Raw genomic sequence first — 46,370 nt, 5'->3', positions numbered from 1 at the left:
GTCGCGCCCGGGTGCGCTCCTACGCGATCTCGATAACACTCGCTCGCGCGCCAGCGCGTCCCAACAAGAAGCGCGTGTTGCATCATTCCTCTGCGGAATGTGCCTTCCAGTAGCCCTTCGCGCGAATCCATTCCTTGTCAACGCCCAGGTGTTCCTCGATGAACTTGCGCATGGCACGGGCGCGCATGGACTCGGTGCCGATCCAGTAGAACGTGTCGCCGTCGTGCGGCTCGTAGTCGCGCAGGCTATCTTCCAGCAAGGTGCTGCTGGCTGCATCGAAGCCGTTACGCTCCAGCCAGTACACATCGACATCGGCCGCACTCGGCAACGCCTGCCGCTCGGCGGCATCGGCCACTTCGATGAACACCTCTGCCTGCAGGTCGGCCGGCATCGCCTCCAGCCAGCGGCCGATTGCCGGCAAGGCGGTTTCATCGCCGATCAATACATAACGATCGAAGTCATCGGCCACCAGGAACGAGCCGCGTGGGCCGCCAATGCGCAGTTCGTCGCCTGGCTGCGCCTGGGGGGCCCAACCGGAGGCCACCCCGTCACCGTGCAACACGAAATCGATGCTGAGCTCGCCGGTTTGCGGGTCGAACAGGCGCGGCGTGTAGTCGCGGCCGGGCGAGGGCAGGGCGCCGTCGGCGTAACGCGGTCCTTCCGGTGTCATGGTCGGCAGTACGAACGCGCCGTCGGCATTGGGGAAAAACAGTTTGACGTGATCGTCCGGTGCGTCGCTCTGGAAGCCGGCAAGCTCGCTGCCACCAAAGACAATGCGGCGCATCTGTGGCGTGATCGACTCGCAGCGCAGCACCTGTACGGAGCGCAGGCGTGGGTCGCGGCGGATTTGGGTGCTGGTGTGCAATGCCATGGGTGCAGGTCCTGGAGATACGTTGCAGTTGCGTGGTGGTGGAGGTGGGAGGTCAGGAGTAAAACTGACGAGGTGACAAGCAGTAAGCAACCAGTGATGGGCAGCGGCTGTGGGCGATTCCTTCTCCCATCGGGACACTGTCCTCCTTTATGGGGGAGAAGGTGCCCCGGAGGGGCGGATGAGGGTACGAGCGAAGCCTCGTGCAGTTGCAATAACGCGTGGCTTCGTCCGTACCCTCACCCCAACCCCTCTCCCGAAGGGAGAGGGGCTTCAAGCCGCCGCGAAGAGACACGATCGCCGTGGCAAATTTGCAGAGTGATGAAACTCGCAAACGGCGCATCCACCGCCACTCCTGCACGCCACTCGCATCAGCAAGCAACCTGTCGTAGTGACGCAGCCGCAATGACAGGTTTGTAGTCGCCAAGCACACCCGCTCAGCCGTCATCGCGCTCCATGCCGTCGGCGGCGGCGTTGAGTAACGCCGCAATGCGGGCAGTTTCTGCGTCGCTCCACTGCCCGTGCCGCGCAAACAGGCCATGCTTGATGCGGTGAATCGCATCGCGAATCGGCGCCGGCGTCTGTGCCTTGATCAATTCGCGTGCGCGCCGATGCGTGCGTGCCAGCGCCGCGTCGAAGGCATCGCGTTGCTGCGCGACATGCGCGCGGCCGGCATCGGTGACCTGATAGCGCTTGCGGCCGTCATCCACCGAGGTCTGCACCCAGCCATCGGCTTCCAGCTGCGCCAGCGCGGGATAGATCGCGCCAGCACTTGGGGTGTACAGCCCTTTGAACAGCGCGGCGATCTGCCGCATCAACTCGTAGCCATGGCGCGGGCGCTCGTCGATCAGCGCCAGCAACAGCAGGCGCAGATCGCCGTGCTCCAGCGGACGCGCCCGCCCGCCCGCCGCGCGGCCACGTGCGGCGGGCGGAGACGGATCGAGATCATCTGGAGAGCCGGATTGGCGCAAGCGCGGCCTTATTCGATATATCGAAAGATACCGAAACGATATATCGAAGCTTGCCTGCCGGCAAGTGCTTTGCTGTCGGGTCGATGACCGGCCACGGGGCGCAAGCGCAGATGCTGCAACGCGGCTGGACAGTGCCGGTTTCCGTAATTACGATGTAATTACTTCGGCATGACGGGCTTGGCCCGGTGAGGCAGCAGCATGAGTCGACAGTGGGACACCCAGGCCGAGAGCCGGCGTCTGCGCCTGCAGCGCGCCGCTGCACTGGCGCCACAGGGGCGCGTGGTGGCCGCCGACGATGTGGTGGCGTTGCTGGAGGCGGTCATCGAGCCCGGCGACCGTGTGTGCCTGGAAGGCAACAACCAGAAGCAGGCCGATTTCCTGGCGCGCTGCCTGACCGAGGTAGACCCTGCGCGCGTGCACGACCTGCACATGGTGCAGTCGGTGCTCTCGCTGGCGGCACACCTGGATGTGTTCGAGCGTGGTATCGCCAAGCGCCTGGATTTTTCGTTTTCCGGGCCGCAAGCCGCGCGCCTGGCCGGGCTGGTCAGCGAGGGCCGCATCGAAATCGGCGCCATCCACACCTATCTAGAATTGTTCGGCCGCTATTTCATCGACCTCACGCCGCGCATCGCGCTGGTCACCGCGCAGGCGGCCGACCGCCACGGCAATCTCTACACCGGGCCCAATACCGAAGACACGCCGGTGATTGTGGAAGCCACTGCGTTCAAGGGCGGCATCGTCATTGCGCAGGTCAACGAGATCCTCGACACCTTGCCGCGCGTGGACATCCCGGCCGATTGGGTGGACTTCGTCACCCAGGCGCCCAAGCCCAATTACATCGAGCCGCTGTTCACCCGCGACCCGGCGCAGATTTCCGAGATCCAGGTATTGATGGCGATGATGGCCATCAAGGGCATCTACGCCGAATACGGCGTGGACCGGCTCAATCACGGCATCGGTTTCGATACTGCCGCCATCGAGTTGCTGCTGCCCACCTACGCCGAATCGCTGGGGCTGAAGGGAAAAATCTGCCGGCATTGGGCGCTCAATCCGCATCCGGCGCTGATCCCGGCGATTGAATCGGGCTTCGTGCACTCGGTGCATTCGTTCGGTTCCGAACTGGGCATGGAAAACTACATCGCCGCACGCCCGGATGTGTTCTTTACCGGCGCCGACGGCAGCATGCGCTCCAACCGCGCGTTGTCGCAGACCGCAGGCATGTACGCCTGCGACATGTTCATCGGCTCCACCCTGCAGATCGATCTGCAGGGCAACAGCTCCACCGCCACGCGCGACCGCATCGCCGGCTTCGGCGGTGCGCCCAACATGGGCTCGGATGCGCGTGGCCGCCGGCATGCCAGCGATGCCTGGCTCAAGGCCGGGCGCGAAGCCGCAAGACCGGGCGAGATGCCGCGCGGACGCAAGCTGGTGGTGCAGATGGTGGAAACCTTCCGCGAGCACATGGCGCCGGCCTTCGTCGACAGGCTCGATGCCTGGGAACTGGCCGAGCGCGCCAACATGCCGCTGCCGCCGGTGATGATCTATGGCGATGACGTCAGCCATGTGTTGACCGAAGAAGGCATCGCCAACCTGTTGTTATGCCGCACGCCGGAAGAACGCGAGCAGGCGATCCGTGGCGTGTCCGGCTACACCGCCGTGGGCCTGGGACGCGACAAGCGCTTGGTGGAAAACCTGCGCGATCGTGGCGTCATCAAGCGGCCGGAAGATCTGGGCATTCGTCCGCGCGATGCCACGCGCGACCTGCTCGCTGCGCGCACGGTCAAGGACCTGGTGCGCTGGTCCGGTGGGTTGTACGACCCGCCGAAACGTTTTCGCAATTGGTAAGGGCTCAGCATGGAAACCCTGCGATATCGCTTTGACGGCCAGCACGGTGCACGTGTTGGCGTGGATCACGCACTGGTCGGCGTGGTTGCCTCCGGCAACCTGGAAGTGCTGGTTGAGCGCGTGCCGCTCGACGGCGCGATGGAGATCGAGATCCTCACCGCCGCACGCGGCTTCGGCGCCATCTGGCAGGCGGTGCTGGACGATTTCGCCGCGCGGCATCCACTGCGCGATGTGCGCATCAGCATCAACGATGTGGGCGCCACGCCTGCAGTGGTGAGCCTGCGCCTGGAACAGGCCATCGACGTGCTGCAAGGAGCCGACGCATGAGCCACCCCATCCACCTCACCGCAGGAGCGCACCCGGGCGCGACGGGCGTTCCCGGTATTGCCCCGGTCGCGCCCAGGTACGCTCCTACGCACGTTGTAGCCAGCGTCAGCGTTACCGCGGCCGAGCGCAGCCACAACGAACTCGCACACCCAGTCCATCTCGTAGGAGCGCACCCGGGCGCGACGGGCATTGCCGGTTGCGCCCCGGTCGCGCCCAGGTGCGCTCCTACGCATGTCGTCGGGAGACGTGTATGAGCACCACCATTCCCATGGCCGAGCGCAGCTACTACGAAGCCGATGCGCGCGAGCGGATCGACGGGTTGCTGGATGCCGGCAGCTTCCGCGAATTCGTCGGTCCACGTCGCCGCCTGATCAGCCCGCATCTGGCCCAGCTGGATACGCCCGGCGCGTTCGACGACGGCATCGTTGTCGGCGAAGGCACGTTGCGTGGGCGCACCGTGCTGATCGCCGCACAGCAAGGCGCCTTCATGGGCGGCGGCGTCGGCGAGGTGCACGGTGCCAAGCTCACCGGCCTGCTCGAACGCGCCGCAGCCACGCAACCGGCTGCGGCGCTGTTGCTGCTCGACACCGGCGGCGTGCGCCTGCATGAAGCCAACGCCGGCCTGATCGCCATTTCCGAAATCATGCGCGCCACCCTGAACGCGCGCGCCGCCGGCGTGCCGGTGCTGGCCTTGATCGGCAGCGGTAACGGCGCCTTCGGCGGCATGGGCATCGTGGCGCGCTGCTGCAGCGCGGTGATCATGTCCGAAGAGGGTCGGCTGTCGTTGTCCGGCCCGGATGTGATCGAAACCGTGCGCGGGGTGGAAGAGTTCGACGCGCGCGACCGTGCCCTGGTGTGGCGCGTGACCGGTGGCAAGCACCGCTACCTGCTGGGCGATGCGCAGACCCTGGTGGCCGACCGCATCGCGGCGTTTGCCGATGCGGCGCTCACCACGCTCGACACACTCGCAGAACCCGACGGCGGCGATGCCGCCTTGCAAGCCCTGGAGCACGCGCATCACCAGCTGGCCGCGCGCATCGATAGCTATGGCGATTGCCGCGACGGCCTGGAGATCTGGCAACGCCAGGGCATCGTCGACGCGCAGCGCCTGCCGCTGCTGGACACCGATGCCTTCCTTGCCGCCACCGCCGACCGGAGCACGCCATGGAACTGAGCCAACTGCTGGACCAGCTGTTCCCGCTCGGCCACGCGATCGCCCGCAACGCCGATGTGCTCACCGGCAGCGCCACCACCGCGGCCGGCGAGGTCACCGTGATCGGCACCGCCAACACGCTGGAAGTCGGCGTGGACCATGCGCTGGCATTGGCGGCGACCGTACTCGCCAGCACCCGCGCGCATCCGCAACGCCCCATCGTGATGCTGGCCGACACGGCCGGGCAACGGCTCGCACGCCGCGACGAATTGCTCGGCATCAATGGCTATTTTGCGCATCTGGCACGCGCGCTGGATCTGGCGCGCAGGCGCGGCGCGCGGCTGGTGACCCTGGTCTATGGCGAAGCGGTCAGCGGCGGGTTTCTGTCGTTCGGGCTGATGGCCGACCACATCTACGCGCTGCCGGACGCGCAGGTGCGGGTGATGGATCTACGTGCGATGGCGCGGGTGACCAAGCAATCGGTGGACACCTTGCAGGCGCTGAGCAAGAGCTCGCCGGTGTTCGCGCCGGGCGTCGAAAACTACGTGCGCATGGGTGCGGTGGAATCGCTGTGGGACGGCGATCTGGCAGAAGCATTGCTCGCTGCATTGGCCGCGCCCACCGACGGCGACCAGCGCCGCGCACTCGGCGCGCAGCGCGGCGGGCGCACCCTGGCGCGCGATGTCGCCGCCGCCGTGGCCGCAGGCGAGGCGTGAGCATGCCCGGCCGCCACGCACTGGTGTGGTTGCGCCCCGGCGCGCGCTGGCAAGCGCTGACACCGGGTGCGCAGCCACGGCTGCAGCAGTGGTTTGCTGCGGGCCTGCCGGCAGTGGTGGCGCGTGGGGATGGCAGCCAGGCACCCGGCCACGTGCGGCTCGGCGTGCCGTTGCCGCCGGACGAAGGTAAACAGCGCCTGGCATTAATCGCCGGGATGGACGACATCGCGCGCAGCACCGCACCAATGGCGCTGGATGCCGTGATCGCTACCGCCCCCATTTCGGTGCAGCCTGCACTGCGGGCCCTGCTGACGCAGGCCACTGCCGGCGGCCTGCAGCCGCGCGTGTTCGGCAGCGTTGCCTGGCAGGCCCTCACCGGGCTTGCGTATGTGCATGCGCAATCGGATCTGGATCTGCTGTGGTCCATCGCCACACCCGAACAGGCGCACAGGGTGGTGACGTTGCTGCAGCGCTGGGAACGGAGCCACGGGCTGCGCGCAGACGGCGAGCTGCTGCTGTCCGACGACACCGCGGTGAACTGGCGCGAATACGCCGGCAGCGCACAGCAGGTCTTGGTGAAATCCAGCGACGGCTGCCGCTTGCTGGCGCGCAGCGCGCTGTTTCCGGTGGGGTGCGCGGCATGAGGAGGCTGGTCGAACGCACCGCCGATACCAGGCCCTCGGGGACGCAGTGCAATGCGGCCGGGCGGCAGCCAGCATCAACGCCATCAACAGACACGCGCATTGCACCACACCTGGCTGGTGCGGCTCGCCCTTCGACAGGCCTGGCACGTGCGGGGCGCCCGTCGGCACCGGTACTGCTACCTGCAGCACCGCAGGACTCGCCGTCGCAACCAGGGCCGGGTCCTGCCCTCGCAGACGGCGGCAGCAGCCTAATGCATGCGCCATCGCGTGCTACGGCCACGCGCGGCGATCTGCAGCACAACGCAGTGCTGCAAGGCACATCGCATGCGGCCGCCGGCACCACCAGCGCGCTGGCGCATCGGCTGGGCCGGCTCGCGGTCGCCGCCTTGCATGCAGAACTGAGCTGCGCACCCAAGCCCGGCCTGGTCACGCCGTTCGACCGCGGCAGCCACACCGATATGGACGCGTCGACGTTTCTGCGCAGCCTGTTCGCCCTGCGTGGCTACTTCGTTGCGATTGCGCAGGCCGGTATCGACAACGCGCCGTTTGAGCAATTGCGCCAGCTCGGCATCGCGGCCGAAGCGGCGATGCTGCGCGCCACCGGCGGCATCAACACCCATCGCGGCGCGATCTTCAGCCTGGGCCTGCTCACTGCGCAGGCCGCGCGCCTGCGTGTCGCGCACGGGAGCCGCCCCGTCGGCGAAGCCGTCTGCACCGCGGTGCAGGTCTGGCGCGACGCCTTGCGCACCGCGCCGCTGGATCCCCACAGCAATGGCCAGCGCGTGCGTGCAGCGTTGCAGATCGGTGGCGTGCGCGAGCAGGCCGCAGCCGGTTATCCGTTACTGCGCGAGATCGCATTGCCGTCGCTGCGCAGCGCACTGCACAGCGGCGCCACGCGCCAGGCCGCAGTGGCGCAGACCTTGATGCACTTGATTGCCGAGGTCGACGATCTCAACCTGTTGCATCGCGGCGGGCAGGCAGGGCTGGCTTACGCAAGGACGCAAGCACGTGCATTTCTCGCCGCGGGCGGTATCGCACAAGCGCAGTGGTGTGATCGCTTGAACGCCATCGGCAGGCAATTCGTTGCGCGTCGTCTGAGCCCGGGTGGCAGCGCCGATCTGCTGGCCTGCGCCTGGTTCCTGCACTGTCAGGAGACCGTATGAGCACGCAGCAGCCACCGGCAGCGGCGAAGACGCTGCGCGTGCAAACTTGCGGTAATGGCGCCCATGCCACTGCCCCGGGAAACGGCGTCCTGCTCCGGCACGTGGAAGAATGGGCCCGCAGGGCGGATGCGGGCCACGCGCGCATGGCGCACGGCCTTACCTGCACGCAGGCCACTCCATGAGCCTGGCCGTGCTCTGTCCCGGCCAGGGCGGTCAACATGCCGCGATGTTTGCGCGCGTCGCCGATGCGCCTGCCGCGGCCGGCGTACTCGCTGCAGCGGGTCAGGTGCTTGGCGCCGCGCCGCACATCCTTGCCGCAGACCCGGGCCGCTATGCCAACGCCATCGCGCAGCCGCTGGTGTGCGCGGGCACCCTGGCGCAGTGGCAGGTGTTGCGCCAGCAGCTTCCCGTGCCGTTGCTGGTGCTCGGCTACAGCGTGGGCGAGCTGGCGGCGCATGCAGTGGCCGGCAGCGTCGACATCGAAACCTGCCTGCAGCTTGCAGCCACCCGCGCCCGCCTGATGGATGCCGCCAGCCCCGACGACGCCGGGCTGATGGCCGTCATCGGCCTGTCACTGCCCACGCTCGCTGCCCTGTGCACCGCGCACGGCGCAGCGCTGGCCATCGTCAATGGCGATGACCATGCGGTGCTTGGCGGTCCACGTCCTGCACTGCAGGCGCTGGGCGACGCAGCGCAGGCGCGTGGCGCACGCGTCACGCTGCTGCCGGTGAGCGTGCCGGCGCACACCCCGTGGCTGCGCAGCGCCGCCGCTGCATTCGCGGTCGAACTGAACACCGCCCGCATCGGTGCCCCGAAGGTGCGCGTGCTCGCCGGCATCGATGCACGTGCGGTCGGCACGCAGGCGCAGGTTGTCGACAGCCTGGCCGCGCAGATCGCACAGACCGTGCGTTGGTACGACGTGCTGGTGCAGGCCGCCGAACGCGGTGCACGCGTGTTTCTCGAACTCGGGCCCGGCAGCGCATTGGCGCGCATGGCGCGCGAGGTGTTGCCGGCGTGCGAGGCGCGCTCGGTAGACGACTTCCACAGCACCGAGGGTGTTGTGGAGTGGGTCAACGCCGCGTGCGAGCGTGCGGCATGACGATCAGGCAGGTGCTGCACACGGTGTGACCCTGGGATGGCGGGTGGCCATCCGTGCTGTACGCGTATCAGGTGTCTGGGAGGGCGCATGACCCCGCAAATTGCAACGATTCTTGGCTTGGTGATCATGTTCATCGTCGCCACCGCATTGCCCATCAACATGGGTGCGGTGGCCTTCGCGCTGGCGTTCATCGTTGGCGGTGTGTGGGTGGGGCTGGATGGCAAGGAGGTGCTGGCCGGCTTTCCGGGCGACCTGTTCCTCACCCTGGTCGGCATCACCTATCTGTTCGCCATCGCGCAGAAGAACGGCACCATCGATCTGCTGGTGCACTGGGCGGTCCGCGCGGTACGCGGGCGCATCGTCGCCATCCCGTGGGTGATGTTCGTCATCACCGGCCTGCTCACTGCCTTCGGTGCGCTGGGCCCGGCCGCGGTGGCCATCATCGGCCCGGTGGCGTTGCGCTTTGCCAGGCAGTACCGCATCAACCCGTTGATGATGGGCCTGCTGGTGATCCACGGCGCGCAGGGCGGCGGGTTTTCGCCGATCAGCGTGTATGGCGGCATCACCAACAAGGTGGTCGAAAAGGCCGGGCTGGACGTCACCGAAATGGCGGTGTTCCTCACCAGCCTGGGCTTCAACCTGATGATGGCGATCATCTGCTTCTGCGCTTTCGGCGGGCTCAAGCTGATGCGCCGGCAAGAGGTCTCGCTGGCCGATGCGCAGTACGTGCCGGTCAGCGGCGATCAGGCCTCGCAGCGGCGCTTCGCCATTGAAGGGCATGGCGCACTGGTGGCACCGGGCGGCGGCACCTTGTCCACCGACCCGCTGGCACTGGAAGCGGTCTCCATCACCCGCGACCGTGTGATCACCCTGGTCGGCCTGCTGGGCCTGGGCGTTGCGGCATTGGTGTACAACCTCAATGTCGGGCTGGTGTCGATCACCGTTGCGGTGGCACTGGCGCTGATCTCCCCCAACGCGCAGAAGGGTGCGGTAGACGGCATCAGCTGGTCCACGGTGCTGTTGATCAGCGGCGTGGTCACCTATGTCGCGGTGCTGGAAAAGGCCGGTGCGGTGGACTACATCGGCACCGGCGTCTCGCACATCGGCATGCCGATGCTGGGCGCCTTGCTGGTCTGCTATGTGGGCGGCATCGTGTCTGCGTTCGCGTCGTCGGCGGCGGTGCTGGGCGCCACCATCCCGCTGGCGGTGCCGTTCCTGATGCAGGGCCAGTTGGGCGCCGCCGGAGTGATCTGTGCGCTCGCCGTGTCGTCCACCATCGTCGATGTCAGCCCGTTTTCCACCAACGGCGCGCTGGTGGTGGCCTCGGCCGCCAAGGAAGAGCGCGACGGCCTGTTCCGCCGCTTCCTGGTCTACAGCGGGCTGGTGGTGTTGCTGGGGCCGCTGGCGGCGTGGCTGCTGTTCGTGGTGCCGGGCTGGCTGTGAGGGTGGCAGCGTCGGGCAGGTGCAAGGGGCGCCCCGCTAGAATGGGCGCCCCAGACCCGATGCCGACGACCTGCCTGCCATGACCCTCGCCCCTGATTCGCGCGTGTCCAAGAAGCGCGTACCGCTGTACGAGGAAGTGGCCGAGCGCCTGCGCCAGAAGATCTACGACTACGCGCTGCCGCCGGGCGAATGGATCGACGAGCCGGCCCTGGCCGAGGAACTGGGCATCAGCCGCACCCCGCTGCGCGAGAGCCTGAAGTTGCTCGCGGCCGAAGGCCTGGTGCAGCTGGATGCCGGCCGCGGCAGCCGGGTCACGCGGCTGACGCTGGAAGACCTCAACCAGCTGTTCCCGGTGATGGCGATGCTGGAAGGCCGCTGCGCGCACGACGCGGTCAAGCGCCTGGATGCGGTAGGTGTACAGCGGCTGGAAGACCTGCATGCGGCGATGGAAGCCGCATCGGCGGCCGGCGATCTGGCCGAGTACTACCGCAACAATTATCTGATCCACGAAACCGTGCAGCAGTACGCCGGCAATCCTTGGTTGATCCGGGTGACGCACGATCTGCACCGCATCTTGAAGATGCACCGCGGGCGGCAATTGCTGACCCCCGGGCGCATGGCGCAATCGCTGGCAGAGCATCGCGAACTGATGGACTGCGTGCGCCGCGGCGATGCCGAAGGCGCCGAGCGCACCATGCACGGGCATCTGTTGAGCCAGGGCCAGGCCTTGGCGGCGTACGTGGCCGCGGGCGGCATGTTGAACGTGCCGGCACCATTACCGAGGGTAGGCGGGGTCTAGACGTCGGCGCTGTCCGGGCGCATCACCCCGCGCACCAAGATCGCACATCCGTTCTCCCACCGGGACATTGTCCTCCTTCATGGGAGAGAAGGTGCCCTAAGGGCGGATGAGGGCACGCGCGCGCGCAGCACCGGCAAGCTTCTCGCTCTGGCGAATCCCCAATCCCCAATCCCCAATCCCCAATCCCAGCCGAAAAAAACGGGCTACTCCGCCAACGCGAGCAACGCATCCACGCGTTCGATCAACAACGTCCCAGCCAATCCCGCAAACACCTCCGGGTGCGCATAGCCCCAGGCCACCGCAGCAAACGGCAGGCCCACCGCTTGCGCCGCCTCCCAGTCGGCGACCTGGTCGCCCACATACACCGCCTGCGCTGCGCGGTAGCCGGTTGCGCGCAAGACCCGACGCAAGGCGCGCTGCTTGCCCAGCAGATGCGAGCCGCCTTCGATCACCGCAAACTTCGCGCTCAACGCAGCTCCCAGCGCGCGCTGCACATTCTCCACCGAGTTGGACGACACCACCGCCAGGCGCGTGCCACCTGCGTGCAATTCGGTCAGCGCCGTGGCAATACCGTCAAACAGCGCCACCGGTGGTGCGGCGCGCATCAGCCGGATGAAGTCGGCCGCCACCAGCGGTAGACGCCATGCGCTCAGGCCGGAAACCTTGACCAACTCGCGCGTGCTCAGGCGGCGCGCGGCGTCCACTTCGTGCGCTTCCACGGCGCGGAATCCGTGCCGGCTGGCGAGAACGCGCTGTGTGCTCAGAAAGAAATCAAACGAATCGGCCAGCGTGCCGTCGAAATCGAAAATGATCAGTGCAGCCATGGCAACGCACGCAGCGGGGCGCCATAGCCTAACCAGACGCGTGCAGCTGTCGCACGCGCACACGTCCCCACGTGTACGCGCACGCGATGCCGCTTACGCTTCGGCGAAATGCGGCACGATCGGCGTATCGCCTTGCGCGCTCTGCTCGATCACCTTGCGCTGCATCGCGGCCAGGTAGGCATCCAGCTCTTCGGTGGAGGCGAACACATCGCTCAACGGCACCGCCTTGACCATGTCGAAGACCTTGCGGATCTGCGGCTGCGGGTTGCTCACCAGCACCTTGCCCTGGCGCGTGGCCAGCGCCTTGCGTGCCTTGAAGATGCAACGGATGCCGGCGCTGGAAATGTATTCCAGTGCGCTCAGGTCCAGCACCAGGGTAGTGATGCGGGTGCCCAGCAACGGCGACAGCGCCGCGTCCAGGTCCTGATAGGTGTGAGTGTCCAACCGCCCGGTCAGGATCACGCGTTGACGGGTGTCTTGCGGCGGGTCGATCTGGATGGCGAGCGTGGTCATGACAGGGCCTCGGGGACAGGGGCGTACGGGTGGAGCAGGGTGACGCGCACGATGTTGTATGCACCATCGCGGCGGTAGTCGATGTGATCGGCGAACTGATGCACCAAAAACAACCCCAGCCCGCCGATCTGGCGATCGTCGAGCTCGCTGGCGATGTCGGGCATATGCGCCGCACAGGGGTCGAACGCGATGCCGGCATCGTGCATTTCCAGCACCAGTGCCTGTGGGTCCAGCTGCAGTTGCAGGCGCAGCGGCTGTTCGGCGCACTGCCCATGGGTGAGCGCGTTGCAGCCGAGCTCTTCCACGATCAGCCGCACCTGGCCGATGCGCTCGGCGTGCAGGCCTTCGCGCGTCAGCGAGTCTTCCAGCGCGTCGTTGGCGCCGGCCAGCTGGGCCAGCGACGGGGCAATGGCCAGATCGAGCTTCATGGAGCCGTCACCTCTCCGGGAACGCCCCGGCCGGTCTCTGCGACCCGTCCAGCATGCTCCTGGCGCAGCCGGATCGCCAGCAGCGTGATGTCGTCATAGGGGTCGGCCTGGCCAGTGAAACGGGCGATGTTGGCCACCACCGCCTTGCACTGCGCGGCGGCGCTGCGGCGCGGGTGCAGCGTGGCCAGCAGCCGCTCCAGCCCGTAGCTGGCGCCGTGTTCGTCCATGGCCTCGGTCACGCCGTCGGTGTAGCCCAGCAGGGTCTGGCCGGCGCTCATGCGCCCGTGCAGCACCGGAAACGAAACCTGCGGCTCGATCCCCAACGGGGCACCGGTCTCCAGTGGCAGGACGCGTGCCTTGCCATCGATATCGATCAGCAACGGCGGCTCGTGCCCGGCGCTGGCCAGCCAGTAGTCGCCGCTCACCACATTGATCAATCCGCACAACACGGTGGCGAACATGCAGGTGTCGTTGTTTTCGGCCAGCCGCGTGGACGCGGCAATCAGGATCCCGTCCGGACGTGTATAGCGGCGCGCAGCGATCTCCAGCACGCTCACCGCGCGCGCCATGAACAAGGCCGCCGGCACGCCCTTGTCGGACACATCGCCCACCACGAACCACAGCAGCCCCGGTTCGGTCTCGAAGAAATGATAGAAGTCGCCGCCCACCGCCTTGGCCGGCTCCAGCCACGCGCAGGTTTCCAGATGCGAACTGGCGCGGTCGAAGGTGCGCCCGGACGGCAGCATGGCCTGCTGGATCTCGCGTGCAATCTGCAGCTCGCTGTGCATGCGCTCGCGCGCGGCGGTCATCTCGCCGATCTCGCCGATGTGGTGACGGATCGCATCGCGCGCCGTGTCGAACGCGCGCGCCATCACGCCCACCTCGTCGTCGCGTTCGATATGCCGCAACGGGTACTCGAATTCGCCGCGCCGGAAGTGCTCGGCGGTGTTGGTCAGTTCCTCGATCGGCCGTGTCAACTTGCGCGTGATCCGCCCCATCAACCACCACCACACGCCCGCGCCCAGCAACGCCGCCATCGCCACCCACGCGACCAGCCAGTTCAGGCCGGACAGCACGTAGCGTTCGGAGGCGGACAGCACGAAGGTCCAGCCACTGCGGCCCACCGCCGCGCTGTGGGTCAGGAACCGCTCGCCGTCCGGCGCGGTGTGTGCAAACGAAATCGGCTGGCCGGCTGCCAGTGCGCGCTGCAATGGCCGCAGGTCCGGCCGCGAGCGCGCCACATAGCTGTCCAGGCTGTGGTGCAGATTCAGCGCCGGATCGGGGCTGAACACCAGCATGCCTTCCGGCGACAACAGCATCGGCTGGATCCCGATGTCGCGCGGCAGCTGGTCGATGATCTCGCGCAGATGTTGCAGCGGCAGATCCACGCTCACCATTCCCACCGGCGCCGCATCCGGCGCGTCACCGGGGCGCCGCAGCGGCAGGTTGTAGCTGGTGTACAGGGCATTGCCGTCATTGCGGTTGAGGTAGGGCTCTGACCACCACGCACGGCCCTCGCGCTGGGTGCGCACATACCACGGCATCGTGCGGTAGTCGTAGCCCAGCTCCAGCGCCGATTTCTCCACCAGATGGGTGCCGTCGCGGCGCACGTACCAGACAAACCCGGTATCGCCGGCCTTCTGCGTGCGCGGCTCGATGATCAGGCGCGTCGCTCCGATATCCGGGTCGCCACTGAGCGTGGCCAGCAGCAAGGCACGCAGATTGAACGGCTGCAGCCCCACCGCACTGCTGCTCGCGGCCAGGGTGCGCCCGCTCACCTGCACCGAATCCAGCATCGCCGCCAGGCTGCGTGCGGTTTGCTCGGTCAGCCCGTCCACTTCGGTGCGCGCCGCTTCCACCAACTCGGTGCGCGCCCCGACGTAGAACACCGTCCCCAGCACCACCAGCAACACCAGCAACACGGCAGTTGCCGCCAGCATCACCCGCGTGCGCAGGCTGTTGCGCCAGTGCACACGCGGGGTGACCGGCGATGGCCGTGCGGGCGGGCTGGCAACGGTGGCGATGAAGCGCGCTCCTTGGCGGCGGCTGCGCCCGATCATGGCAGCTTTGCACTCATCCACAAGCGCGACGAGCGGCCTCATCCTCACAAGCGTCCAATTGACCACCCGAACTCAAGCGGACTAGATTGGCGGCCCAACTGCCACGGAGGCCGGCCTTGCGCCAGATTCTGACCCCAAGCCTGCTGGCCCTATTGCTTACGGCCTGTAACGCCCCGGAGACCAGCATGACCCAGACCCTTTCCCCCGCCACCGAGGCCACCGCAGAAGCCGACGTCGAGGCCGGCGGCCGCGGCCTTGCCAAGTTGAATCCGAGCCCGCGCAAGGCGTATGAGGTCACCGTCAAGATCGACAAAGCACCGGGTGCGTTCGGAGCTGTCAATGGGTATGCGCAGTACGACGTCAGCAATGACAGCGAGTGTGGCCAGATTCATCCCCAGACCGGCGTTGGGCAGCGCATCACCAGCAATGAGCCGGTCGTGTTGAAAAAAGTCTCAGAGCAGGAATATCAAGGAATCGTCTACCTCGATCTGATGCTGGATGAGGACTACTACGGGCGTGGGACGTGTCATTGGGAAATGACAGGCGCACGTGTCTCCCTGAAGGCCAGTGGAAAAAAAGAGGAGATCGCGTTTCTGCCGTTCATTGAAACCAAGGATGTCGTGGCAGGCAAGCCGGTCACGCTGTATTTCTGGAAAGGCGGTTACCCCAAGGAAGATATCGAAGACTACGCCGACAATGGTTTGCCCTCGGCTTCAGACTTCAAGCCGGAGCTGCGTGATCAATTGTTCTCGGTCACCCTGGTCGCCAAAGAGGTTTCACCGTGAAGCCGACCTCGCAGCAATACGCCATTCTGTCCAATGAGGGCTACGTCGACCACAAGGTCGGCAAGCGCGGACCTGGCGACCGTGAGCGAGTGGATGTTGGTGGCGTGAGTTACGAAATTCTGGAGCACGTCAATAATCGAAAGACGGGCTACCAGGGAACGATTTACCAACGCGTTGGCGGCGGAGACATTGTCGTCGCTCACCGGGGTACGGAGGAAATCTATCGTGACGCGCTGCAGGCAGATGGCTCGATGGTCTTTCAGCGCGCTAACCCCCAGTCCGAAGATGCGATAGCCCTGACAAAAAGTGCGCTTGGCTATGCGGCAAAGCAGGAGCAGCGCACCGGGCACGCGCCCGAGGTCACCGTCACCGGCCACTCGCTAGGTGGAGCGCTTGCGCAGGTCAGCGCGCACCACTTCGATTTGAAAGGTGAGACCTTTAATGCGTATGGCGCGGCGAGCTTGGCCTATCGCATTCCAGAAGGCGGCACCAGCGTGGTCAATCACGTGATGGCAGCCGATCCTGTGAGTGCAGCCTCCCCGCATTACGGAGAAGTGCGCGTTTACGCCAGACCCAGCGAGATCGCGGCGCTGAGCGCCATGGGCTACAGCAACAGCAAGGTGAACTTTCTGATTCCCGATTCACCGGTGGCCTCTGCCGTCAATTCATTGGGGTCGCACACCATCAAAAATTTCTTGGATGAGCGTTCCCCGCTCAATGACCCGCAAGCACGTCAGCTTGCAGATCAGAACAAGAGAATGATCAACGAGTATCGATCCGATCTGGATGAGATCCGCGCCGGCATCACCTTGTTGAGTCGTGGCCCGAAGGGCCTCGGCCAGGACGCCATCGACGCCATCCGTGGGCCGCTCGCTCCGGGTGAGCCGGCCAAGCGTGACGCGCGCGAGCATGGCAACGGCCACACCTCGCTGCGTATCGATCAACCCGGGCACGTGGGTAACTCCCTGTTTCAGGATGCCCAGCGTGGCGTGCATGCCCAGGATGCCCGCGCCGGCCGCGCGCCCGACCAGCAGAGCGCGCAGCTATCGGGCGCGCTCGCCTCGGAGATGCACGCCGCCGGTGGCCAGCGCATCGATGCGGTGATGATGACCCCGGATGCCGCACGGACCTTTGCGGTGCAGGGGCGCGTGGACGACCCCGCGCAACTACGCGTCAGCGTGGAGACCATGACCGCCATGAACACCCCGCTGGAGCAGAGCAGCCAGCGCGTGGCCGACAACGCCGCACGTCAGTCGGTGGCATTGGAGCAGCAGCAGGCGCAGACCCAGCAACAGCAGCAAGGTGCGCGCGCCATGGGCTGATGGGTGCGTGGCATGCTGCCGCGGCGGATGAGTGCCCGGGTGTGCATCACCCCGGCAGGCGTTGCGGCGTGTGGCGCCGAGCCTGCCCATCACCATCATCGGGGGGTCTACCGAAACGCCGGGCTTGCCCGGCGTTTTCGCGTTCAATTGCGCAGTAATACGCAGGGGTGCTGCTGCACCCGCACAACCGCGCGCCTCCACAACGCACGTGGACTCAAGGTTTTCCTGCCTCGAGATATGCCGCAACACGCTTGCACCTATAGCGGCCTCAACCGCGCTGTACTGCCGTGCTTGAATCGCAACCGCTGTGCAGCGACACATGGTGAAGCGGCAACGCTCGCGCGCACCGTGGCCGCATGCACTCCGCAACACAGGGGGAATCACGCAAGGCGCCGCCCGGCGCGACATCCATCGATCGAGGAACCTTTCATGGCTATTTTTCGCATCCAGTACCACCGCGTGCTGCTCGTGCTGGCGCTGTGCCTGTGCAGCGCCGGCGTCAGCGCCCAGGGCATCGCCAAGGGCGCCGACGTCAGCTGGCTCAACTAACAGGCCGCCAACAATCCGCCGCAGGTATTTCGCGATGCGGCAGGCAACACCACCGACTTCATCAAGCTGTTCAAGGACGTGGGCGGCAACGCGATTCGCCTGCGCGTGTGGGTCAACCCGTCCGGCGGCTGGAACGATGGCCGCGACACCCTGGATAAAGCCAAGCGCGCCGCCGCCCAGGGCATGCGCATCATGATCGACTTCCATTACAGCGACAGCTGGGCCGACCCGGGCAAGCAGACCAAGCCGGCCGCCTGGGCGGGCCACTCCGTTGCCCAACTCAATACCGATGTCTACAGCCACACCCAGGGCATCCTCAAATACCTCAAGGACAACGGCATCACCGTCACCTGGGGGCAGGTGGGCAACGAGATCAACAGCGGCATGTTGTGGAACGAAGGCAAGACGCCCAACTTCGCCAACCTGGGCCAGTTCATCAACAGCGGCTACAACGCCACCAAGGCGGTGTATCCCAACGCCAAGGTCATCGTGCATCTGGCCAACGGCTACGACAACGCCAACTTCCGCTGGTTCTTCGACAACCTGCGCTCGGCCGGCGGCAAGTGGGACGTCATCGGCATGTCGCATTACCCGCCTGTCGGCAGCTGGCAGGACTACAACAACCGCCTGGACACCAACCTGCGCGACATGATCACCCGCTACGGCAGCGACGTGGTGGTGGCCGAGGTCGGCATGGACTGGCAACAAGCGGCCACCACCCGCGCCATGCTCACCAACCTGCTCAGCCGCAGCAACGCCATCAACGGCAGCCACAGCAAGCAGGTGCTCGGCGTGTTCTATTGGGAGCCCAACGCCTACCCCGGCTGGCAGGGCTACACCATGGGCGCGGTCAACAACAACGGCCAATTGACCGAAGCGCTGCAGGCGTTCTGACCAGCATGCTCCTGCGGGGCGGCGCCCGCCGTCGGGATTTCCTGGCGCGCACCCGCAGACACGCCATCGCGTAGGAGCGCACCCGGGCGCGACGGGGCTTACCGAGAAAGCCCCTCGCGCCCAGGTGCGCTCCTACGGGGGCATGCATATCGGCCCACTCGGTACGGCATCGGCCGGCCATCGCCTGCCGCTGGCTCTCATCCTTTGGTCGTACGCCGGCAGCGCCCGCTGTGCCAAAGTGTCGTTCCAGCCGGCGCCGATGCCCCGCTCAGCGCACAACACCATCCCATTCCATACGCCACCGTAGCGAGGAATGGCAACAGGTGCGTGCGGTACACTTGGGGGTTCACGAATTCACGATGTCGACACACCCGCGGGGTGTGTCCCCCCGGGAGCGCTAATGAACTGGTTGAACGAAGTGCTGCACAACGATCCGAACCCGCTTGAGACGCAGGAGTGGCTCGAATCGATCAAGGCCGTCATCGACGTCGAAGGCCCGGAGCGCGCCCATCAGCTGCTGGAAGGCATGGTCGAACAGACCCGCCGCGCCGGCGCTTACCTGCCGTTCTCGCCCACCACCGAGTACGTCAACACCATCGCACCGGCCAATGAGGCCAAGCACCCCGGCGACTCCGCGCTGGAGTGGAAGATCCGCTCGATCATCCGCTGGAACGCCATGGCCACGGTCGTGCGCGCAAACCGCAAGCCGGGCGACCTGGGCGGCCACATTGCCTCGTTCGCCTCCAGCGCCACCCTGTACGACGTGGGCTTCAACCACTTCTGGCGCGCACCCTCGGACAACCATCCGGGCGATCTGCTGTTCATCCAGGGCCATAGCGCTCCGGGCATCTATGCCCGCGCCTTCCTGGAAGGCCGCATCAGCCAGGCCCAGCTGGACAACTTCCGCATGGAAGTGGACGGCCAGGGCATCTCGTCCTACCCGCACCCGTGGCTGATGCCCGAGTTCTGGCAGACCCCCACCGTGTCGATGGGCCTGGGCCCGCTGGCCGCCATCTACCAGGCGCAGTTCATGCGCTACCTGGAAAACCGCGGCCTGATCGAGAAGTCCGACCGCAAGGTGTGGTGCTTCATCGGCGACGGCGAGAGCGACGAGCCGGAAACCCTCGGCGCCATCGCGCTGGCCGGCCGCGAAGGCCTGGACAACCTGATCTTCGTGGTCAACTGCAACCTGCAGCGCCTGGACGGCCCGGTGCGCGGCAACGGCAAGATCATCCAGGAACTGGAAGGCGTGTTCCGTGGCGGCGGCTGGAACGTCATCAAGCTGCTCTGGGGCGGTTACTGGGACGCCCTGCTGGCCAAGGACAGCGACGGTGTGCTGCGCAAGCTGATGATGGAAACCGTCGACGGCGAATACCAGAACTGCAAGGCCTTCGGCGGCGCCTACACCCGCGAGAATTTCTTCGGCAAGTATCCGGAGACCGCGGCCATGGTCGCCGGCCTGTCCGACGACGACATCTGGCGCCTGAACCGTGGCGGCCACGACCCGCACAAGGTGTACGCCGCCTACCACCTGGCCGTGAACACCACCGGCATGCCCACCGTGATCCTGGCCAAGACGGTCAAGGGCTATGGCATGGGCTCGGCCGGTGAGGCGCTCAACCCCACCCACCAGACCAAGAAGCTGGACGACGCGGCGGTCAAGCACTTCCGCGACCGCTTCAACATCCCGGTCACCGACGCCCAGCTGGAAGACGGCCAGGTGCCGTTCTACCACCCCGGCGAAGATTCCCCGGAAGTGCAGTACCTGAAAGAACGCCGCAACGTGCTGGGCGGCTTCCTGCCCTCGCGCCGTCCCAAGGCCAGCAAGTCGTTCGTGGCGCCCACGCTCGACAAGTTCGAGCGCCTGCTCAAGGACAGCGGCGAGCGCAGCTATTCCACCACCATGTCCTTCGTGCAGAGCCTCAACATCGCCCTGCGCGACAAGGAACTGGGCCCGCGCATCGTGCCGATCGTGGCCGATGAGGCGCGCACCTTCGGCATGGAAGGCATGTTCCGCCAGATCGGCATCTATGCCCCGTTCGGCCAGAAGTACAAGCCGGTCGATGCCGACCAGCTGATGTACTACCGCGAAGACCAGACCGGCCAGGTGCTGCAGCAGGGCATCAGCGAGCCGGGCGCCATCGCCTCGTGGATGGCCGCCGGCACCAGCTACTCGGTGTCCGACGTGCCGATGCTGCCGTTCTACATCTACTACTCCATGTTCGGCTTCCAGCGCGTGGGCGACATCGCCTGGCAGGCAGCGGACATGCGCACGCGTGGCTTCCTGCTCGGCGGCACCGCCGGCCGCACCACGCTCAATGGCGAAGGCCTGCAGCACGAAGACGGCTTCAGCCAGGTCATCGCCGGCTCCATCCCCAACGTGCGTAGCTACGACCCGACCTTCGGCTTCGAAGTCACCGTCATCATGCAGCACGGCATGAAGGCGATGATGGAAGACCAGATCGACGAGTACTACTACATCACCCTGATGAACGAGAACTACGCCCACCCCGGCATGCCGGACGGCGCAGCCGAGGGCATCATCAAGGGCATGTACCTGCTCAAGGACGCCGGCAAGCCCAAGAAGGGCGAGCTGCGCGTGCAGCTGCTGGGCAGCGGCACCATCCTGCGCGAGGCCATTGCCGCGGCCGAGCTGCTGGACAAGGACTTCGGCGTCACTGCCGACATCTGGTCCTGCCCCAGCCTCAACGAAGTGCGCCGCGACGGCTACGCCGTAGAACGCTGGAACCGCCTGCACCCGGAGGCCGAACAGCGCAAGCCCTACGTCACCCAGCTGCTGGAAGGCCGCCAGGGCCCGGCGATTGCCGCAACCGACTACGTGCGCGCCTTCGCCGACCAGATCCGCGCCTTCGTCCCGATGACCTACACCGTGCTCGGCACGGATGGGTTCGGTCGCTCGGATACGCGTGCGAATCTGCGCCGCTTCTTCGAGGTCGATCGGTACTACATCGCGCATGCTGCGATTGCCGCGCTGGCGAAGGATGGCAAGATGACCGGCAAGGATGTGGCCCGGGCGATCAAGCAGTACAAGATTGATCCTGAGAAGGCGAATCCTGTTGGGGTTTGAGGCAACGGTAAAAAGGGTGTCCTCGGGCACCCTTTTTTCTGCGTGAAGCGCCGCTCTTCGGTCGCTTATTGTCGACTATGAGCGAATTGGTATCGAGTTCGCTGACGATCCCGGATCGATTCGATGAGGAGAGCGCAACTGTGAAATGAGGGAGTGCAGCAGCATGGACCACCTCCAGATTACATAGCCAGCAAGCGGGGATTGCTAGGCATGACTGGAACGCTACTCCTCGACCATTGTTGGCCCAAGCCCTTCGTCTGATTAAAGATCTTCCAACTGCAGTAAATTTTTGCGCAAGCGTGATTTTCCGGCCTAGACAACATTCTCAACCTATGCGCTAAGTTGCATGATTGCCGGTGGCTCGCAAGCGCATGTGCTTGACTGAAGCCTGTTTTGAGATCCCAGCGTCTTGGTTTTGTACGCTGTGGAAAGACTAGCATCGCCTAGTGGACACGCGGCTTCCTTCGTGCAGACAGCCATGGCTAAGGGCCGGGACTGCTGGATTGATGAACAGTTCTATCTTTGCCCATGTGAAAAGAATATAGGTGCGCAAAAGTATGACTAAGCTAGTTTGCATTGACTGCATGTCTCCCAATGCTCTTAAGGACTTGCTCGCAGCTGAAGGAACTGCGGGGCAGTGCTTCTTCTGTCACGGTCAGAACCTTTGCATAACCACACGAGCACTTTACGACTATTTGTGGGATCGCATTCGTGAAAACATAGTGTTCATTGATAAGTTGTCGGACTATGAGCAGGCGATGATCTATGAGTGCGGTTCGGACGATATACAGATAGCCACAATTGATGTCGTCCTATCAGAATGGCTGGGGCTCGGTGAAGATCCTTATATTGATGATGCTATCGAGAATCTTCCGGATGACTTGCGCCAAGATGAGTATGGTAACCAGCGTCATTTTTTCATGGACGAGGGAAATCTCGAGCGGAACCCCTATGACGACAAGTGGGTCGCCTTCGTTCGTGGAATAACTCACGTCCATCGCTTCTTCAATTCTGGCGCGTCGGCATTTCTGGATAAAATATTTGCCGACCTGGTTGATGTAAAAGGCAGTATTGCCACTTCTCGCTTGCTAGTTCTTCAGCCGGGCGTCGCATTGTACCGCGCAAGAAAAGTTGACGGATTGGAAAGTGCACAGAAGCTTGCGGGAAATCCAGGTGCTGAGTTCGGTCCAACCCCGCCTTGGCTAGCCGGAAATCAGAGGATGACTCCTAGCGGAATTTCAGCGCTGTATTGCGCCCTCGATCGGGATACTTGCTTGAGTGAAATTAGATCAATTACGGGGGATAACGTAGTTTCTGTGGCTCTTAGTCCGATCAATTCAATGATCTTCCTGGATATCTCGAGGTTGGCAGACGGTCAGACTGCTGATCTGAGCATGTTACAGGAGGGTTATCTGGATCAAGTACATCGCAGGAGCTTCATTCGCTCCTTAGTGAGTAAAATGTCCCGGCCAAAGCGAACGGGTGATGAGCTTACATACCTATCCACCCAAGTCGTGTTCGAGTACTTGCGAATGAAGATTGGAGAGACAGCTCAAGGTATCGCGTTTCCCTCCGTCCAGACCGGGCGTAAGGGGGTGAATATCGCCGTTTTTCCCGAATACTGCCTAATCGCCTCTTCAATAAGCGCCGATACAGACAATTCAATTTCGCAAGGCTCTGCGTTCCTTTCGGTAGTGCCGGACTCAGCTGTATTCCACAAAATTACAGCAATCTCGACTTCTGCTACTACCTACCTTTCTGCGAATCACCTGTTCATGGACGAACCGACGAAGCGTCGATTCGGCGATCATGGTACCGAGTCTTGGCGAGAGGCTGATCGAAGAATGCAGTACATGGAAACGGGAGGGGTGTCAGTCACGCCTAAGACTGGGCGCGTTAACCGATTCATGAGACAGAGGCTTGGTTGAAAGTGGTAAGGAATCCAAGTGCCTGCTCTGCCATTTAGCCTAATTGCCACGAGGGGGGCGAGGCAAGTTGGATGGCTGCTTGGCGCGGGCACGAATAGATTCCGTCATTCTGGAAAGGACAAGGAGCGGGGCGAGTGGTTGCTAGACAACCACCTCGTGGGTAGCTGCAAGCGACGGCGACAGGTCTGGCTGCAGGCGTTCCTCTGTGTGAGCGGGGAGTGGCGCCACTAGCGGATGTCTCTGATTCCAGTGAGGCGCCAGTCGCAGGTAATACAGTGATAAAGATTCGCTGTTGAAACCGCCATTCCCGCCCACCCACATGCTTGGAGAAGAGTCGGTTCATAGCCACTGCATGATCCTCCGAACTGTAACGTCAAAGAATTGACGGAATAGGGCCGCGGGACTGGTCTTTTCACGTGCGTCTTATAGCGCTAGGCTGTGCTTAACGGATTTATGGGATTTCCAGTGACGGAACTAAAGTCAAGCGACCTTGAGGCAATCCTATCTGGGGATGCGAACCAGCTGGATGTGCACCTGACCCTGGTAGAGAAGTCGATACCAATCGCAGGATCTGAGATGCGCTTGAGCTGCCATTGCCTCTCGGTTGATGCAAACGGGCGGGTCAAGGTGTCGCGACTTGTTGAGTACCTTCGTCTTGTACTAACGGACTACGCAATTCCGCGGACCAAGATCGAGGCAGCGCGAAAGCGGGACGCTGAATTCAAAAGTTCGGCGGCGATGAACTCGCTTCTTTTTGAAGCTCGCAGTCTATTTACCGACTTGAAGAATAGCGGCGAGGGTGGGGAGATGCTCCTTTACGTCCTCGCCCAGCATTACCTTAAACTTCCGCAAGTGCTGTGCAAGATGGATCTAAAGACCGATTCGAAGATGCACTACCACGGTGCGGACGGTGTGTATGCAGGGGTTACGGATGAGGGTGTTCTCAAGCTCTACTGGGGAGAGTCCAAGGTCTATGCCACACCTAGTTCAGCAATTTCCGCATGCCTCCGCTCTCTCGCCCCATTTCTTTCACAAGAGGAGAGCGAAGAGGCGGAGCGAGAGAGAGATCTTGTGCTTCTCAGCGACAAAGCAGATCTCAGTAATCCTGAACTAACTTCCGCCTTCAAACGCTACTTCGACAAAAATTCAGCTATGTCCAATCGAGTGCGTTATTGCGGAATAGGACTTGTCGGGTTCGACTCGGCAATGTACCCGGAAGCGAATGGCAGCGCTATCGCGGAAAAGCTTGCTGCGCAAGTAAAAGTAGACATCCAGGATTGGCTGATCCAGGCCAAGAAACATATCGAAAAAAGAAAAATAGAGAATTTTGAGATAGAGCTGCTGTGTGTACCGGTGCCCAAGGTGAGCACATTCAGGCGGGAATTTTTGCGCGCGCTGGGGATCTCAAAATGAGTGCAACGGAACTGCAGGATTGGCTGGTGGAGGATGGTGTCCGGGATGAAATTGCTCTCATCTCTCGGAGGATGGTCGAGATGGAGTTTGAACTCTCCCCCAGTAAGGCCCCTTCGGCTGATTGCCAGCCTATCGACTGGCAGCGTTTGCTCTTGGCCGGGAGCATACTTGCTCGGTCACGGATTCGGAGCCACGAAGAGACAGCGTTGAAAATCGCGACGGCGGCTGTATTGCTCCCAGAACGAAAAACGTGGCGGGACGCGGGTGCGATCTTGCTTGAGAAACTATCAAATCATCGTGCAGTCACCCTCGCTGAAGAGCGTGCGCTCATCAGCCCAAGATTGGATGGTCGTCTAGGAATTACAAGTCGGCTCGAAGCATTTCGCAGACAGATGGAGACAACCATCCTCGAAAAGTTCACGGGGAAGTGGTTGCCAGTTAATGACTTTCAGCGCGACTTCTGGAGTGGGGCGTCGTCAGAGGAGACGTCGTGGTTATCCGCTTCCGCGCCTACCGCATCCGGAAAGACGTTTTTGGTGCGCAAATGGCTGATTGATCGGATGTTGACAAGCGATTCGACTGTTGCTGTGTATATCGCACCGACGCGGGCGCTGGTCTCAGAGGTCGAGTCTTCAATAATTGAACTCGTCAGCGAGATGGAGGTTGCGGATAGAATTCACGTGGCATCGTTGCCGCTCAAAGATAGCTACCTCGCCCCTCTGAAGCAGGCGAAGAAGGTCATTCTTATTTTTACGCAGGAGCGGCTTCACCTTTTAGCAAATACAGTCGGAGATGATCTGCGGATTGATCTCCTCGTGGTAGACGAGGCACATAAGATCGGAGATGGCGGGAGAGGGGTCATTCTTCAATCGGCGATTGAGCGCGTGGCTTCAGGGAATCCATCCATGCGAGCTGTCTTCATCAGTCCCGCGACCCAGAATCCCGGAATTCTGCTAGAAGATGCTCCGGCCATAGCGAAGAAGGTCGCCGTGGATAGTGACTTCCCAACGGTTCTTCAGAACATAATCCTGTGCTCACCGTGCGCCGGCAAGCCATTGGAGTGGACGCTTGATCTAAGAACGCCCTCCGGTATGCTCCCGATTGGAAGTCTCCTCCTTAAGAATAGGCCTAATAGCCTATCGAAGAAGATCGCGTCCATTGCGGCCGCAGTCGGTCAGCGCGGTGGGACGCTGGTGTACGCGAATGGTGCTGCGGATGCTGAAAGGATCGCGATGCTCATCTTTCAGCAAATCGAAAACGAAATCGTAATCGATTCAGAGCTTGCCAATCTTGCAGATCTTGCACGAAAGGGAGTTCATCCGGAGTATCAGCTTGCCAATGTGGTAGAGCGAGGGGTGGCATTCCACTATGGAAACATGCCATCTCTTCTTCGTCAGGAGATTGAGAAGCTCTTCCGCACCGGAAAGCTAAGATTTTTGGTCTGCACGTCCACATTGGTTGAAGGGGTGAATCTATCCTGTCGAACGATCGTCGTGCGAGGGCCTCGCAAGGGGCGCGGTCATCCTATGGGAGCGGCTGACTTCTGGAACCTGGCCGGTCGTGCCGGTCGCTGGGGGAATGAATTTCAGGGAAACATTGTCTGTATTGATCCAAATGATACTGATGCTTGGCCTTCTGGGGTTCCAGAGCGCTCTCGCTATCCCATTGAGCGAGAAACGGATGCGGTAATGGATAGAGTTAACGAACTTGACGCGTACATAAGGGCAAGGCCAGATGCAGTAGTCAGAGAGATACTCGATAACTCGGATCTCGAGCAGGTTTCATCCTATCTTCTGGAAGTGTACATGAGGAGTGGATCAATCCTCGGCGCCCCATTCGCGTTGCGCCGTAAGGCTGCCGATATCCTCGCACTAAACAGCAGCCTGGCGTCGGTGGTTCCTGCGATTGAGCTTCCTGCGGATCTTATCTCCCGACATCCGGGCGTAGCAGCCCTTGGTCTCCAAAAGCTATTGCAGTACTTCAGGCGCTTCTTAGGAAGAGAAGAGCTGTTGTTACTTGAACCAGCTGATAGCGACAAGGCATACGGAAGGTTCAATGCGATTATGAGTGCTATCAACGAACACGTATTCCCTGCATTTCAGCCTCCCTCTGCTACGACCGTGTACTCGATCGTAGTCCTTGACTGGCTTAGGGGATACTCTCTCAGTCACATGATAAGGAAGCGAATTGACTATCTGAACCGCAAGGGGAAGGAGGTCAAAGTACCTCTTATCATCAGAGAGACCATGGAGCTTGTCGAGCAGGTTGCAAGATTCAAGGCGCCGAAGTACATCGCGGCATACGTAGATGTTCTAAAGTTTTTCCTCGCAGAGGCGAATCGCGCCGATTTATTGAGTGATGACATTGACATAGGGACGGCGCTAGAGTTTGGTGTATCAACGCGAACTATGCTGTCATTGATGGAGCTGGGGTTATCCCGAATGAGTGCGGTGGCGATTAATGATGTCATTGCCAACGACCAGATGAACCACGATGACTGTCTTAACTGGATGCGTGAAAACATTAATTTGATCATCGGATCTGAAATTCCTGTAATCATAGTAAGGGAAGTCCAATCAATCATCGATAGTGCAAAGCATACGGGGTTTTAATGGCCGCAAAGTCCGTGCAGGTAGGTAGTAGGGTCTTCGTCCTGCAGAAGGATGCCCTTCAATTCTTTAAGAGGATGCTGGGTAGATATAGAGTGGGTGATAGAGTCCTAACCGATGACGAGGTGGATCTTCGAGCGTTACTTAGCCTGCACATAGATAGTGTGCAGAAGATCGGAGCTGGAGTGGATCATTTTGAGGTGTTGGAAGACGGTTACGGCGGCCGATGCTTCTGGATAGTTAGGATCGATGGCACGCTCGAGAAATTCTCCTACATAAGCTGCGTAACGGGTCGATAGCAGCTATTTGGCCCTGTAGCTCGAGCTTTATGCTCTATATTTTTTCGTTTCCATCAGAATAACGAGGTCAGGTTCGCTTGTCAGTCGATGGCGCTCTGCTTGCGCGGCCGATGAGCGGGCCTGCCGCCCGCAAAGCGGCGGATCTTGGTTTCGACCATCGCGCGGAAGACGTCGTGGCCCTGAGCTCGCTGCTGCTGTAAGTGACGGCGGATGCTGGCGAGCAGTTCGTCGGACAGGGTTTCATCGAGCAGGGCGCGGTAGGCGTTGGATCGCTCGAGCCGGGTCGTTCCCAGGTGCAAGCCAGCAGGGATGTGGCGTCAGCGCGGAATGCCCGCGCTGGCCTAGATTGGCCGGGAAGCTGGACCAACGATACGAAACCGGATCGTCGGTCAGGCGTGCGCGCACCGTGTTGAGCTCAATGCAGCAATAGCAGTGAAGGACGTAGTCAGCACTGTCCACGAGGCTGGCTTTGTAGCGTCCCTCCCACAGCGTGCCGGTGCGCCTGGGGCGGCCATTGAACAGCACGACCTAGTTGCGCCCAAGCCGTTGCATCAGTTGCCCGATCCGTCCCGCTGCAGGTGGTGTGATTAGCAAATGCACATGGTTGTCCATCAATACATAGGCATGCAGCTTGCAGCCCGTGGCCTGTAGGGCCTCATGCAGCAGGTGCAGGTAGCGTAATTGTCGACTCCCCTTAATTCAGTGCCAGCCAAAACTAGAGGTCTGTGGCTGATGTTGCTCACGGAACTCGGCGGGCGTTAGCCCGTCCAGGCTGTCGTGCGGGATCTGCTGGTTGTAGTCGGCTAGCCAGTGTTCGGTCTGTTCGCGAACCTCGCTCAGCGTGCGGAGCAGATGCATGTCCAGCACGCCGCGCCGGTAGCTGCCGTTGAAGCGTTCGATGAAACCGTTTTGCATTGGACGCCCCGGCTCGATGAAATCCAAGGCGGAATAACGGGGTCAGGTTCACTTATTAATCGACGGCGCTCGGCTTGCGCGGCCGATGCGCGGGCCTGACACCGCAAAGCAGCGGGTCTTGGCTTCGACCATTGCGCGGAAGGCGTCTTGGCCCAGGGAGCGCTGCTGCTGTAGATGAAGCCGGATGCTGGCGAGCAGTTCGTCGGGCAGGGCTTCATCGAGCAGGGCGCGGTCGGCGTTGGATCGCTCAGTCGGGTCGTTGCCAAGCGCAAGCCAGCAGGAATGTGGCGTCAGCGCGGAGTGCCCGCGCTGGCCTAGATTGGCCGGACAGCTGGACCAGCGATACGACGCCGGATCATCGGTCAGGCGAGCGCGCACTGGGTTGAGCTCAATGTAGCGATAGCAGCGAAGCGCGTAGTCAGCACTGTCCACGAGGCAGGCTTTGTAACGCCCCTCCCATAGCGTACCTGTGCGCCCGTGGCGGCCGTCGAACAGTGCGACGTAGTTGCGCCCAAGCCGTTGCATCAGCTGCCCGATCCGTCCCGCTGCAGCTGGCGTGACTAGCAAGTGCACATGGTTGTCCATCAATATATAGGCATGCAGCTTGCAGCCCGTGGCCTGTAGGGCCTCATCCAGCAAACACAGGCAGCGCAATCGATCGCCATCATCCAGAACGCACGGCAAGCGGTTGTTACCGCGCTGCACGATGTGCTGCGGGATGCTGGCAATATCGATACGTGCGAGTCTGGCTCTAGCACAAGACTCGCAGCCGGCCGTTGGTGCTGCTAGCGAGGAAATCTCACGAGAGCTGACGCCGTAGCCTGAAATTTGTTTGGGAAATGAACCTGATTCCGTCAGCGGGATACCTCGTCGATCAGAACGACGGTATATTCGCAAAAAATATGATGAATATGACCCAGGTTGCTATACAAAGGTGTAATTCTGGTTGTAACCATCGGCCTGTGCATAATCGCATGATAAAGAGGACGGTCGTGAGGATCGGCGGTAGTGCAATTGCGGTGAGTAGAGTATTTGGTCCCACGGAACCGTAGAGTTTTATTGCAGGAGCGAAGAGTTCGCAGATCAACGATCCGCATTTCTCTAAGCCGAAGGTTAGTGGCATCAGTATTGTCGTCAGCCAGAAGGCAAGGCAGCCAAGCCAGGCGGTTCGATAGAAGATCCGCGCGGCGCGCTTTATGTGCTTCCCAACGGTGCGCAACTCATTGCGGGCGTTCACGTTCACGGATGTCATCCTTGATGATGTCTTCGGCAGGCTCGGAGTAACGGGGTCAGGTTAACTTATCAGTTGGGGGTGTTCGGTTTGCGTGGCCGATGAGCTGGCCTGACGCCTGCAAAGCGGTTGGTCTTGGCTTCGACCATTGCGCGGAAGGTGTCGTGGCCCAGGGCTCGCTGCTGCTGCAGATGAAGACGAATGCTGGTAAGCAGTTCGTCGGAGAGGGCTTCATCGAGCAGAGCACGGTAGGCGTTGGATCGCTTGATCGGGTCGCTGCCAAGCGCAAGCCAACAGGGATGCGGTGTCAGTGCGGAGTGCTTGCGCTGGCCTAGGTTGGCTGGGCAGCTGGACCAACGATACGCTGCCGGGTTGTCTGTCAGGCGAGCACGCACCGGATTGAGCTCAATGTAGCGATAGCAGCGAAGGACGTAGTCCGCACTGTCCACAAGACACGCTTTGTACCGCCCCTCCCATAGCGTACCAGTGCGCCCGTGGCGGCCATTGAACAATGCGACGTAGTTTCGTCCAAGCCGCTGCATCAATTGTCCGATCCGTTCCGCATCAGGTGGCGTGACTAGCAAGTGCACATGGTTGTCCATCAATACGAACGCATGCAGCTGACAGCCTGTGGCGTGCAGGGCCTCATGCAGCAGGTGCAGATAGCGCAATCGATCGCCATCATCCAGAAAGCAGGGCAACCGGTTGTTCCCGCGCTGCACGATGTGCTGCGGGATGCCGGGAAGGTCGATGCGTGGAAGTCTGGCCATGGCACAAGACTCGCAGCCACGCGTTGGTGCTGATAGCGAGGAAACTTCTCGAGAGCTGACAAGCTAGCCTGAAATTTGTGTAGGAAGTGAACCTGACCCCCGTTAGCTAATCCAGATTGGCTGGCCAACGGGGCCAACGATATGCCGCCGGGTCGCCGGTCACGCGAGCACGCACCGGATTGAGTTTAATGTAGCGATAGCAATGAAGGACGTAGTCAGCACGATCTGTAAGACAAGCTTTGTAGCGCCCTTCCCATAGCGTGCCGGAAGCCTCGGGTTGGGTTCACTATAGTTAGCCTGACTTCTTGGGCTAGGTGGATGCGTAGAATGGGCCGGGCTGCGGCTATTCTCACTCCGCAGAACGTATTTATGAGTCGAAACTTCTTCATTGAATCACTTATATGGCCGCTGTCAACACGTTCTGAGTTGCCAAGGAATAGCGTTAGTTGCTGCCAGTGCTGCTGATAGATCCTTAACGTCATTTCACCAACAATGCACACTTGAATTGGATCCACGACATGGAACGCAAGCTATGACAAATTCAAATTTATTGATGATGGCCGTGCTGGCTGTATCAACCACCGCATGTGCGGAGAACAACTTGCCGGTTCAATACTCCCAGTCGTCATTGTCTCCTCTAACGGTTCATAGGCAGGACACGGAGAATGTGCAGATAGATTTCAAGGTGCCAATGGAGAGTCAGTATTACGTTGCGGGTGCTGACTTTGAGGTGGGGAATGGCTCTTTGTCGGTGAAGATTCTTCGGTGCTCCATCCATGAGCAGTGCAAGGCGATGGTCGACTTGATGCCGGGGCTTTCACCTTCTGTGGGAAGGGTGGTCATTCCATTCACGGGAAATCGCGTGCGCATTGTGCACGGTGACGGTATCCAGTCGTTCGACATCTAAAGGAGTGGGAGATGGCTGACCGGATCGTGCTAGGAGTGCACAGCTGGGTTGATCCAAACACGCAGGCGAATGGAACTGCGTTCGATAAGTTCACTGACGGCCATGCTTGGCTGACTGTTTCGCGAAACGGAGAAGTAAGTTATTACGGATTATGGCCGGATAGTCACCCAGACATTGTTCGGCGAGGGCAGAGCGATCCCAAAGCCACCGATATACGGGAAGGAAGAGAGGCCGGCTCTGATGCGACAGCCAGTCGCTACTACACCCTTACTCCTGAACAAGCTAAAGAGCTTGAGATAGCGCTCCAGCAGAACGTGACGTGGGGTCCAACGACAACCTGCGCAGGCTGGGCTAGCGACACCGTCACCAGCGTTACGGGGAATAGACTGGACGCTACTGAGTTTTTGTCGATCGAAACGCCAAGAGAGTTGGTCAAAACCATTCGCCAGCTGGAAGCTGAGCAGCCGACAGCGCCAGACAATGCACTGCCTGCGGCGGGGAAAGAGCCAGGCTCGTTGGATTCTCTTAAGCCGCAGAACCTGCGTGAGCGAGCCTCTGCTTGGTACGAATCCATCCAGAAGAGCGCTGAAGAAGCGGTTCGCCGCTTGGAAGAAGGGCTCGGGAGGAAGTACGACGACAACAGCGAGCGGTTGGCCTATGGCGGTGCAGTACTGGCGGCAAATCACAACATGCAGCGCGTGGATCATATTGTGCTGAACGATGCGACCAGCTCGGCAGCACGAGGTGAGCATTTTTTCGTGGTCCAAGGTGACTTGAACAACCCCGCGCATCTTCGAGCGCATGGAAGCATGCATGAGGTGCTGAATACACCAGTGGAGCAGCATGCTGCGCGTCTACGGGAAATTGGTGAAGCACAGGTCCAGCAATCTCAAAGTGCGACCGTGGAGCACGAGCGCGACCATCAGCAACAGCGCGGCATGGCGTGAACTAACGGGGTTTAATTCTCGGGAGCAGATTCATTCATTTGGTATGGGTCAGCGTCTTATCGCGCGTTGGCGGGCATCATGGCCAGTCAACCAGCTCGATGATCATTGCTCAGGTGGTGCCAATGCAAAATTAGCATCCCAGTTCGAGCGTCCTCCAAGTCGAGATCTCACGCTGCGAGTCTGGTCCGTATCTGATCTGCGGCCTGTCCAATCCGCTCGGTTAGTACTGTCTCGGGATGATGCAGCATTGTCTGCGAGCCAAGAGATCGAGTCATTGCAACATACAGCACTTCAGCCTCCTGCCTCATTTCCTCACTGTCGGCTTGTAAGCGCTGCCCAATCTCACAGCTGCTGGGAATGAACACTGACTCGAATTCTAGTCCCTTACTGGAGTGCATCGTCAGTACCTTTACTGCAGGCTCGCCATCGAATAGATGTTGCTTGTTCCCCTTTTGTGTTAAAACCCCTGGAATTTCCGCAGTACGGAGAAGGGCCCGCGCTGTAAGGTCTGATAGCAGATAGGCATCGCTGCCGTCAGATCGATGCCTTCTCTTCTTCAGTGGAAGGCTCAGCTTTGTTTCGTCTGGAGCTTTACAGTATCCAGATGCATGGCGTCACGCATTTACCGCTTAAATGACCGATATCTTCCGAGTTTGAGGTGTTAGCGCGGGATGGAGTGCAGTGTCCGGATCCAGCGGAAGGTATCACCCCTTAATTTGCCGAGAGGAGCGCTTCAATTGAGCTGTCTAGCCGTACTGAAACTTGACGCTGACCTGTTCGCCCTTGCGAAAAGTCATCACAAAGGATCTCCAATATCCTTTGGCATCGTAGATGCCGCCCCTCGCTGATTTTACCAGCCTGAATATTTCGAAGCTATCCATTTGTATTTGTTCTTGCCCAACGTTGACTCCATCTAAGCTCGCGATGATCGCGGTTTCGATGTATCCATCCCCAATGGCCAGGTCGTACTCAAAGAAGTCGTAATCAACGCTAATGCCGGCCTCGACTAGCGAGAATATTTCATCGAAAAGATCAATCTCAGTGCGGGGTATGTCCATTTTTTTTTAAGGCTTGTGAAGGTAGCGATGGTCACCAGTAACTTCGCTCTCGCTCATTAAATCGTTGTCCCATTGAAGGAATCATTGATGCGTTTGATCCATATCTCGCCAACATTGGCCGCCGTTTTCTCTGCGTCGCAGCGCCACAGGTTGATGAATGCGCAAATTCCCAGCACTGCTGCAGCGACTGCATAGAGCCATTGCAAGAGTCCACTAGCGTGGGCCGCGACATAAGTTGCGCCCATTGCCATGAATGCAAGCAGGAAATAGCGCACCAACGACCAGCGGTGATTCAGCCATCTGCGCATTGCGCGCTTGTGCCGCGCGTGAGTCCAGCGCACCGTTTGGGTGTCTGAGTCGTAATGGTAGAACTCCCATATCTCCGAAAGGTCCATCAATGCCTGGCCGCAGTGCGGGTGATTCAGGGCGGTACGGATGACATGAGCAGGTAGCAGTTGCCCATAGAGATGGCGAACGGTGACCTCAAGCCAGAGATCGTCATCTGCGCGCTTGGGGTCCCAGTGCTCAAGGAATTCTCGTCGATGTTGACTTCGCCTGCCATGAAGATCGAAGAGACCGCGCATTGCATAAATGATGAGCGCGAATAACACGATTGGGATGAGTAGGCCAGGGCCACCGGCAGCGATCATATCTTTAAACATTCACACGTTCTCAGTAAGCGTGAAGATCACGATGATCTGCAGACGAGCGGAAGCCGGATCGGAAGATGTCATGTTTTTAGATGCTGGTTCCACGATCAATTCGTGGCCGGAAGCGCCGCGATCCTGGAGACACCAGGCAGTCGCTGTGTATAGAGCTTGGCCATGTCATCAGGGTTGACCACATGTGCAAAGTGCTCAAGGCTGATGGTCAAGAAATCACCATGGCGGCCATCGCGCTTGATTCCCACTTCAACGGCCTTGAGCGCACTGATCCAATACCAAGACACGTTGTCATTGTCCTCGCCTCTGTAGGCGTACCAGAGCGGGATACGGAACATGCGCTCGAACGCGACCGCTTTCAGCAGCTCTTTCTGCAGGCTTAGCGTGAAGCAGGGCGAGCCGTCCCACTCCTTCAAGTCGAAGTTTTTGGCGTCGACTGCAATCAGTCCGATGGAGTCGAGCAGGACCATGAAATCCGGTCGCTTGATCTCGCCTGTGAAAAGTGGGGCGAAGCTTTCCCTTGCCTGGCAGACCGCAACGTAGGACAGGCCGGAGTCGCCAAGCCACTTACAGAGATCCGTTTCCCCGATATCGCCTTTCTCCTTAATTGCGTCCTTGGTACCTACGATTGACTCCGAAATTCTTCGCAAGATTGACATGTCGTTCCTTCAAGTGGCGCGGAGCGCGGTATACCGAGAGCAGCAAACCATTGCATCGGTCGCAGTGCGCAACTCCTTGAGAACGGATCTTCGGTTTTGCGATACGAGTCACTGGCTGGGCGATCGATGCCAAGCATTTGCGGCGGGCTTGCCCTATGGGCGCGGAGTCAGGCAAAGGCCTTATGTGGCTATTGACACGTCACACCTTGCACTTGCAATCTAAGTTCAAGGAGCGTCGAAACTCCTCAGAGAGCGGTACCCACCTCCGTCAAACCGGTGGGTTTTTTGTGCCTGCATCCTGCAGGTACAAGCCGACGCAGTGCCTGCGTCGGGAGGGCGGCTAATACAACACCCGCAAGGGGAATACGCCCGCCGGCTCTCTGCGGTTTCGAACCTCCCGACATCCCGTCGCCGTTGGCGGCGGTTCTTGGGTTGTTCCAGGAGGGCGTTGCCATGTCTACCGCACCATCCATGCCGGCATCTGAGCCGGTTGATCTGCTGCCAGCTTCCGCTCACCGCCTGCGGTGGGATGTGGGCGATGTGCTGTGCCGGCTCGTCGCACGCGCGGCTGTTGAGCAGGCGAGCGCCCATTCCGCGCGTCCGCTGATTTGCCAGCCCGCTATGTTGCCGCACACCTTGCGCCGCCGGTTCGCACGCACGACAGTGGGGTTGCAGCAGCGCGTCGCCGCATCCACCGACCACCACCCGGAGGCGCCATGACCCGCCGCCGCCCACCCACGGCATCTGCCAGCGCACGGCCCACCCACACACGTACGCGCCCCACGCCGTCCAAGCGGGTGCAGTGGGTTGTTGTGGAACCCGACCGCACCAAGCTGCCACCGATGCTGCCGCCCGACCCGGACGCCTCTCCGCAAGGCCCCGGCACGCTACGCGCACCCCGCCGCGCCCGCCGCCCGCGCCAATGCACCGTCAGCTACACCCATTACCCCGGCGCCCACGACCACGCCGGCGACCAGCACGTGCCCCATGTCCGCCTCAGCGGCCTATGGCTGGAACAACTGGGCTTTGCCATCGGCACCAAGCTGCGCATCACCGCCAGCGCGGGGCAGTTGTTGATGGAGGTGTTGCCGCCAGTGGAGGTGCCTGCAAAGCAACTTAGGGCACATCGGTGAGTGCAGCCCGCTGCATTCACCTGAATCCTGTACGCCGCTAGCCGATCTTGCAAACGCAGAACCACGTGAAGTCATTGCTGCCGCCGCCTGATCCGAGGTCATTGACGTGCTAAATTTCAGCGACACTCTTAGCGCAGGATCAGAGAGATGGCCCTTCACCTTGGGAAATCCCATGGCCGGCAAGTTACTCAAGGACGTAATGCCTTCCCTCAGGCGACGTTGTTACCAATTGCGCTGCTGGCGCTATGCACTTTTCATGCGGGATGTGCCCTCAGCACTCCACGCGATCAGTCAGCCGTAGCGGCTGCAAAGCCCCCCGTTGAAACCAGGAGCAAAGACGTGACGGAACGCCTCAAGCAAGATGTCGATCGTTTGATCGCAACTGACTTCCTGGATGTCGCCGCCGTTGGTACTCAGCTTCAAGCTCAATTTGGACTACGGCACCTAGACGGAGAAAGAGAGCTTCGAGTAAGCGAGCAGGGCATGCTGGCAGGTGAAAAGGTACAGCGTGTTGAGTTCATTAGTGCAACAGATGATCCATCGCGTGGGAAGTTGGTTATCGATTTCTCTCCACCTGGCCCGAGTTTTGTGGAAGCTCCCTGGCTGGATGCTGTTCCTTACCCGCCTCGACCAGATGCGCGAGATTCCAGAGCCTATTGGGAGATGACAGTTAACGGCACCAAGGTCATCTTCGGTTTGACGGAAGACCAGTCACACCTAAGCTATATTTCGATCAGCAAACTTTGAGATAAGTTTGATGAATCAAGCAAGGGAAATGCATGATGGAAATTAATGAAGAACAAAAAATTCCACAGCCAAGGCAGGTAGGTTCATCATCCAATGGTGCGCTACCCGCTTCTCCGCTGAAGGATCCAGCATTGGCGCCTTTAATTAACTCTTCGCCCACACTTCAAGCGGGCCTCTCTCAGTTCAAGCGAGATGGCATAGGCGTTGATTGGGGCAGCGCGGGTGGAGGCACTTACCTGGATCCAGGTAAGAAAGTCGTGATAGACCAGAACGCAACCGGCAAAGGCGAACGGATCGCAAGATCACTATCACACGAGATTGGGCACCATGGGTTCGCCGAGCCTAAAGATTATTCTTCCAAGCAAGCTTATGTGAACAACATGCTGCGTGGCGAAGCCGCGGCAACGCTCAGCAACGCACTCGTTCGACGTGAGATCCTGAATCATCAGGGGCCGGATATCGGTATCTCTGGAAGCGGTACGAGACCGCAGCAGTACGAGGCAATTGCAGATCAGCAAATGGCGGGTCGCATCACACGCGATGCTGCATTGAACCAGATTGCCCAGGTCTTCAAGACGGAACAGCCTTCGGTTGCTCCAAGTAAGACGTACGAGCAATATTATGGTGATTACTACGACAAACACATCGTTCCTTGGAAGCTTAAACAGGGGCGGCCAGAGCCCGGGGCCTTTGGCGACGTCGCTACTTCGGATGTGAAGCAGGGTGGACTTGCACCTGAATCAAATCCGGCCCCACCGAGGACCGCGTTGTTGCCCTCACAGCCAGGCCATGTAGACCACGCGCTGTATCAGCAGATCAAGGGTGGCGTGACGCACCTCGACGCCCAGCATGGCAGGGAGTGGGATGCATCGAGTCAACGCATGACCGCCAGCCTGCTTGCGCTGGCAAAAGAGGAAGGGTTGTCGCGGGTGGATCATGTGGTGCTCAACAACCCAACGGCTCAGCTGGCGGGCGGCGAGAAGGTCTTCGTCGTTCAGGGCGCCCTCAACGACCCGGCACACCAACGTGCGCACATGCCAACGGTGGACGCCGTGCAGGCGCCAGAGAACCAGTCGTTTGACCGCCTGCAGGCGATCAACCAGACCCAAGCCCAGGCACGCGAACAGCAGCAGGCGCAGGAGCAATCGCAGCAGGCCGTTACCCAGGCCGGCCCGTCGATGACGCGCTGAGATGTTCTATATCGCCGGTACGCTGGCACTCAGAGCGACGAAGGCTGGAGTGTGCCCGTGAGCGTAAGGTTACTTAACTGCGCACTGGTTTTGCTCCTGGCTATAACAGGTTGCACCCTGATATTTGCCGAGACTAGTGCTCATGAGCTGCACGATCTCTCACTCTGTGCAGAGTCCCGGGACTGGGAGAGCGCAGGTGTAAACCGGGCACTGAAAATCACACCGCAGATCATCGAAGATGAAAACGGGCGCTCATATCACTTTGATCTTGGTGGGAGAGACGGGTTGCGCTACCTGGATGCCAGTTGTGGATTCGGTGCGTATGCTGAGTGCAACTTTGAGGTTGCGTCTTCGAACGGCAGAGGTTTTGGATTTTCGGAAGTTTCGACGTTCAGTCTTTGGGAGCGTGACCGAGAGTTTTATCTCGTCTACCGTGTCGTTGCCCCGAAGGGGGAGTCTGAAAGAGGCCTGCGAAGAGTCGTCAAGGTGGATGACCCACCTGTGGAGATATGCAATCAGATCGGCGACTACTCAAATCTGACGTAAACGGCCGTCGCAACGTCAACGGGCTTCTCAGCAGCTTGGGGCTTGGACATTTGGCGAAGAAGGAATCGCCACTTTGCAAAGATGCGTACGCTGCGCCCCTCTGGTAAACACTCATCCACCGCAGGAAGGAGCCGCGTCACATGCCATTCGCTATCTTCCGCCCCCACGTTTCGGCAGTGGCCACCGTGGTCGTTGCCACCTTTTCAGGATGCGCCATGACCGAGCCGCCGATTTCAAAGAAACAGTTCTCCGAGCATGTTGTGGCGCTGCTGGCCGGCAAGGACTCGGCCGTGGTTGAAGCCGGGACGCTGACTGATTTCGCCTGGAAGACGTTGTGCTTCGAGCGCGACGACAGTTTGTTGCTCAAGTTCGATCAGGGCGGGGAGACATCCGTGCTGCCGCTGCCTTATGAAGAGTTCTTCGTGGATGAAGCACATGTGGCCAGTTCGCTGGAGGACAGCTGCGTCACACCAGCCGATCGCATCCTGATCAAGAAGAAGTATCCGGGCTACCAAGGGCCTATCGAGTTTCAGAAGGCAGCGCAGGGAGGCTGAGCCATGGTCGATATCACCGATCCGAAGGGCGCCAAGCGTGAGATCGAGCAGGAAGCGTATCGGCACTAACGAACAGCTGAGCGGCATCACCTTGGCAAAGCGTCCCGATGGCACGTTCCAGTCGCAGGGGCACAATGATCAGCTCGACGCCTTCCGGCATGCGTATACCAGCGGCCGTGTCACCCAGCTCGCGTTAGGGCAGCAGTGGATTGCACGTAAGTTCGGGGATGATGCCGAAATTGGGCCGGCGCATCCAAACGACCCCTACGAACACCGCATGGACTTGTGGAACAACGAAGCCGGCCGCCGGCTCGGTGATCAGACCTCCGGGCGGGATGCGCTTGCGCGTCAGGCATACGACGCGCTGCGTCACGGTGATCTGGCGACGGGTTTGAACGATCCACGCCTCAGGCAGTTGTTTCCTGACGATCCACGCCTGGCGCGCCCCCCGGGGAGATCCAGAACGGGACCTTGTGACCAGCAGCGATGTTGGCCGGATCAACAAGGATGTGTCGCGCTTGCAGGAACAGGCGCATGACAGATTCCCGGACACGCATCCGGATCGTGCGTATTTCAACACCCTGCGTGGGCAGCTGCCGGCATCAGTTTCCGATACCAAAGTCGCCGAGGTGATGATTGCCGCAAAGCAGGCCGGTGTGGAACGGGTTGACCAGCTCGCCGGTGCCGTCCTGCGTGATGACCACATCTTTGTGGCTGGGAAGACGCCAGGATTTCGTGTGCAGGTGGACGCAACGACGCCGGCACCCGATATGCGCCAGAGCCTCTACATGGCCGACCAGCAGAATGCCGTCCACGCCTACGACCAAGCGCAGTCACAGGCTGCACAACATGCGCCTGCGCCTGGGCGTTAGCCGGCCCGCGGGAGCCTAGTGGGCGGCTGTAGATTTTCTTGTGCTATCCGATGTCTCTCGTGTTCGAGCCTGTTGGCCGCGACTAGTCCTTCTTTTGCCTGGCAAGCCCTTTTTTGCACAACCCAATATTGGTTCTAGCTGCGCGGACGATTGCGAGATAGCGATCCGCAAGGACCGGCGGCCAGCGGTCCGTCACCGCATCGTCTGGTAGCGCTGCATCCTCAGCGTAGTCCTGCAACGTTTTCAGGCATTGCGCGTACTGGGCAGTCTTGTACTGGGTGAGTGCCAGATCATTGCGCATATCTCCCTTTTCGCCCCATTCCAGTGTCTGCCCGCACTGCGTCAGGACGGGAGACAATACAGAGAGCGCTTCCTTATAGTCCTTGCGGTCGTAGCGCTGCTGAAACGCCGCGCGCGTACGTGCAATGGCGGCGCGGTCGCAGCCGCTCTTGGCACGAAGGTAAGGTGCTTCGAAACTGCCGTTATAGCCGCACATGTCTTTGCACTCCGCCGGGGTGGGCGTTGTCACGTCGACGCCTTCAGCGGTTTTGGAGAACTGGACCTTGCAGCCTGTAGTGCCAGTCTCAACCTCTGCGCTGCCTTGGGTGCCGCGGATGGTGCCCTCGAGTAAGCACATGGATTGACCCGTGGTGCTTTCCAGGGAGAATCGGAGCACTCCATCTTCTTTTGTCAAAAGCAACTGGCCCCACCCCGCCTCTGTGATGTATTGACCTGGCTCAAGCGTCTTGGCCTCCGCGGGCTCCGCAACCACGGGCGCGTCGAGAGCCGCCATTATCGAGGTCGTGCCAGGCTTGTCGGTGGGCGACTGTGCGGAAGCTGGTGCGGCGGCAAGAAGGTTGCCGGCCAACACGGCAATTGTCCAGGTAACACACATGACGTAGTCCATTGCGTTCGGTTTCCAGTGGGCTTGTGAGCGTGAGTGCGTTGGTTGCATCGGTCTATGCAGTCTTTGAATCTGGATGAGTGTTGCCTGATCAATTGGAAAAACCGCAGTTGATAGTCTGCCCTGTTCGTATCACGTGCGCAGGGCGGATGTGTGCATTGACGGCGCTGCGCGAATGCATTTGCCCTCGGCCACGCGCAATGGCAAAGCACCCGCTTGGTAGCAAGCAGCGTTTCTGTTGTCTGCAACTGCAACTGCAACTGCAACTGCAACAGCGCACGGCCTTGCTGTTTGCATGGAGCCCACGGGAATGCGGGCCAGTAATGCAACGCTATGGGCACCACTGCACTTGCAGCGAGCAAGCGTTGAGTGGTGAGTGATCTCGACCAAGGCTGACCAACGCGCGGCACGTAGGGGGTTAGCGTTGCTTGCCATCATGGTTAGATAGGTGCGGCTGCGGTCAGGGCTGCGGGTCTTACTCACCACTGTCCATCTTTGGCTGCAATCGCTCATGTTCAGATCCACTTGCACGACCCTTGCGCGCGCGTTGCGTTGGTGTGTTGTGTCGCAAGAAGCGTGGGGAAGTTGGTGGGCAGCGGCACTCGGCCGAAGGCGCGGCGATCACGATGAGCTCGCGTGACGGGCCGCCTGCGGCGCGCGGCCAGTTGTCGCTTGAGGAAAGGGACCGTCTGCGTGCGGAGTTCGACCAGGCACTGGCTGCGCTGCAGGCCGAGCTGCTGGTGTACCTGCGCCGGCGTACGCGCGATGCCGAGACGGCGGCCGACCTGGCGCAGGAGACCTTCTCGCGGATGATGGTGTACCGCGATGCGCCCCACATCGGCGACCGCCGGCTGTTGATGTACCGCATTGCGCACAATCTGGTGATCGAGCTGCGGCGGCAGCGTCACCGGCGGCTGGCGGCGCAGCACGTGTCGCTGGATCAGGTGGCGCCGATCAGGGCCGACGAGGCCGGCGTGGACGAGATTGCCGAGGCGCGCCAGACGCTGGATGTGCTGCTCAAGCGCACCTTGCTCGAGCTGCCGCCGAAGTGCCGGCTTGCGTTCAAGCTGAGCCGGTTCGACGGGCTCACCTATCCGCAGATTGCCGCGAAAATGGGGATCTCCACCAAGATGGTGGAGAAGCACATCAGCCGTGCACTGCTGGCCTGTCGTGCGGCGGTGGGGGAAGTGCCGCAATGACCAGCCTGCAAGGCTGGCGCCTGGTGCCGCCAAAGGATGCTGGTAGCATCGTGCGCAAGGGCGCAGGGAAACGGCCCGCCGGGAGTCACCAGCCATGCGTGCAGAGTCCGAGCGTATCCACGCGCAGGCGGCCGCCTATCTTGTTCGAAGCAGCGGCGAGAGCGCTGCCGAGCGCGCCGTGCGCGAGGCCTGGCTGGCTGCCGACCCGCGCCACCGTGCGGCCTATCAGCAGTTACTCGACGTGGACGCGCATGCATCGGCGGTGCTGGACGATCCCGAGTTGCAGGCCGCCACTGCACGCGATCTGGAGTTGCTGACGCCGCCCTCCAAGCAGAGGCGTCGCTGGCCCAGGGTGTTGCTGGCAGCGATGTCGATTGCCGCGATCGGCTATGCGGTGCGTCACGCGTTGATGCGCTAGCACGCACTCCACGCGGCGTGTTGCGTGGACCCTTGCGTGTGCGATGTGCAGTGGCGACGATGCATCTGCGCTTTTGTTGGTAGGGCATTGCGCCGACGAAGCATCACTTGTTGTCGGGGGACGCAATGGCGATGGTGCCGCGCCCAGGACGCGAAGGATGCACATGCAAGCACGACGGGCAGTAGCGGGGCGCGGTGTGGGTTTGGGGCCTATACCGCAGATTGGGGTATGGCTTGTATCGCGGCAGCCGCCGCGCACACATGGCGTGTCGCAATGCATGGCCGCGCAGCATGTGCAGCACCAGTGGTGCAAGCCATACGCAACGCGCTGATGCGCCTGCGAAGGTAGCCACGGTAGCTCGTGCGCTGGTGATGGCGATGCGGGTATAGCGCGCTGGACGCAGAGCAGGTGGTAGGGGAAGAGCAAGAGCGCACACAGCGATGACGTGTCGGGCCCGGCTGGGTACCGAGCCACTGTGCGTGGGCGATGATTGCTCGTGAATCAAACAGTTAGCGATACTGATCACTGCTTCCGCGTTGCGGTGTGCGTGTTTCAGCAGTCACGTGCAGGACCGATCTTGCTCAGCTGGCGATGCGCTCCGGGCCGACCGGGCGCGCTGTCGGCGGGCCAACCCAGGCAAGCCAAAGGACGCAGCATGAAGACACGCACATTACGCGACGCCATTTCTATCGCCCTGTTCGCCGTGGCAAGCGGGGCGGCAGGTGCGGTGGCGGCGCAGGCGGCAAACGCGCAGGCGGCGACAAGACCTCCGGCAGCGGCGCAGAAGACGCCGGCAGCCGTGGCGACGAACGCAGCCCCGCCGCCCGGTGCCAGCGCCCCGGAGGCGGCAAGTGCAGCAGTTCCGCCGGCGCAAACCGCCGCAACCGAGTTGGAGTCCATCGAAGTCACCGGCACGCGCATCAAGGGCGGTACCGTGCCGTCGCCGGTAATCGCGATCAGCGCGGCGCGGATCCAGGAAGAGGATTTCGGCGATCTGGGCGAGGTGATCCGCAGCGTGCCGCAGAACTTCTCCGGTGGGCAGAACCCGGGGGTGTTGAGCGGCAATCTGGCCGGGGCCGGCAATGCGAACCAGAACATGACCGGTGGCGCGAGCCTCAACCTGCGCGGGCTGGGCGCCGACGCCACGCTTACCCTGCTCAATGGGCGCCGGCTGGCCTATGGCGGATTCACCCAGGCGGTGGATCTCAGCGCGATCCCGGTGGAGGCCGTGGAGCGGCTGGAGATCGTGGCCGACGGTGCGTCGGCCATCTATGGGTCGGATGCAGTCGGTGGCGTGGGCAATGTGATCCTCAAGCGCGACTACGACGGAGTGAACGTCGGCACGCGCTTCGGGCGGGCGACGCAGGGCGGGCTCACCTCGCGGCAGTACAGCGTCACCGCTGGCACCACGTGGCGCAGCGGTGGCGTGATCGCAACCTATCAGGACGTCTCCGCAGACCCCATCTACAGCCGTCAGCGCAGTTACACCACACAGCTGGTGGACCCGTCCACGCTGTATCCGGGCAGCGACCTGCGCAGCGGGCTGCTGAGTGCCTACCAGGCGCTGGGCGACAACGCCGAGCTGCGCCTGGATGCGTTACGCACCGAACGCGACCAACTGCATTTTTACGCTGTCAGTGGCCGCAACAGCCGGGTCACGCCGACCACCACCAGCCTGCTGCTATCGCCGAGCCTTGCGGTGTGGTTGCCCAACGACTGGACGCTGACATTGGGCGCCACCGACGGCAACAGCAAGCACGATCAATACCGCCAGGAAACGGCGCTGGCCAGCGGTGCGGTGAGCGTGACCGACCTGTGCTACTGCAACGACAGCCGCAGCTACGAGCTGGGCGCCGAAGGGCCGCTGCTTGCGCTGCCGGCAGGCGATGCGCGCCTGGCCGCCGGGGTGGGGTATCGCAGCAACACGTTCCGCAACATCAACCACGTCAACGGCGTGGAGACGATCGACGGCAGCGAAAGCGCGCGCTTCGCCTATGCGGAGGTGAGCCTGCCAGTGGTGGACCCGGCGCAGGGCGTGCCCGGTGTGCAGCGACTGACGCTGACCGCGGCGGTGCGCGGGGAGGACTACAGCAGCTTTGGCGGGGTGACTACGCCCAAGTTTGGTGTGCTGTATGCGCCTGACACCGATGTAACGCTCAAGGCCTCGTGGGGCAAGTCGTTCAAGGCGCCGACGCTGTTCGAGCGTAACTACGCGCAGGAGGTATGGCTGTTCCAGCCGGGCGCGTTCGGCGGGGTGGGCTTTCCCGCCGGGACGACGGTGCTGGTGGCCGATGGCGGCAACCAGGATCTGCAGCCGGAGCGCGCCATCACCCGCTCGGTCTCGCTGGCCTGGCACCCCGAGGCGCTGGATGGCCTGGAGGCGGAGCTGACCTGGTTCGGAGTGGACTACAGCAACCGCGTACTGCAGCCGATCGCCAATGCCAGCCAGGCCTTGCGTAATCCGATCTACGCGCCCTTCGTGGACCGTACGCCGACAGCGCAGGCGCAGGCCGATGTGATCGCGCTGGCCAGCCGGTTCTCCAACTTTGCCGGCGTCGCCTACGACCCGAGCCGGGTGGCGGCAATCATCTACACGCAGTATGCCAACGTGGCGCAGCAGGACATCGAGGGTCTGGACCTGAGCGGCAGCTACCAGGTGGCGTTGGCGCGCGGCACGCTGACCTTGCGCGGGGCGGCGAGCTGGCTGGACAGCACGCAGCAGACGTTGCCCGCGCAACCGGCGTTCGATCTGTCCGGCACGCTGTTCAACCCGCCCAGGCTGAGCAGCCGCGTGGGTGCGGTATGGAAGCAAGGCGGGCTCACTGCCTCGCTGTTCGGCAACTACCGCGGCGGGGTGCGCAACCGCGCCGATGGAGTGGAGTCGGCATCGTTCACCACATTCGACGTGGCGTTGCGCTACGCCACCGGCGCACGCCGCGATGCATGGGCGGGGCTGGAGTTCGGGGTATCGGTGGACAACGCCTTCGATCGCGATCCGCCGTTGTACCGGGTGACCTCGCCGCTGTACGTGGCCCCGTACGACTCCACCAACTATTCGGCGATCGGCCGCTTCGTGAGCGTGTCGGTGTCCAAGCGCTGGTGATGCGTCGGCTGCCTGCTGCAGCCGAGGTACAGGCATGGCTCTTGAGTGTTGCTGAGAGGAGTGTGTGCGTGAGGAATCAAGAAACCTGGCGCCTGCTGCTTGCAGGCGTGCTGATGACGGCAGGTGCGTGCGTGTGCCACGCGCAAGCGGTGTCGCCCCAGCGCTTGCTGGAGGTGGTGGATATCGGTAGCCCCACGCTGTCGCCGGACGGCCGCAGTGTGGCCTTTCGCACGGAGCAGGCATCGGTGCAGCGCAATACCTACGACAGCGTCTGGTATGTGCAGGGCCTGCAGGATGCCGCGCCCAGACGCGTTGCCGATGGCGGTGTGCCGCTGCGCGATTCGGCTGGCGGGTCCTTGCCTGCAAAGGTGCTGTGGTCGCCGGATGGCCGTTGGCTGTACTACCGCGCGTTGATCGATGGCGTGATCGCGGTGTGGCGTGCGGCGGCGGACGGCTCCGGGGCGGAGCCGGTGACGCATGATGCGGCGGATGTGCAGGAGTTCGCGCTGGCTGCGGACGGGCGCGTTCTGCGTTACCGCATCGGTGCGACGCGCGAGCAGGTGCTGTCGGCGGAGCAGGACGAGTATGCGCAGGGCATCCGGATCGACGAGACGGTGCCGCTCGGGCAAGGCCTGTTCCGTTCGGGCAATGTCGACGGGCGCTTGGCCACGCAGCGTTTCGGCTCGGTGTGGTTCGACCGTGCCGGGCTATCGGCGGGAGTGCCGGCACGGTGGATCGCGCTGGATTTGACGACTGGCACTACACAGGTGCTCGCCGATGCGCAGCGACCCGAGGCGGAAGCAGACGTCAGCACG

General features: G+C 61.8%; 45 protein-coding genes and 2 pseudogenes (1 of these 47 only partly in view). 31 read left to right on the top strand and 16 right to left on the bottom strand.

Annotated elements, in window-relative coordinates:
- Positions 1-82: 82 nt before the first annotated feature.
- Both ABQZ09_RS08065 and ABQZ09_RS08060 read right to left on the bottom strand, forming a co-directional pair.
- Positions 83-871, bottom strand: coding sequence for a siderophore-interacting protein (locus tag ABQZ09_RS08065; protein ID WP_349776610.1), 789 nt, complete (start codon positions 869-871; stop codon positions 83-85).
- 434 nt (positions 872-1,305) lie between these two features.
- Positions 1,306-1,839 carry a PadR family transcriptional regulator gene (locus tag ABQZ09_RS08060; protein ID WP_349776609.1) on the bottom strand — a complete coding sequence of 178 codons (534 nt, stop codon included), beginning with the start codon at positions 1,837-1,839 and terminating at the stop codon, positions 1,306-1,308.
- A gap of 198 nt (positions 1,840-2,037) precedes the next feature.
- Here ABQZ09_RS08060 and mdcA point away from each other — a divergent pair, with 198 nt between their 5' ends.
- The 9 genes from mdcA (at position 2,038) to ABQZ09_RS08015 (ending at position 11,028) form a co-directional block, all read left to right on the top strand.
- The gene (mdcA, locus tag ABQZ09_RS08055; RefSeq protein ID WP_349776608.1) at positions 2,038-3,684 is read left to right on the top strand and encodes a malonate decarboxylase subunit alpha; all 1,647 of its coding nucleotides are present in this window, start codon (positions 2,038-2,040) and stop codon (positions 3,682-3,684) included.
- A 9-nt stretch (positions 3,685-3,693) separates the two neighbouring features.
- A complete protein-coding gene (gene mdcC / locus ABQZ09_RS08050; protein ID WP_104579238.1) occupies positions 3,694-4,011 on the top strand; it encodes a malonate decarboxylase acyl carrier protein in 318 nt (105 codons plus the stop codon).
- 268 nt (positions 4,012-4,279) lie between these two features.
- Positions 4,280-5,185, top strand: coding sequence for a biotin-independent malonate decarboxylase subunit beta (locus tag ABQZ09_RS08045; RefSeq protein WP_349776715.1), 906 nt, complete (start codon positions 4,280-4,282; stop codon positions 5,183-5,185).
- Positions 5,176-5,880, top strand: coding sequence for a biotin-independent malonate decarboxylase subunit gamma (gene mdcE / locus ABQZ09_RS08040; RefSeq protein WP_349776607.1), 705 nt, complete (start codon positions 5,176-5,178; stop codon positions 5,878-5,880). Before ABQZ09_RS08045 ends, mdcE begins: the two co-directional genes overlap by 10 nt.
- A gap of 2 nt (positions 5,881-5,882) precedes the next feature.
- A complete protein-coding gene (gene mdcG, locus ABQZ09_RS08035; protein WP_349776606.1) occupies positions 5,883-6,524 on the top strand; it encodes a malonate decarboxylase holo-[acyl-carrier-protein] synthase in 642 nt (213 codons plus the stop codon).
- A 251-nt stretch (positions 6,525-6,775) separates the two neighbouring features.
- Positions 6,776-7,687: a triphosphoribosyl-dephospho-CoA synthase MdcB gene (gene mdcB, locus ABQZ09_RS08030; RefSeq protein ID WP_503018690.1), complete on the top strand. Its 912-nt coding sequence runs from the start codon at positions 6,776-6,778 to the stop codon at positions 7,685-7,687.
- Positions 7,688-7,865: 178 nt separating this feature from the next.
- A complete protein-coding gene (gene mdcH / locus ABQZ09_RS08025) occupies positions 7,866-8,786 on the top strand; it encodes a malonate decarboxylase subunit epsilon (RefSeq protein ID WP_184553169.1) in 921 nt (306 codons plus the stop codon).
- An 87-nt stretch (positions 8,787-8,873) separates the two neighbouring features.
- The gene (locus ABQZ09_RS08020; RefSeq protein WP_349776604.1) at positions 8,874-10,229 is read left to right on the top strand and encodes an SLC13 family permease; all 1,356 of its coding nucleotides are present in this window, start codon (positions 8,874-8,876) and stop codon (positions 10,227-10,229) included.
- Between the two features lie 79 nt (positions 10,230-10,308).
- Positions 10,309-11,028: a GntR family transcriptional regulator gene (locus ABQZ09_RS08015; protein ID WP_184553167.1), complete on the top strand. Its 720-nt coding sequence runs from the start codon at positions 10,309-10,311 to the stop codon at positions 11,026-11,028.
- Positions 11,029-11,231: 203 nt separating this feature from the next.
- On the opposite strand, the gene ABQZ09_RS08010 is transcribed toward ABQZ09_RS08015, so the two are convergent.
- From ABQZ09_RS08010 to ABQZ09_RS07995, 4 genes are all read right to left on the bottom strand, one after another.
- On the bottom strand, positions 11,232-11,852 hold the full coding sequence (locus ABQZ09_RS08010) for an HAD hydrolase-like protein (RefSeq protein WP_184553165.1): 621 nt from the start codon (positions 11,850-11,852) through the stop codon (positions 11,232-11,234).
- 93 nt (positions 11,853-11,945) lie between these two features.
- Positions 11,946-12,365 carry an STAS domain-containing protein gene (locus ABQZ09_RS08005; RefSeq protein WP_039405198.1) on the bottom strand — a complete coding sequence of 140 codons (420 nt, stop codon included), beginning with the start codon at positions 12,363-12,365 and terminating at the stop codon, positions 11,946-11,948.
- The gene (locus ABQZ09_RS08000; protein ID WP_039405201.1) at positions 12,362-12,793 is read right to left on the bottom strand and encodes an ATP-binding protein; all 432 of its coding nucleotides are present in this window, start codon (positions 12,791-12,793) and stop codon (positions 12,362-12,364) included. Before ABQZ09_RS08000 ends, ABQZ09_RS08005 begins: the two co-directional genes overlap by 4 nt.
- Positions 12,790-14,733, bottom strand: coding sequence for a SpoIIE family protein phosphatase (locus tag ABQZ09_RS07995; protein ID WP_349776714.1), 1,944 nt, complete (start codon positions 14,731-14,733; stop codon positions 12,790-12,792). The genes ABQZ09_RS08000 and ABQZ09_RS07995 overlap by 4 nt, the downstream gene beginning before the upstream one ends.
- Positions 14,734-15,038: 305 nt before the next feature.
- On the opposite strand from ABQZ09_RS07995, the gene ABQZ09_RS07990 reads away from it, so the two are divergent.
- The 8 genes and pseudogenes from ABQZ09_RS07990 to ABQZ09_RS19885 all read left to right on the top strand — a co-directional run bounded on the left by ABQZ09_RS07990 (position 15,039) and on the right by ABQZ09_RS19885 (position 27,740).
- On the top strand, positions 15,039-15,638 hold the full coding sequence (locus tag ABQZ09_RS07990) for a hypothetical protein (protein ID WP_349776603.1): 600 nt from the start codon (positions 15,039-15,041) through the stop codon (positions 15,636-15,638).
- Positions 15,635-16,960, top strand: coding sequence for an XVIPCD domain-containing protein (locus ABQZ09_RS07985; protein ID WP_349776602.1), 1,326 nt, complete (start codon positions 15,635-15,637; stop codon positions 16,958-16,960). Before ABQZ09_RS07990 ends, ABQZ09_RS07985 begins: the two co-directional genes overlap by 4 nt.
- A gap of 429 nt (positions 16,961-17,389) precedes the next feature.
- Positions 17,390-18,403 (top strand): annotated as a pseudogene (locus ABQZ09_RS07980) (arabinogalactan endo-1,4-beta-galactosidase).
- Positions 18,404-18,803: 400 nt separating this feature from the next.
- Complete coding sequence (gene aceE / locus ABQZ09_RS07975; RefSeq protein ID WP_349776601.1) at positions 18,804-21,491, top strand: pyruvate dehydrogenase (acetyl-transferring), homodimeric type; 2,688 nt, start codon at positions 18,804-18,806, stop codon at positions 21,489-21,491.
- Positions 21,492-22,075: 584 nt separating this feature from the next.
- Positions 22,076-23,419 (top strand): RES family NAD+ phosphorylase, encoded by a 1,344-nt coding sequence (locus ABQZ09_RS07970; RefSeq protein ID WP_349776600.1) that lies wholly within the window; start codon positions 22,076-22,078, stop codon positions 23,417-23,419.
- 528 nt (positions 23,420-23,947) lie between these two features.
- A complete protein-coding gene (locus tag ABQZ09_RS07965; RefSeq protein ID WP_349776599.1) occupies positions 23,948-24,832 on the top strand; it encodes a HamA C-terminal domain-containing protein in 885 nt (294 codons plus the stop codon).
- On the top strand, positions 24,829-27,444 hold the full coding sequence (locus ABQZ09_RS07960; protein WP_349776598.1) for a DEAD/DEAH box helicase: 2,616 nt from the start codon (positions 24,829-24,831) through the stop codon (positions 27,442-27,444). The genes ABQZ09_RS07965 and ABQZ09_RS07960 overlap by 4 nt, the downstream gene beginning before the upstream one ends.
- Positions 27,444-27,740: a DCL family protein gene (locus tag ABQZ09_RS19885; protein WP_503018685.1), complete on the top strand. Its 297-nt coding sequence runs from the start codon at positions 27,444-27,446 to the stop codon at positions 27,738-27,740. The genes ABQZ09_RS07960 and ABQZ09_RS19885 overlap by 1 nt, the downstream gene beginning before the upstream one ends.
- An 80-nt stretch (positions 27,741-27,820) precedes the next feature.
- Here ABQZ09_RS19885 and ABQZ09_RS07955 read toward each other — a convergent pair whose 3' ends face one another.
- The 5 genes and pseudogenes from ABQZ09_RS07955 to ABQZ09_RS07935 form a co-directional block, all read right to left on the bottom strand.
- Positions 27,821-28,039, bottom strand: coding sequence for a hypothetical protein (locus ABQZ09_RS07955; protein WP_349776597.1), 219 nt, complete (start codon positions 28,037-28,039; stop codon positions 27,821-27,823).
- Positions 28,040-28,268: 229 nt separating this feature from the next.
- On the bottom strand, positions 28,269-28,403 hold the full coding sequence (locus ABQZ09_RS07950; protein WP_349776713.1) for a transposase: 135 nt from the start codon (positions 28,401-28,403) through the stop codon (positions 28,269-28,271).
- Between the two features lie 36 nt (positions 28,404-28,439).
- A pseudogene (locus ABQZ09_RS07945) lies at positions 28,440-28,685 on the bottom strand (integrase core domain-containing protein); the annotation flags it as partial.
- Between the two features lie 18 nt (positions 28,686-28,703).
- Positions 28,704-29,360, bottom strand: a complete 657-nt coding sequence (locus ABQZ09_RS07940; protein WP_349776596.1) for a transposase — start codon at positions 29,358-29,360, stop codon at positions 28,704-28,706.
- 597 nt (positions 29,361-29,957) lie between these two features.
- Positions 29,958-30,656 (bottom strand): transposase, encoded by a 699-nt coding sequence (locus ABQZ09_RS07935; RefSeq protein WP_349776595.1) that lies wholly within the window; start codon positions 30,654-30,656, stop codon positions 29,958-29,960.
- Positions 30,657-31,188: 532 nt separating this feature from the next.
- On the opposite strand from ABQZ09_RS07935, the gene ABQZ09_RS07930 reads away from it, so the two are divergent.
- Positions 31,189-31,563 carry a hypothetical protein gene (locus ABQZ09_RS07930; protein ID WP_349776594.1) on the top strand — a complete coding sequence of 125 codons (375 nt, stop codon included), beginning with the start codon at positions 31,189-31,191 and terminating at the stop codon, positions 31,561-31,563.
- Positions 31,564-31,574: 11 nt separating this feature from the next.
- Positions 31,575-32,510 (top strand): XVIPCD domain-containing protein, encoded by a 936-nt coding sequence (locus ABQZ09_RS07925; protein WP_349776593.1) that lies wholly within the window; start codon positions 31,575-31,577, stop codon positions 32,508-32,510.
- Between the two features lie 167 nt (positions 32,511-32,677).
- On the opposite strand, the gene ABQZ09_RS07920 is transcribed toward ABQZ09_RS07925, so the two are convergent.
- From ABQZ09_RS07920 to ABQZ09_RS07905, 4 genes are all read right to left on the bottom strand, one after another.
- Positions 32,678-32,983, bottom strand: coding sequence for a 3'-5' exonuclease (locus ABQZ09_RS07920; protein WP_349776712.1), 306 nt, complete (start codon positions 32,981-32,983; stop codon positions 32,678-32,680).
- Positions 32,984-33,256: 273 nt separating this feature from the next.
- On the bottom strand, positions 33,257-33,568 hold the full coding sequence (locus ABQZ09_RS07915) for a hypothetical protein (RefSeq protein WP_349776592.1): 312 nt from the start codon (positions 33,566-33,568) through the stop codon (positions 33,257-33,259).
- A 56-nt stretch (positions 33,569-33,624) separates the two neighbouring features.
- The gene (locus ABQZ09_RS07910; protein ID WP_349776591.1) at positions 33,625-34,230 is read right to left on the bottom strand and encodes a hypothetical protein; all 606 of its coding nucleotides are present in this window, start codon (positions 34,228-34,230) and stop codon (positions 33,625-33,627) included.
- 95 nt (positions 34,231-34,325) lie between these two features.
- On the bottom strand, positions 34,326-34,889 hold the full coding sequence (locus ABQZ09_RS07905) for a hypothetical protein (protein WP_349776590.1): 564 nt from the start codon (positions 34,887-34,889) through the stop codon (positions 34,326-34,328).
- A 453-nt stretch (positions 34,890-35,342) separates the two neighbouring features.
- On the opposite strand from ABQZ09_RS07905, the gene ABQZ09_RS07900 reads away from it, so the two are divergent.
- The 8 genes from ABQZ09_RS07900 (at position 35,343) to ABQZ09_RS07870 (ending at position 39,931) form a co-directional block, all read left to right on the top strand.
- The gene (locus ABQZ09_RS07900; RefSeq protein WP_349776589.1) at positions 35,343-35,609 is read left to right on the top strand and encodes a hypothetical protein; all 267 of its coding nucleotides are present in this window, start codon (positions 35,343-35,345) and stop codon (positions 35,607-35,609) included.
- Positions 35,606-36,022: a SymE family type I addiction module toxin gene (locus tag ABQZ09_RS07895; RefSeq protein ID WP_349776588.1), complete on the top strand. Its 417-nt coding sequence runs from the start codon at positions 35,606-35,608 to the stop codon at positions 36,020-36,022. Before ABQZ09_RS07900 ends, ABQZ09_RS07895 begins: the two co-directional genes overlap by 4 nt.
- A gap of 147 nt (positions 36,023-36,169) precedes the next feature.
- The gene (locus ABQZ09_RS07890; RefSeq protein ID WP_349776587.1) at positions 36,170-36,769 is read left to right on the top strand and encodes a hypothetical protein; all 600 of its coding nucleotides are present in this window, start codon (positions 36,170-36,172) and stop codon (positions 36,767-36,769) included.
- A 35-nt stretch (positions 36,770-36,804) separates the two neighbouring features.
- The gene (locus ABQZ09_RS07885; RefSeq protein WP_349776586.1) at positions 36,805-37,959 is read left to right on the top strand and encodes an XVIPCD domain-containing protein; all 1,155 of its coding nucleotides are present in this window, start codon (positions 36,805-36,807) and stop codon (positions 37,957-37,959) included.
- A 57-nt stretch (positions 37,960-38,016) separates the two neighbouring features.
- Positions 38,017-38,505, top strand: coding sequence for a hypothetical protein (locus tag ABQZ09_RS07880; protein WP_349776585.1), 489 nt, complete (start codon positions 38,017-38,019; stop codon positions 38,503-38,505).
- 140 nt (positions 38,506-38,645) lie between these two features.
- Positions 38,646-39,059 (top strand): hypothetical protein, encoded by a 414-nt coding sequence (locus ABQZ09_RS07875; RefSeq protein WP_349776584.1) that lies wholly within the window; start codon positions 38,646-38,648, stop codon positions 39,057-39,059.
- A 37-nt stretch (positions 39,060-39,096) separates the two neighbouring features.
- Positions 39,097-39,597, top strand: coding sequence for a DUF6973 domain-containing protein (locus ABQZ09_RS19880; protein WP_503018680.1), 501 nt, complete (start codon positions 39,097-39,099; stop codon positions 39,595-39,597).
- Positions 39,533-39,931, top strand: a complete 399-nt coding sequence (locus ABQZ09_RS07870; protein WP_349776583.1) for a hypothetical protein — start codon at positions 39,533-39,535, stop codon at positions 39,929-39,931. The genes ABQZ09_RS19880 and ABQZ09_RS07870 overlap by 65 nt, the downstream gene beginning before the upstream one ends.
- A gap of 82 nt (positions 39,932-40,013) precedes the next feature.
- Here ABQZ09_RS07870 and ABQZ09_RS07865 read toward each other — a convergent pair whose 3' ends face one another.
- Positions 40,014-40,838 carry a hypothetical protein gene (locus ABQZ09_RS07865; RefSeq protein ID WP_349776582.1) on the bottom strand — a complete coding sequence of 275 codons (825 nt, stop codon included), beginning with the start codon at positions 40,836-40,838 and terminating at the stop codon, positions 40,014-40,016.
- A 623-nt stretch (positions 40,839-41,461) separates the two neighbouring features.
- Between ABQZ09_RS07865 and ABQZ09_RS07860 the strand changes: the two genes are divergently transcribed.
- The 4 genes from ABQZ09_RS07860 to ABQZ09_RS07845 form a co-directional block, all read left to right on the top strand.
- On the top strand, positions 41,462-42,034 hold the full coding sequence (locus tag ABQZ09_RS07860; RefSeq protein ID WP_228335314.1) for an RNA polymerase sigma factor: 573 nt from the start codon (positions 41,462-41,464) through the stop codon (positions 42,032-42,034).
- 94 nt (positions 42,035-42,128) lie between these two features.
- Positions 42,129-42,452 carry a DUF4880 domain-containing protein gene (locus tag ABQZ09_RS07855; protein WP_349776581.1) on the top strand — a complete coding sequence of 108 codons (324 nt, stop codon included), beginning with the start codon at positions 42,129-42,131 and terminating at the stop codon, positions 42,450-42,452.
- Between the two features lie 655 nt (positions 42,453-43,107).
- Positions 43,108-45,555 (top strand): TonB-dependent receptor plug domain-containing protein, encoded by a 2,448-nt coding sequence (locus ABQZ09_RS07850; protein WP_349776580.1) that lies wholly within the window; start codon positions 43,108-43,110, stop codon positions 45,553-45,555.
- A 68-nt stretch (positions 45,556-45,623) separates the two neighbouring features.
- Positions 45,624-46,370 carry the start of an Atxe2 family lasso peptide isopeptidase gene (locus ABQZ09_RS07845; RefSeq protein WP_349776579.1) on the top strand. 1,335 nt of this gene lie beyond the right edge of the window, so the window shows 747 of its 2,082 coding nt (coding positions 1-747); its start codon is at positions 45,624-45,626; its stop codon lies beyond the right edge, outside the window.

The organism is Xanthomonas sp. WHRI 6106, assembly GCF_040202405.1.
In the GTDB taxonomy this organism is placed as follows: Bacteria; Pseudomonadota; Gammaproteobacteria; order Xanthomonadales; family Xanthomonadaceae; genus Xanthomonas; species Xanthomonas cannabis.
Note: the sequence above shows the minus strand (reverse complement) of the source record. Positions and strands in the feature narration are given on the sequence as shown.

Bases quoted from the DNA above. Each gene is read 5' to 3' on its own strand.
- ABQZ09_RS08065 (WP_349776610.1), bottom strand. From the start codon at position 871: ATGGCATTGCACACCAGCACCCAAATCCGCCGCGACCCACGCCTGCGC.
- mdcA (WP_349776608.1), top strand. From the start codon at position 2,038: ATGAGTCGACAGTGGGACACCCAGGCCGAGAGCCGGCGTCTGCGCCTG.
- mdcC (WP_104579238.1), top strand. From the start codon at position 3,694: ATGGAAACCCTGCGATATCGCTTTGACGGCCAGCACGGTGCACGTGTT.
- ABQZ09_RS08045 (WP_349776715.1), top strand. From the start codon at position 4,280: ATGGCCGAGCGCAGCTACTACGAAGCCGATGCGCGCGAGCGGATCGAC.
- mdcE (WP_349776607.1), top strand. From the start codon at position 5,176: ATGGAACTGAGCCAACTGCTGGACCAGCTGTTCCCGCTCGGCCACGCG.
- mdcG (WP_349776606.1), top strand. From the start codon at position 5,883: ATGCCCGGCCGCCACGCACTGGTGTGGTTGCGCCCCGGCGCGCGCTGG.
- mdcB (WP_503018690.1), top strand. From the start codon at position 6,776: ATGCATGCGCCATCGCGTGCTACGGCCACGCGCGGCGATCTGCAGCAC.
- mdcH (WP_184553169.1), top strand. From the start codon at position 7,866: ATGAGCCTGGCCGTGCTCTGTCCCGGCCAGGGCGGTCAACATGCCGCG.
- ABQZ09_RS08020 (WP_349776604.1), top strand. From the start codon at position 8,874: ATGACCCCGCAAATTGCAACGATTCTTGGCTTGGTGATCATGTTCATC.
- ABQZ09_RS08015 (WP_184553167.1), top strand. From the start codon at position 10,309: ATGACCCTCGCCCCTGATTCGCGCGTGTCCAAGAAGCGCGTACCGCTG.
- ABQZ09_RS08010 (WP_184553165.1), bottom strand. From the start codon at position 11,852: ATGGCTGCACTGATCATTTTCGATTTCGACGGCACGCTGGCCGATTCG.
- ABQZ09_RS08005 (WP_039405198.1), bottom strand. From the start codon at position 12,365: ATGACCACGCTCGCCATCCAGATCGACCCGCCGCAAGACACCCGTCAA.
- ABQZ09_RS08000 (WP_039405201.1), bottom strand. From the start codon at position 12,793: ATGAAGCTCGATCTGGCCATTGCCCCGTCGCTGGCCCAGCTGGCCGGC.
- ABQZ09_RS07995 (WP_349776714.1), bottom strand. From the start codon at position 14,733: ATGCTGGCGGCAACTGCCGTGTTGCTGGTGTTGCTGGTGGTGCTGGGG.
- ABQZ09_RS07990 (WP_349776603.1), top strand. From the start codon at position 15,039: ATGACCCAGACCCTTTCCCCCGCCACCGAGGCCACCGCAGAAGCCGAC.
- aceE (WP_349776601.1), top strand. From the start codon at position 18,804: ATGAACTGGTTGAACGAAGTGCTGCACAACGATCCGAACCCGCTTGAG.
- ABQZ09_RS07970 (WP_349776600.1), top strand. From the start codon at position 22,076: ATGTCTCCCAATGCTCTTAAGGACTTGCTCGCAGCTGAAGGAACTGCG.
- ABQZ09_RS07960 (WP_349776598.1), top strand. From the start codon at position 24,829: ATGAGTGCAACGGAACTGCAGGATTGGCTGGTGGAGGATGGTGTCCGG.
- ABQZ09_RS19885 (WP_503018685.1), top strand. From the start codon at position 27,444: ATGGCCGCAAAGTCCGTGCAGGTAGGTAGTAGGGTCTTCGTCCTGCAG.
- ABQZ09_RS07935 (WP_349776595.1), bottom strand. From the start codon at position 30,656: ATGGCCAGACTTCCACGCATCGACCTTCCCGGCATCCCGCAGCACATC.
- ABQZ09_RS07930 (WP_349776594.1), top strand. From the start codon at position 31,189: ATGACAAATTCAAATTTATTGATGATGGCCGTGCTGGCTGTATCAACC.
- ABQZ09_RS07925 (WP_349776593.1), top strand. From the start codon at position 31,575: ATGGCTGACCGGATCGTGCTAGGAGTGCACAGCTGGGTTGATCCAAAC.
- ABQZ09_RS07915 (WP_349776592.1), bottom strand. From the start codon at position 33,568: ATGGACATACCCCGCACTGAGATTGATCTTTTCGATGAAATATTCTCG.
- ABQZ09_RS07910 (WP_349776591.1), bottom strand. From the start codon at position 34,230: ATGTTTAAAGATATGATCGCTGCCGGTGGCCCTGGCCTACTCATCCCA.
- ABQZ09_RS07905 (WP_349776590.1), bottom strand. From the start codon at position 34,889: ATGTCAATCTTGCGAAGAATTTCGGAGTCAATCGTAGGTACCAAGGAC.
- ABQZ09_RS07900 (WP_349776589.1), top strand. From the start codon at position 35,343: ATGTCTACCGCACCATCCATGCCGGCATCTGAGCCGGTTGATCTGCTG.
- ABQZ09_RS07895 (WP_349776588.1), top strand. From the start codon at position 35,606: ATGACCCGCCGCCGCCCACCCACGGCATCTGCCAGCGCACGGCCCACC.
- ABQZ09_RS07890 (WP_349776587.1), top strand. From the start codon at position 36,170: ATGGCCCTTCACCTTGGGAAATCCCATGGCCGGCAAGTTACTCAAGGA.
- ABQZ09_RS07885 (WP_349776586.1), top strand. From the start codon at position 36,805: ATGGAAATTAATGAAGAACAAAAAATTCCACAGCCAAGGCAGGTAGGT.
- ABQZ09_RS07875 (WP_349776584.1), top strand. From the start codon at position 38,646: ATGCCATTCGCTATCTTCCGCCCCCACGTTTCGGCAGTGGCCACCGTG.
- ABQZ09_RS07865 (WP_349776582.1), bottom strand. From the start codon at position 40,838: ATGGACTACGTCATGTGTGTTACCTGGACAATTGCCGTGTTGGCCGGC.
- ABQZ09_RS07860 (WP_228335314.1), top strand. From the start codon at position 41,462: ATGAGCTCGCGTGACGGGCCGCCTGCGGCGCGCGGCCAGTTGTCGCTT.
- ABQZ09_RS07855 (WP_349776581.1), top strand. From the start codon at position 42,129: ATGCGTGCAGAGTCCGAGCGTATCCACGCGCAGGCGGCCGCCTATCTT.
- ABQZ09_RS07850 (WP_349776580.1), top strand. From the start codon at position 43,108: ATGAAGACACGCACATTACGCGACGCCATTTCTATCGCCCTGTTCGCC.